This window comes from Pseudomonas algeriensis, assembly GCF_048847255.1.
Classification (GTDB): Bacteria; Pseudomonadota; Gammaproteobacteria; order Pseudomonadales; family Pseudomonadaceae; genus Aquipseudomonas.
The window spans coordinates 1-43,885 of the sequence record NZ_JBKKRK010000026.1; the positions used below are offsets into that span (position 1 = coordinate 1).

Below are 43,885 nucleotides of genomic sequence, written 5' to 3' on the forward strand. Positions count from 1 at the left end.
GTCAGTTGATGTCTATGTGACTGAGCTGACGCCATCGCGAGCAGGCTCGCTCCCACAGGGGATTGGTGTGATACCTGAAATCTGCGCCCGCTGGAGATCTACTGTGGGAGCGAGCTTGCTCGCGATAGGGGGCTGTCGGTTGATATCTATGCGACTGAGTTGACGCCATCGCGAGCAGGCTCGCTCCCACAGGGGATTGGTGTGATACCTGAAATCTGCGCCCGCTGGAGATCTACTGTGGGAGCGAGCTTGCTCGCGAAGACGTCATCGGCCGCGCCGCGCCAAACAACCTGACCCGCACCAGCTCGCCTGCCTCTTCCTCCAGCAGGATCGGCGCCGTACCGCCGGGCATCACCACCCTCACCACCCCCGCCCTCACCCACCCCAACCGCCAGGCGGCACTGGCCACGGCGCTGGCGCTGGTGCCTGATGACGCGGTAGGGCCTTCGCCCCGCTCGAACACCCGCGCCGCGACTTGCCCTTCGCCCGCGCGCCACGCCCACTGCAGATTGATCCCCGCCGGACAAGGATCGCCCGCCCCGCCGGGGGTGGCATAGGCAATGGCGGTCAGGCTCTGCGACAGCATCGGCGCGCGCATCTGTGAAAGGCTCGGCAATGCCTCCACGTCATCGACCAACGTTACGCAGTGGGGGTTGCCGATGCGCACGAACTGGCTATTGCCCCACGCCGGATCCAACGCATGAAGCGCAGGCACCCGGCTTGTTTCGCACCGGCCGGACGTCACTTTTTCCACCCCTTGGGCAGCGACGGCGCGGGGTCCGAACAGCGGTTTGCCCAGATCCAGCCAGAACCCTTGCACGCCTTCGAACTCGGCGGCGCGAACCGTCGTTTGCAGCGGTGAGACACCTTCGGGTTTGTCGTGATGGACCCTTAGCAAAAAGTCCTTGTCCTCCGGCAGCAGACCTCGCTCTTGCAGGGCCAGGGAAAAAATCGTCAAGCCATTGCCACTGCGCTCGGCCAGCGTTCCATCGGTATTAACGATCAACACATCGAATGGCGGCTCGTCCTGGAACGGGCCAATCAGCAGGCCATCACTGCGATGGGCCTTGGCGTCCGGCGGCGCTTCGCCCGGCGCCCATGCGCAAAAAGCCTGCACCGCGGCACAACTCCAGGCTTGGCGCGTTCGCGCTGCCTGGACGGCTGACGGCGGAAGATCGATCCCCTCGGCACGGATTTGCTGCGGGGAAACGACTCCATAAACATTGCCGCGTGCGTCGTAGAACTGTGCCATGCGTCGGTCCGGAATAAGCCTGGGGAAGTCGCTACTCTAGGCCAATCCACCGACCGAGCACACACGGATATAGCATCAATAACCCTGTCATCGGTTCTGCACATCCTCCAGCGCCAATCGGATCTGCCGATGGAAATGCTGCAACGCCGGTTTGGTACACGCAAAACACCGGGGCGTCACCTGTAAGGTCCGACAGGTGCGACTTGGCTGGCTAGCTCGTAACGTAGGCAAGTCACGCCCGGACAAGGACTCATCATGAAAGACAAGCGCACCTCAACGCCCATGGCAGAGCTCTACAGCGAAGGCCGAAAACACTTCATCGAACTGGTACCCGACGGCGGCGCGCGCCTCGACGCGTTGTTCCACACTGCTCCGGCGCTTGGCGAACTCGCCGTCGGTGTGGTGTACGGTCATTTGCAGAGTCGTCCCGGCCTCGACCCGCGCCTGCGAGAAGGCGCAACGCTGGCCGCCATCGTGGCGGCCGGAATGGTCGGTCCTCCCCTTAGCGTGCATTTGAAAACCGGGCTCGCATCAGGGTTGGCGCCGGGAGAGATGATTGAACTGGTGGTACAGGCCTCGGCGTTCGCGGGTTTTCCGCGAGCCGTCTCCGCGGCCGATCAGCTCAATCGGTTGTTTGCAGAAGCGGGCCTCGCCTCGCCACCGCCACCCACGCCCCGGGAAGTGACGCTGGACTTTTGCGAGCGGGTGCGCAAGGGCCGTCCGCCCATCCCGGTCCAACCTCAGATCAAGCGGTTGCTGCGCAAAGCCCTACGCTTGTCGGTTCATGGAACGTCGGCCCGGAATGTGGTCGTCGAATGCTTCGATGCAGAATCCGACTTCCCCACCGCCCTGGTGTATTTCGAGGTGGAGGCTGACCATGTGATCAGCCTCAGGTTGTATCACGCGCGATGACTCGCGCGGGTTCCGACAGGACACGTCCAGTGCCTTGGCACGTTGGGGTCGCGGTGCGGTCAGTGGATATGCAAGCATAGGCGCCTCCCTGCCCGCTTGACCGCACCGCACGAACGCCAAGGACGATTCATGACCGCTATCACCCCTCCACCTACCTTTGTTCCAGGGCGCCTGGAGCAGATGTCCACCCGTGTCGCCTACCTCATCGCCGGAATCGGCATCGCCGCGTGGGCACCGCTGGTGCCTTATGCCAAGGTGCGGGCGAACCTCGACGAAGGCACCCTCGGGTTGCTGCTGCTATGCCTTGGAGTCGGATCGATCCTGGCGATGCCGATTTCCGGCGCGCTGGCGACACGGTTCGGTTGCCGACGAGTACTCAGTGGCGGCACGCTTCTGGTCTGCCTGGCGCTGCCATTGCTGGCGACCATGAGTTCCTTGCCGTGGCTGGTGGCGGCGTTGTTCCTGTTTGGCGCCGGGCTCGGCACCGTGGACTCGACGGTGAACCTGCAAGCGGTCATCGTCGAGCGCGCCAGCGGCAAGACCATGATGTCGGGTTTCCACGGCATGTTCAGCCTCGGCGGGATCATTGGCGCCGCCGGTGTGAGCGCCCTGCTCGGCCTGGGACTTTCGCCGCTGGCGGCGACGCTTGTCGTCAATGGCGTGCTGTTGGTGGCGCTATTCAAGGCAGCGCCGCACCTGCTGCCCTATGGCAGTGAAAGTGCTGGGCCGGCGTTTGCCATTCCCCACGGCGTGGTGCTGTTTATCGGCATCCTGTGCTTTATCGTGTTCCTGGCCGAAGGCGCGGTGCTGGATTGGAGCGCCGTGTTCCTGACCGCCGAACGCGCAGTGGATAGCGCCTATGCCGGGCTGGGTTACGCCGCGTTTGCCTTGACCATGACCATTGGCCGGCTGACGGGCGATTCGGTGGTGCATCGACTGGGGGCCAAGCGGGTGATCATTTACGGCGCAACGATGGCCGCCGCGGGATTTCTGATGGCGACCGTCGCGCCCCTGTGGCAAGCCGCGCTGCTGGGTTATGCATTGGTCGGTGCCGGGTGTTCCAACATCGTGCCGGTGCTGTACACGGCCGTTGGCAAACAGACGCTGATGCCCGAAGCCATCGCCGTGCCGGCTATTACCACCATCGGTTATGCCGGCATTCTCGCAGGCCCGGCATTGATCGGCTTCGTCGCCCATGGCAGCAGCCTGGGCATCGCGTTCGGCTTGATTGCGCTATCGCTGGTGGCGGTGGCGTTTAGCGGTAAAGTGTTGAAAGTCTGAAGCCCTGAGACGTCCCCGTGGCGAGGGAGCTTGCTCCCGCTCGGCTGCGAAGCAGTCGTAAACCGGTGAATTCGGTGTGCCAGAGGCTTCGCATTCGAACGAGCCTGCTCGCGATGGCGTCGGGTCAGTCGACATCGAGGGATGACTGACAATCTGCCATCGCGACCAAGCTCTCACAGGGCTCGGCTTACATCACGTATCGGTCAGAACCGGCACACCGCGGCCGCCCCGGTGTCGGTCGGCATGACATGCTCGGGCGGCACCACGACCACTTCACCGCCTTGACGCGTCACCGCGAGGATCAGTTCGTCCAGCACATCCGGAGCCTGCTCATCGCCCGTCTCGTCGATGATCAACCGGCCTTTGTCCGGGTCCAGCTGGCCGGGAACCTGGCGCTCCGCCTCCACCAGCAACATCGCGACACGGCCCTCCCAAGCGGCCTTGGCGATGTCGGCCAGCTTGTCCAGGGCGCGTCCCTGGCCGACCGCGACGCCATAGCGATTCAGGCTATCGACCACTTGGTCGGCATGACTGTGGGCCATGAGCTTGGCGCATTGGACCCGCAACTCTTCGACGCTCAACCGCGAAGGATCGCCCTCGATACCCTGCGTCAGCAGGTGCTGGTTATGACTGACGGCACGGAACACTGCCTGGTTTTCCGGCAAGGCCACCAGGATCATCGGCAGGCCCGAAGGCTGCGAGTGATGTTGCAGGATGGCTTTGTCCACCGCGCGGAAAAACCGTTCGCGATCCAGGTTGATTTCGTCCTGCTTACCGCCACCGGCGGACTCATGCATCATCGCATCGCCACGCTCGCCGCTGCGGCTGAAACCATTGGGGAAGCCCTGCTGGTCACCCGACGTCAGCTCATCGCCCAACGCCTCGTTCTGGTTGCGCGGGACCGGTTCGGCCAGCTCGATTTTCTCCAACTGCTCGCTGGAACCTTCATACAACCAGATCTCGTTGCGGGTCAGGCACAACGCCTGGTAACGCTCGGTGGACTGCACCAGGCGCAACAACGGCTTGAGATAAGGATGGCTGTTGGCGAACGCGCATTCCGGCAAGCGCTGGCTCACCGAAACGACTTTGAAATAGTCACGGGCACCGAACACCGCGATGCCGTCGCGGTTGGAATTCCAGAAACCCTGGTCCTCCACCAAGGCCAGGAACGGAGCCAGCAACGGCGCGCAGTCCATGCCAGGGTGCTGTTGTTCAAGTTGGGTTTGCAGGTCACGCACCAGGTTCTTGTAGCGGATCGGGTCCTGGCTACGCTCGGGGAATGTGCGATGGGTGGGCATGTACAACGAAAGGCTCGGCTGTTCGTCGAACGCCAGGAGCTCGGCCAGCACCTGCCGGCTGAAGGGTTGATGAGCGGTCATGATCGTCTCCTTTATTCTTTACCACGAGCCTCTTGGTTTTCGAGGAAGTCCTCCTCCAGCATGGCGTCCACCATCTCCGGCGGCGCCTCATCGACGGGTGCGGTCACGCGGCCCATCGATTCGACGGCGGGGTTGAGCTTGCCGATCTGATGATCGAGCGCGTGCAGCATTTTCTCGGCAGCGCCCTCCACGGCCAGCTCCAAGCTCTCGGCCTTGTGACTGACCGACAACGATGAATGGCCCTGTACGCGTGCCTCGATCTGGCAACGCTTGTCGGCGGCACCGCCCTTCTGGGCATTTTCATCACTGACGTGAATCTCGACGCGGGCCAGCTGATCTTCGAAACGCTGCAACGCGTCCACCACCGTACTGCCAACCCATTCCTGCAAACGGGCACTGCCTTCAATATGGTTGCTGTTGACTTGAACTTGCATGATCGACTCCTTTGCAAAAGACGGCTGACGCCGCCTGTTGTAGGTAGAAGAAGATCAAACGGGCGAAGTTCCCGGCGCGGGATGACTGGAGCCTGAGCGGCTGTTGATTACCCTTTGTGGGAGCCGGTATTACCTCGCCTTTCAGACCTCCGGCATTTTTCGGAAGCCCACCGCCAAGCGGTTCCAACCGTTGATGGCGTTGATCGCAACGGTCAGGTCGACCATTTCCTTGGGCGTAAAGTGCTCGTTCAGCAGCGCGTAGTCGGCGTCGGGCGCATGGGTCTCGCTCAGGCGCGTCAGGGCTTCGGTCCAAGCCAGCGCGGCGCGTTCACGGCCGGTGAAAAACGGCGCCTCGCGCCAGGCGGTCACGGCATACAGGCGCCGCTCGGTCTCGCCGTCCTTGCGCGCATCGGCGGTGTGCATATCGATGCAGAACGCGCAGCCATTGATTTGCGAAGCGCGCAGCTTCACCAGCTCGATCAGGGACTTTTCAAGGCCCAATCTGGAGACCGCGTTCTCCAGGGCCAGCATGGCTTTGTAGGCATCAGGGGAAGCGGCATAAAAATCGATACGCGGTTGCATGGGGGAACTCCTGAACAATTGGGTGTGGCGCTACGTTAGCCCTGCACTGGCGCAGGACAAATAGCCAATTGTGGGGAAGTTCGAGTGACCAATGAAGCGTCGTTGCCTGCCGGTGGAGATAGGTCAGGCCCGGCTGCGCAACCATTGCAGAAAGCGCTTCTTGGCGACCGGCTTGGGTATGTCACGGGTCAGGTTCTGAGCCAGGTGGATGCGTACGTCCAACAGGTTTTTCATGGCGTCGCCGATGTCACGACGGGCCTCGAGACAGGGTTTGAGGTAACTGTTCTCGATGCGATACAGGGTGCAGAACGTCTTCGCGGTGAAACTCGCCAACGCCGCTTGCTCGGCGACGACCCCGGCTTCGCCGATGACTTCACCCGGCCCCATGCGCCCGCCCTCGATGGGCTGGCCATTACGCATGAGGCTCGCGCTGACCACGCCGGACTCGATGATGAACAGGTGGTCGCTGACCTCTCCGGCCGCCAGGATCACGTCGCCGGCGCGGAACGTCTGCAGGGTCATGTTCTGGCTGAACGTGTCTTTCTCGTCCGGGCGCAGCGTGGAAAAGATGCTGGAGCTTTCCAGCAATGCCCGAGGACGCGACACCGCCACGGCCGCCGCGCTTTCGCCAGTAGACAGCAGGCTCACGCCCGATGCATGCAGATGCCGGAACGCCAGATCGAACAGTTGGTTGCGGACTTCGCGTTTTTGCCCCATCGAGGCCACAAAACCGCTGATCTCGTATTCCGCTCCGGCGCTGCCGGCGCTCTTGAGCGTGACGCTGGGCGCCGGGCTGGCGAGCAGCGCCCGGCAGCCGATCATTGCCCGCTCCAGCGCTTCGATCACTTTTTGTGGGCGCGCATGCGGGCTGATCTGGAGGCTGATGGACAAGCCATGCATGTCGCTGGGACGGCTGAAGTTGACGATCTTGGCTTTCGCCGCCAAGGAATTGGGAATCACCGCCATGCTGCCCTGGGAGGTCTGCAATCGCGTGGCCCGCCAGTCGATGTCGGTGACCCGGCCCTCGGTGCCGTCGATGGAAATCCAGTCATCGACTTGATAGGGCTTGGTGGTGTTGAGCACGATGCCGGAAAACACATCGCTGAGGGTGCTCTGCAAGGCCAGGCCGACGATGATCGCCATTGCGCCGGACGTCGCGAGCACGCCCTTGACCGGCAGATCCAACACATAAGCCAGCGCCGCGATGACAGCGACCAGGAAAATCACCGCCCCCAGTAGATCCTGCAACAGCCGTCCCGTATGGCCGACCCGTTGCATCATGACCGCGCCGATCATCACCGTCAGGGTTCGCGCGGCGAACAACCACCACGCAATCTGCAGGCCGGTCGCCGCCAGGTGCCGAGGTACGTCGTCGACCCACTGTGCGGTCTGCATGGGGTTGAGGCCTTCGTTGAACAGCAGCATGCTGAACAACATGAAAATCGCCAGCCGCACGCCGATTTTCCAGTAGGTCCGTTCGGCACTGACCAGCCGCCACGCCAGCAAATCGAGCACGAGCAATGCCAGGGCACACAGCAGCGGATGGTCGGTGATCGGGGCGAGCATCGGGACAGCTCCAGGAAGGGCGATTGGCGAAGATTGGCACAGATTCAAGCGGCTGTAGAGATCACCCCCACAATGGATTCGCGTTGCTGCTTGACTAACCATCCATCCGGCCGAAGCGCCCGGAATGGAAATCCTCGAAGGCCCGGTGGATTTCCTGCTCACTGTTCATCACGAACGGACCATGGCCGACGATGGGCTCATCGATCGGCTCGCCACTGAGCAACAGCAGTACCGCGTCGTTGTTGGCTTGCACCCTCAACTGGTCGCCTACCCGATCAAACAGTGCCAGTTGCCCGGCTTCGACCCGTTCGCGGCCGTTGGCCTGGATCGAACCTCGCAGCACGACCAACGCGCTGCTGTGGCCGTCATGCAGGTCCAGGGTCAGCTCTTTTCCGGCGTTCAGGCGGATATCCCAGACGTCGATGGGCGTAAAGGTTTTCGCCGGGCCTTGGTGCCCCTCGAAGCGCCCGGCGATTACCCGCACGCTGCCGGCCGCGTCTTCTAGCGTGATGTTCGGAATGTCCTGCTTGAGAAGGGTCTGGTAGCCGGCCGGCGCCATCTTGTCCTTGGCTGGCAGGTTGACCCATAGCTGGACCATCTCCATGAAGCCACCCTGCCGGGCGAACGCTTCGGAGTGAAATTCCTCATGGATGATTCCTGAGGCAGCGGTCATCCACTGCACGTCGCCGGGGCCGATCTTGCCGCCACTGCCGGTAGAGTCGCGGTGCTCCAGTTCGCCCTGGTAGACGATGGTCACGGTTTCGAAACCCCGATGAGGATGCTGGCCGACGCCACGGCGCTCGGTGGTGGGCGTGAATTCGCTGGGGCCGGCGTGGTCCAGCAGCAGGAACGGGCTGATGTGCTTGCCCAGGTTGTCGTAGGAAAACAGCGTACGGACCGGGAAGCCGTCGCCAACCCAATGCGGCCTTGGACTGGTATAGAGGCCTATGATCTTTTTCAAGCTGCGTCTCCAAATCAAAGGTTGAGATTCGATGGACACAGCTTAAAACCCATACCAATAACGCACCAGACTGCAAAAACCGGCCTTAGCGTTCTACCTATGGAACGACGATCGACACTGCGAGGGCGAACGCGGTTCTGACGCTCAAAGCTGATTGCGCTTGGCAAATTCCGACAGGCCCACCAGGGAACTCAAGCCGAGCTTTTCCAGCAAACGGGTCTTGTAGGTGCTGACTGTCTTCGGGCTGAGGAACAAAGTCTCGGCGATGTCCTTGCCACGCATGCCCATCGCCAGCATCCGCAGGATGGATAGCTCCCGGGTGGAAAGACTCTCGAGTGCTTTCTGCTCGGAACGTTGTTGAAAGTCCAGCCTGACGGACATCTGCGGAAAATAGGAATAGCCGGACTTCAAGGCGTGGATGGCCTTTATCAGCTCCTTCAGGTCACTTTTCTTGGTCACGAACCCCCTGGCCCCGGCAGAAATGCAGCGGTTGCAGAAATGCTGGGCATCCTGGGAGGTGAACACCAGCACAGCGCAACCGGGAAATTGGCCGGTGATCCAGACAAGCAGGTCCAGGCCATCGAAACCATTCATGACCAGGTCCAGGATCACCACGTCCGGGATATCCTGCTTGATACATGCCCGCGCATCGGCCACGCCGCTGACATCAGTGACCTGGCTGAATCCCTCGTTCTGGCATACAAGCCGCAGCGCCCCCCGGATGACGGGGTGATCGTCCACAATCAATACGTTTTTCAAGGCAACTCCCCGGGGACAATGCAAACGGCGCCGACGCCATGACCGCATCGACGGTGACACAAATGGCTGACCCAGCCACCTGTAAGATCTGACAGTGCGGACCAGCGGTGCCGTCAGGTTCCGTGACGCTGTCCGACGGTGCGAGCCCAGGACGGAACCGGCTCGTTGGCCGCTGGATCGACGCTTTTCATCAAGCGCTGCACGGAAATCGCATCGGGCAGTCGGGCGTTGCTTACCTGGAGAAAAGGCTGGCGAGTCGCCGGGGTGCCCTGCTGGGCGTTGTAGATCAAAGCATGACGAACCAGAGGGTTGTCGAGGAAGAATCCGGGCAGGTCCAAGGCGTCATCCGCCACGCTGGCATTGACGATGACCAGGTCGAACGGCTCACAGCCGCAGTCCACCAACGTCAGGAGTTCATGCACGTCGCTCACCGGAGCGATGCGGAAATAGCCTTGGTGATTAAACAGGCGTTCTAGTTGCAGTCGATGATAATGCTCAGGATCGGCAATCATGATGCGTAGAGCTTTATTTGGCATGGCAGGCATTCCAATGGCAACGCGGCAGGTACGAACCGGCTCGGGAACGTTAAGTCGCGTCAGGCTAGAGGAAGGTCTTTAGGCACGCTGTAGGACAAATCTCAAAAACAGGAAGAAAAATCGCCTGTCGACCTGCGGCAGTGTGCGTTTTCTATCAATGCCGGTCGCGCGTAGGGTCGATGGCGCCGGCGTTGCCTTGCGCAACGGGCTTGCTTGTCATGTAAGCCTGGAGCCGCCCAGTCAGGTGCTCCATCGCCTCGTGCAACTCATCCGCCGCAGCAGCGAGCGATGACGTTTCGCCCGCGCGGCAGGCGTTTTCCAGCATTTCGCAAGCGGCAATCAAGCGCTGTGCCTGGATCAACCTGGCCCCGCCCTTGATCCGATGCGCCAGATCGGACAGCCCGGACACGTCATGGCGCGAAAACAATGTCTGCAACCGCGCCTTGTCCTGTCCATTGCTGTCGATCAGTTCCAGCAACAGGCCCTGGGTGGAAACCCAGTCGCCGCCGGTCAGTTGTTCCAGGCTGGTCAGGTCGAAGTCTGCGTCAGCAACACGCGGTTCCACCGCACCGTTGGGCACAACCGATGCCAGACGCGCGTTCAATTGTTTCAAGCCGATGGGTTTGAACAGACAATCGTCCATTCCCGCCGCAAGGCAACGGGCCTTTTCCTCGGGCTGGGCATTGGCCGTGAAGCCGAGAATCGTGGTCGGCGCCAGGCCTCGGTCCCGCTCGTCGTCGCGAATGGCGCGGGCCAATTCATAACCGCTCATCCGCGGCATGTTGCAATCGGTGATGACGGCGTCGAACTGCCCGGCGCGCCACGCCCGCAACCCCTCGGCACCGTCCTCGGCCTCCCGCAGCCGGTGGCCCAGGTAGTTTATTTGCTGGACCAGCAACAACCGGTTGGCCGGGTAATCATCGACCACCAGGATGTTCAACGGCCGTGCGGGCATCACCGCCTCGGTCTGCGCCACCGGCGCTTCGCCCACCGTTTCAAGCAATGGCAACTCCAGGCGGATCTCGACCTGCGTACCTTGTCCCGGCACGCTATCGAGCAGCAATGTGCCGCCCATCATGCCGCATAAGGTGCGGCTGATGACCAGCCCCAACCCCGAACCGCTGCGCGCCGCCTGGGTGCTGTCGCCGACTTGAGCGAAGGGGCTGAACAAGCGTTGCTGGTCGTGGACTGAAATTCCGCGGCCGGTGTCTTCGACCCGCAGACGGATGGCCAGGCGCTGCCCTCCCTTTCCCGGTTCGGCTCGCAGCACCAGGCGCACGTGGCCCTGCTCGGTGAACTTGATCGCATTGCTCAGCAAGTTCGAGAGCACCTGCTTGAAGCGCATCGGGTCGATCAATACGTCCTGATTGCTCGCCGCGTCCACATCCAGTCGCAGGTTCAATTGTTTTTGCCGGGCCAGGCCCTCGAACATCCTCGCCACGGCCTCGACCATCGTGCGCAGGTTGGCGCGCTCAGGTGTCAGCGACAGCCGCCCCGACTCAATGCGGGCGATGTCGAGAATGTCGCCGATCAAATCCAACAAGCCTTGGGCGGCGCTCGACGCGACTTCAAGGGCGGCCCGGTCCATGACGCCTTGCTCGGCTTTTTTCAGCGCCATTTCCAGCATGCCGATCACGGCGTTCATCGGCGTGCGGATTTCGTGGCTCATGGTCGCCAGGAACGTGGTCTTGGCCCGGTTGGCATCATCGGCGCTGGCCTTGGCCACGCGCAATTGCTCGAGCAGGCGCCGCAGGTAGACAACCCAGCCCAATGCCAGCAGCAACAGCAAGGCGGCGATGGCGAAACCCTGGACAATCGCGGTGCGATGGCGCAGCCAGTAGCTGTCATCGATTACCACTTCACTGCGCCAACGGTTGGTCAGCTCATCCATTTCCTCGGGGGAAATACTCAGCAGCGCCTTGTCCAGGATCGAATAGAGCTGCGCTGCGTCATGACTGGTCGCCAGCGCGACGCGGGCGGGCACCGTGCCGACGGTGCTGGTGACTTGCAGCTTCTCGCGGTACTGGCGAGAGATCATGTAGCGAGCGCTGATCAGCGAACTGATCGCGCCGTCCGCCGCGCCTGTGGCGACCATGGACATGGCCTCGGCCAGGTTCTGCGCCGGCACCAACTGCACCGTGGGAAACTGCTCCAGCAGGTATTCGCGCAGCATGTTCCCGCGCACCAGCGCCAGCCGTTTGCCGGCCATCCGATCCATCGTCAGCGAGTCATTCGCCTTGACCGGCACCACCAGCACGAAGGGGTTCGTCAGGTACGGACGGGTAAAGCGCAACTCATCTTCGAGTTCCGCGCTGGGAATCGCGGTTGCCAGAACGTCGGCCTTGCCGCTGGTGATCCTGCCGACCAGGTCATCCACCGAATCGCCATGCTGGATGTCGAATTTCAGGCCGGTGCGCAAGCTGATCCTGGCCAGCACATCGGCTCCGATGCCGCGGAGTTGGCCGTGCTCATCGAAAAACGTCAACGGCAGGAAATTTTCGCTGACAGCCACCTTGATTCGCGGATGGGCATCGAGCCAGCGCTGTTCATTCACACTGAAATGCAACGCCTGCTGGCCCGGCACGCTTGCCCCGCCGGCATTCCAACGCCGCAGGATGCCCATGCGTTCGCCGATGGGGATGGCCTGTAACGCGGCATTGACGACGCGCAACAGCTGCTTGTTGCCACGACTGACCGCGAAGGCGAACGGTTGCACTTCCATGCGGGAAAGATCCACCAACTGGACATTGTTCAGGTAGTTCTTGCTGATCAGGTAGTGGGCGCTGATCGAATCCCCCAGGTAGACGTCGGCCTGGCCGAACGCCACGGCGCCGATGGCGCTCAAGGTCGAGGGAAACAACTGCAAAGTGGCGTCGGGATAAAAAGCCTCGACCTTGTCCGGGGGCAAGTAGTGATACAGCATCGCCACCCGTTTGCCCGCCAGGTCCGCAGGCAGTTCCTCGCCGGCATCGACCCTGGCCACCAGCGTAGGAATGTCATCGGCATAGGCCTGGGACATCGCCAGCCCCGGATCGCTGGCCTCGAAGCCATTGGCGGTGCCGAGCATATCGATTTCCCCGCTGCGCAGGGCCTGGAGCGATGCATCCCGCGAGGCGTACCGCTGCACCCGCACGTCGACGTGCAACAACTGCCCCATCAACCGGGCGTAGTCAGCGGTCAAGCCTTCGTAATCGTTGCCACTGCCGGTGATGCTGAACGGCGGATAATCCGGTGCCGAGGTGCCCAGCAGCAACGTGCCCTTGCGCCGCAGCCAGGCCCAGTCGGCTTCGTCCAGGCTCACCGAATAATCGCTCACAGTGGATCGTCCGAGCACCTGCAGCGACTCGGGTTTAGCGCCCACCTGTGGCGCCATACAGGATAGACCCAGCCATATCGCCGCCAGGCCCGTGCGCAGCAACAGCATCATTCGATCAGGTTTCGCTTGGCGAAATCGGCCCGGAACGCTACTTCAGCGACCGGCTGATCGGTTCGGACTGCCAATGCGAGGGAACAGCGAACCGTTTACGTTCCTCCCAGGGCTACCGAGAGGGACGTAAGATGAGTGTAGGAAGTTTCTCAAGAATTTCCTGAGGAATGTGCAAGCTCGGTGAGACTTAAGCCGTGGCCAGCCTCAGGTCTCGCACCGAATGCCCCTGGCCACGATGCCTTGCGTGCTCATAGAGCGAGCCGGCGATCTCATCGGCGCGCACCGGCAGGATCGAAAGCAATGTGTCGCTCAGGCCATGGCTGGCCTGGCAGAAGCCCTGCATATAGATCGCGGCCTTGCAGCGCTCATCGGTGATCAGCTTGTAGTTGCGATCCACCTCGAAATCCCCCAGGTATTGCGCCAGCGGCTCCAGCAAGGTGCGATGCATCTGGCGTTCGTAGCCGGTGGCGAGCACCACCGCGTCATAGCAGCGCACCGTCAGCTCGCCGGTGGCGTTGTTGCGCACCGCCAGCTCCACGCCCGCGTCGGTGGCCGTGGCTTTCTCAATGGTGGTGAGGGTGCGGAACGCATGACGGGCGATGCCAGAGACTTTCTGGCGGTAAAAAATCCCGTAGATGCGTTCGATCAAATCGATGTCCACCACCGAATAGTTGGTGTTGTGGTACTCGTTGACCAGGCGCTCGCGCTCGCTGTGGGGTTGCTGGAACACCAGGTCGGTGAACTCCGGCGAGAACACTTCGTTGACGAACGGGCTGTCATCCGCCGGCTTGAGGGCCGAGCCCCGCAGAATCATGTCGACCTGCACCGACGGGAAGCTGTCGTTGAGGTCGATGAAAGCCTCCGCCGCGCTCTGTCCGCCGCCGATAATGGCGACCTTCATCGGCTGACCGCTCACGCAGGCCTGGTTCGCCATGCGCGCCAGGTACTGCGAATGATGGAATACCCGGGCGTCGTTCTTGAACGACTTGAACGCATCGGGGATGCGCGGCGTGCCACCGGCACTGACCACCAAAGAGCGCGTGGCGCGGACCAGCTCTTCGCCCTGGGCACCGCGGGAAATCACCCGTAGTGCTTCGACCTGCTGGTCATGCAGCACCGGCTCGATGCGCAGCACTTCTTCGCCATAGCGGCTCTGCTCGGTGAAGTGCCCGGCCACCCAGCGCAGGTAGTCGTTGAACTCCATGCGGCACGGATAGAAGGTGCCGAGGTTGATGAAATCCACCAGGCGGCCGTGGTGCTTGAGGTAGTTGACGAACGAGTACGGGCTGGTGGGATTGCGCAGGGTCACCAGGTCCTTGAGGAAGGAAATCTGCAGTTCGCTCTGGGTCACCAGGGTGTTGCCGTGCCAACGATAATCGGCCTGTTTGTCGAGGAACAGCACGTCCAGTTCACCCTGGACCGGCCCTCGTTCCTGTAGCGCGATGGCCAACGCCAGGTTCGAAGGGCCGAAGCCAATGCCGATCAAGTCGTGAACGATGGGCGATGCAATTGCCTGTGTCATGTCCAGTGTCCTCTGGAAAAGTCCCTCAACAGGGCGCGGAAAGCCTGGGGAACCGGCCGGCATTTCAAGCGCCGGCGAGTCGTCTGTTGAGTGGAACGAGGACAATGAAAAAAAATTTACCGCCTTGCGACCGGCGAGGGACGAATCAGGTCGCGTCCCACTGCCGCACACGAACGCGGCAATGCTTCATGGCGTTGACGATGTGTTTTTCCACCAACGCCCTGGAAATGCCCAGGCGCTCGGCGATTTGCGGGTGGGACAGGCCTTCGAGCTTGCGCAGCAGAAAGCTCTCGCGGCACATCGGTGGCAGCTCGGCCAGGGCGCGTTGCAGCATGTCCAGGCGCTGGCCATGGTCGAGGCTGGTGTGGGGCGATGGCGTGAAGAAGCGTTCTTCACTGTCCAGGACATCGAGGGACTCGACCTGGCGCAAGGTGTTGCGCCGATGCCCGTCGATCACCAGGTTCAACGCGGTGCGATAAAGGAACGCACGGGGTTGCTCGATGGGCGTATCGCTGGCGCGCTCCAGCACCCGCACATAAGCGTCATGCACCACGTCTTCGGCCGCCTGGCGGTTGCCTAGCCTGGCGTTCAGGAAACACACCAGTTCGCGATAGTAGTTTTCCAACATGACTCCCGTGCGCAATGACTGCGACAGCTATCCCTGTGCCACCCCGGCATGCCTGAAACGGACATGGCACGATAGTGGCAGATTCAATTGCGTAATTTATAGTAATTCTCATATAGATTTAAAGCTTTGGTTTGTATCAGGGCTCAATCGTTCAGGTCATCGGGCATCGGAACCCGCATTTGTGGCGAGGGAGCTTGCTCCCGCTGGCCTGAGCAGCAGGCCCAGGGCAGGCGACACATTTCAGGGAGAGAACCCAGGTTTTGGGGCCGCTTCGCGGCCCAGCGGGAGCAAGCTCCCTCGCCACGGGGTGGGTGTCGTTCAAGCGCTACCATGGGTTCCCCTCGTTAAATTCCCGCCCGCAACGCTCGTTTACCAGAACAGCCACCCGTCCCGGCCTTCCGTGCGATGGGCCCGATATCACCGGCCGGAACCCTGCATGAAACGTCCCCGCCCTACCCGACGCGCCTGGCTTCTCACCTTCGCCCTGCTTCCGGCCGTAGCTTTCGCTGCGTGGCAAGTGGTTGTGCCGGACCGCGTGCCGTTCGACACCGTCCCGGTCACCCGTGGCGACATCGAAAACAGCGTAACGGCCCTGGGCACCTTGCAGCCCCGGCGCTACGTGGACGTCGGCGCCCAGGCGTCCGGGCAGATCCAGAAGATCCACGTCGAAGCCGGCGACGAAGTGACTGAAGGCCAGCTACTGGTGGAAATCGACCCCTCCACGCAAAAAGCCAGGCTCGACGCCGGGCGATTTTCCATCGAGAACCTCAAGGCCCAGCTTCAGGAACAGCGCGCCCAGCACGACCTGGCGCAGCAGAAATTCCGTCGCCAGCAACAGCTCAAGGCCGGCGGCGCCACCCGCGAAGAAGATGTGCAGACCGCCCAGGCCGAGGTGCGCGCGACCCAGGCGCGCATCGACATGTTTCAGGCCCAGATCCGCCAGGCTCAGGCCAGCCTGCGCAGCGACGAGGCGGAACTGGGCTATACGCGCATTTATGCGCCGATGGGCGGCACCGTGGTCGCGGTCGGCTCGCGGGAAGGTCAGACCCTCAACGCCCAGCAGCAGACGCCGTTGATCCTGCGCATCGCCCGGTTGTCGCCGATGACGGTCTGGGCCGAAGTCTCGGAAGCCGACATCGGCCACGTCAAGCCGGGCATGACCGCGTACTTCACCACCCTGGCCGGCGGCAGTCGCCGCTGGAGCAGCACCGTTCGCCAGATCCTTCCCGTGCCGCCGCGCCCATTGGAAGCCAGCCAGGGCGGCAGCCCCACTGGCGGCCGCAGCGGCAGCGAGCGGGTGGTGCTCTATACCGTGCTACTCGACGTGGACAACGCCGACCGCGCCTTGATGGCCGACATGACCGCACAAGTGTTTTTTGTCGCCGCCCAGGCCAAGGACGTGCTGACCGTGCCCATCGCCGCCTTGCAAGAGGCCGACCAGGTACGCGTGCTCGCCGACAATGGTGATGTCCAGCCGCGCACCGTCCGTACGGGCGTCAGCGATCGCCTGCGCACCCAGGTCCTCGACGGCTTGAGCGAAGGCGAGCGCGTGCTGATCGGCCCATCCAGCGCAAGCGGAGGCTGAGTGGACACGCCCCTGATCGAACTGCGGGACATTCGCAAGGCCTATGGCGGCGGCGACAGCCCCCGGGTGGAAGTGCTGCGCGGCATCGACTTGTCCATTTATGCGGGGGAGTTCCTGGCGATTGTCGGGGCGTCCGGCTCCGGCAAATCGACCTTGATGAACATCCTCGGCTGCCTCGACCGTCCTACCAGTGGCGAGTACCGCTTTGCCGGCGAAGACGTCGCCGGCCTGGGCAGCGACGAACTGGCCTGGCTGCGGCGCGAAGCATTTGGCTTCGTGTTCCAGGGCTACCATTTGATTGCTTCCGGCACCGCCCAGGAAAACGTCGAGATGCCCGCAATCTATGCCGGCACCTCCGCCGCCGAGCGCCACGCCCGGGCCAGCGCCCTGCTCGACCGCCTCGGCCTGGCCAGCCGCACCGGCAACCGCCCCCATCAACTCTCCGGCGGGCAGCAGCAACGAGTGTCGATTGCCCGGGCCTTGATGAACGGCGGCCACATCATCCTCGCCGACGAGCCCACCGGCGCCCTCGACAGCCAGAGCGGGATTGAGGTGATGGCGTTGCTCGACGAACTGGCGAGCCAGGGGCACGTGGTGATCCTGATCACCCACGACCGTGAAGTGGCGGCCCGGGCCAAGCGCATCATCGAGATCCGCGACGGTTTGATCATCAGCGACAGCGCTACCGCCGCACCGCAGGCCAATCCGAACGCCTTGCACGCCGTGGACCTGCGCCAACGCCTGAGTGCCGGCAGCGAACACAACGGCGCCTGGAAAGGCGAGCTGGTGGACGCCGTGCAGGCCGCATGGCGGGTGATGTGGATCAATCGCTTTCGCACCGCCCTGACCCTACTCGGCATCGTCATCGGCGTGGCCTCCGTGGTGGTCATGCTGGCCGTGGGCGAAGGCAGCAAGCGCCAGGTCATGGCCCAGATGGGCGCCTTCGGCTCGAACATCATCTACCTCAACGGCACGGCCCCCAACCCGCGCGCCGCCAAGGGCATCATCAGCGAACAGGACATTGCCGCCCTCGCTGCCCTGCCCGAAGTGCAACGCATCATGCCGGTCAACGGCAAGAACGCCAGCGTGCGGTTCGGCAACCTCGACCACACCAGCTACGTGGGCGGCAACGACACCCACTTCCCGATCATCTTCAATTGGCCAGTGGCCGAGGGCGCCTACTTTAGCGACGCCGATGAACGAGGCGCCGCGGCAGTGGCGGTGATCGGCCACAAGGTCCGGCAAAAACTGCTCAAGGACGTCGCCGACCCCATCGGCCGTTACATCCTGATCGAGAACGTGCCGTTCCAGGTGGTCGGCGTACTCGCGGAAAAAGGCGCCAGCTCCGGGGATTCGGATGCCGACAATCGCATCGCCATCCCTTATTCCGCCGCCAGCGTTCGGCTGTTCGGCACCCGTCATCCCGAGTACGTGGTGATCGCCGCCCGGGATGCGGGCAAGGTCAAGGAGGCCGAGCAGGCGGTCTCCCGTACCCTGTCGCGCCTGCACGACGGCAAGCGGGATTTCGAGCTGACCAACAACGCCGCGATGATCCAGGCCGAGGCGCGCACCCAGGGCACGCTGTCTTTGATGCTCGGGGCCATTGCGGCGATTTCGCTGTTGGTGGGTGGCATTGGCGTGATGAACATCATGCTCATGACCGTGCGCGAACGGACCCGGGAGATCGGCATCCGCATGGCCACCGGCGCCCGCCAGCGGGACATCCTGCGCCAGTTCCTCACCGAAGCGGTGATGCTCTCGGTGGTCGGCGGGCTGGCCGGTATCGGCCTGGCCTTGCTGGTGGGCGGCGGCCTGCTGCTGGGCAAGATCGCCGTGGCCTTCGAATGGCTGGCGGTGTTCGGCGCCTTCGGCTGCGCGTTGGTCACCGGCGTCGTCTTCGGCTTCATGCCCGCCCGCAAGGCCGCCCGCCTCGACCCGGTCGCGGCCCTCACCAGTGAATGAACCCCTCCTTATGAAAGCGCACCTGACTCTCCTGGCCGCCAGCCTGATGCTGGTGGCCTGCGCCACGCCGGTGTCGGCACCGGGCAGCGGCATCCAACCGCCCGCAGCCTGGCAGAGCCTCGATACGCCCGGTGTCCGAGCGGATAACCAACAATGGTGGACGCAGTTCGGCAGCCCGTCATTGAACCGCTTGATCGAACAGGCGCGCCGGGACAGCCACGACCTGGCCGCCGCGATGGCCCGGGTTCGCCAGGCCCAGGCCAGCGCGGTGATCGCCGGCGCGCCGTTGCTGCCGGAAATCACCGCCGGGCTCAACGGCAATCGCCAGGAATTGCTGCGGGGCCAGGGCTATAGCCAGTTGGACGTGGATCGGGACAACCGCACCATCGATTACTACGACGCCAACCTCAGCGCCACTTATGAGCTGGATTTCTGGGGCGGTAAACGGGCGGCCCGGGACAGTGCGCTGAGCACGCTGTCGGCCAGCCAATCCGACCGCGCGACCGTGGAGCTGACCCTGCTCAGCGGCGTCGCCAACAGCTACACCCAGGCGTTGTCCCTGCGCGAGCAACAGCGCATCGCCAAATTGAACCGGGGCAACGCCCGCAATGTGCTGGACCTGGTGCAGACTCGCTACGACGCGGGCAGCGCCACGGCCCTGGAACTGTCTCAACAAAAGAGCCTGGTGGCGGCCCAGGAACGCCGCCTGCCGCAAGTGCAGCAACAGGCCCGCGAGGCATTGATCACCCTCGCGGCATTGTTGGGCGAACCGGTGCAATCGCTGCAACTCGACGATGAACCATTCGACGCATTGCGCTGGCCCGCCATCGATGCCGGCGTGCCCAGCGATCTGCTGCTGCGCCGCCCCGACATCGCCGCCGCCGAAGCGCGCCTTGCCGCCGCCCAGGCCAACATCACTGTCGCCCGCGCCGCCATGCTGCCCTCCGCCACCCTCGGCCTGAGCCTGGCCACCGGCGCCGACATCGCCGACCAGTTGCTGCGCAACAACGTCTACAACCTCGGCGCCGGGCTGGCCGCGCCAATCTTCAACAATGGTCGCCTGAAGGCTGAGCGAGCCCGGGCTACCGCGCGCCAGGAAGAACTGCTGGAGGCCTACCGCGCCGCCATCATCAACGGCTTCGCCGACGTCGAAAAAGCCCTGAACGGCATCCACGGCCTGGACCGCCAACGGCAATGGCAAAGCGAAGAACTGCACCAGGCCCAGACTGCCTTCGACATTGCCCAACGCCGCTACCAGGCCGGCGCTGAAGATTTACTCACGGTACTGGAAACCCAACGTACCCTCTTCGCCGCCCAGGACATGAACGTGCAATTGCGACTGGCGCGGGTGCAGGCGAGCGTGACGTTGTACAAGGCGTTGGGTGGGGGTTGGCGGGGGATGAAAATGAAGCCAAATGACATCCAAAGCAGCGGGCCAACGACTTTGACCAGGAACTCAAAGAGTCCGAATTAACGCCTCGGCGTGCTCTCGAAACACTGTAAAAGCTTCATCGAAACTTGGGCGGACGGAACCAAAAATCAGCGGCATCAGCCTCGCATCATATTGGCCACGAATCGCCGCGTCCGAGCTTGTTTGATCCAAGGCTCTCTGCATGACGTTTCCTGGATTGGCAGCGAACGGAGGAAACTGTCGACCAAACTCAGCGGCGTCGAATTCAACCAGCTTTTTGAAACCGCTGGCGGCTCGTTTGCTGACTGCCGGATCGTCACGGCTGATGCAATAAACATCGTAGATATGACGCACCAATGCCTCGTCCCACGGCTGAAGCATAGCCCCGGCCTGGTGTTGGGCATAACGCCGAAGGAACGAAATTACTTTTTCTGCAAGCGTTTCCTCGACCGCGACACAGAGGATACTCCCCATGTACCCAGGCCTTGCGGCAAGTCTATCCACCAAGTTTTCCAGCGGTCGCAGAGTCACTTCGAACTCGGGAGTTCGTACGGTCAATTCGAGGCTCAGATAAGGTCGCAAACTCACGTCGTGCGGGTATTGGGGGGCATATTGCCAACGACTGGAGAAATATCGGTTTTCATTCCGGGCAATACGCGCATCCACAATTTCTTCGAAACCAAGCCTAGCGAGGACTTGGGCGATCTCAGCCTTAAATTGGCTGAGGTGTCGCTTTTTAGCCGAAGCACTGAAGGTGTTCGACTCATCCCATACGATCTTCAAGTCGACATCTTCTGACATACGCTCGATCAATCGATAGGCCTTGGACAGGCTCGTCCCGCCACAAAACACTAATCGAATGCCCGGGAACTGCATTCCAATCAGATGCTGCAAGGCATCGGTTACATGGATGTCTTTTTCCAGGATGCTGGCGGTCAGAAAACCGACGTCGACCTCAGCCAGTACCGCATCAATCAACTCAACCTGCTCAGGCGTGATGGTTTTCATAGATTACGTAGCGCCCACCAAAGCCGAGCTTTCGGTTGATACGGCGTGAGCCTGTATCAAAAACAATGCCGGCGGGTAGCTGCAAACTGTCGCTGGCATTGTATTCACGCAACGCGCGCCCCGCCGTGATCTTAACGCCAAGTTTTTGCAGGGCCAGAGGAGCCAGAACTTCAAGCGGACGTATCGGGATTGGCTTACCGGTGAGCACACTGGTTTTAGCCTTTGCGAAGACGCCAATGCCAAGTCTGACCAACACACCGCTAGCTACAAGATGACGCAATGCTCGGGATACCTGTGCGGAGCTGCCGAACTTGGAAAATTCAGAGCGCAGAAACACGTCGTCCTTTCGCAAGGCGATTGATCTCTTGATACGCTCCTCGACAATCATTTCTCACCTCAAACAGCACCTGCGTCTAAAAAACACACAAGCCACTGTTTTATAACTATTTTTTAATACAAACCGTGCTCATGCATGCTCAGTATAGATCAGCATGGAAATACAGGCCAATGCGATGAGCAGCGATAAAGCTCAACCTACCGACGAGATCCGAGACGCACAAGCCGGCGGATTCTGGCGTAGCTGTAGGCAATGGCGCAGGGCGTCACTAGGCCGGCGCCGAAGACATGCTCACCGTGCTGGAAACCCAACGTACCCTCTTCGCCGCCCAGGATATGAACGTGCAATTGCGACTGGCGCGGGTGCAGGCGAGCGTGGCGTTGTACAAGGCGTTGGGTGGGGGTTGGCGGGTGAAGCCGATCTGAAGAGGAGCACCATTGTGGCGAGGGAGCAAGCTCCCTCGCCACAAAAGCAGTCATTGCACACGGCCCCAGGTTCGGTCGGTTCGAGCCTGGGCTCACACCACCTTGGCCTTGAGATTGCGCGCATACCAAGGCCTGCGCGGCACGCGGCGAAACAGTTGAGCCAGCTTGTCGTCATCACTGCCAAACGTAATACGCAACGCCAACTTCATGGTTTCCGGATCCATCTCCACCGAACGCCCAACCTGCAAACCCGGCGTGGTGCTGCAACCATGGGTGTCCGGGCCGAGCCAGGGGTCGGCGATTTCGACCCAGCGGCCCGGGGCGAACCAGGGCACGCCGTTGACTTCGAGCCGGCTCACTTCTCCCGGATGAAAACGTTCGTGGGCGCGAAACCAGTCTTCGAGGCGATCGTCGATCCAGCCGTGAAAGGCCCAGAACACCGGGTTTACATGGGAGGAAAACGGATCGCCTAAAAAGTCGTTTTCCGGTTCGAACCAGCGCTGGGCGAAGTCGGCCTGATCACGGGCGAATGGCACCGGATGGCCGTTTGACGGATCTCGCGGCACCGAGGCCCAGCGCATATGCAGCCAGTCATGCAGCCCCAGTTCCACTTCCGAACCGAACTGGCCCAGGGTCAGTTTGGATAAATAGCGCGGGTCGCGGTAACGGGATTCCCAGACCTGGAAATTGCTGTGATAGGTCTCGGCGGTCTTGATGTCGCTGACCCATTGGGCGTATTGCTCGTCACCACGGGCGAGCCACGTTGGTGGCAGTGCCGTCCCGTCGACGTTGTCGAAATACCGGGCAAAGCCCAGGCGATCACGCTCCAACTCGGGTTGCGGCAATGGAAAACGTGGCCATGACGGCAACGGCTGGAAAGAACGCGCCGTGCCGAGCATATGCCGGTGCATGAAGAAGAAATCCACGCCCGAGCCGTTGCGATCTTTGCGCGGCCCGCGAGCATCACGTTCGTTGTCCCGCGGCCCGGGTTGCCAGCCGATGCCACGCAGGGCGTCGCGCTTGTCTTCGTCGAGGGTGTGCCATTTGTCTCGCGTGGCATGCCAGAGTTGATGGAACAGCCGGTGCTCGGGCGACACCAGCCAGTCCAGCAACTTCGGGCTCAGCGGCGTACGTTCCCGGGCTTCGGGGAACCGCTGTTTGACGGCGACGAACTGATTGTCGAGCTCCGGCAACGCCAACGGGCGATCCAACCGCAACACCCGGCCGCTGAGGGTGGCCGTGCCGGCGTTGCCGAAACCGGCCCAGACTTCGTCCAGGGTCATGATGAATTCGTAGTCTGGCGTGCCATGCCCGGCACCGATCAATCGCCAGCTCAATTGCTTCGGGTCGCTGCCGGCCAGGTCGCCCAGCACCCGATAACGCGGCTCATCTCCACCGCGCAGCCGTTCGGCGGTGTCGAGGTAACCCACCAGGCCACTGCCCTTGTGGGCGATGTCGAGAAACATCTCCAGATTGTCGCCCGGCAAGCCGTCGAGGCCGGCATCGCGCCCGCTGAAACGGATCGTCCAGATTCCCCGCAACGTGTTCGCCCGCCGCTGTCCGGCGACGTCCGCCACATCGAAGGAAGCTTCGCCGGGTGTGATGGTCGGGTCCGGCCGGGTCAGTTCGCGATGCCCGTAGTACACCGCAGGCACGGCGGCACCGGTCAGCGCCAGGCCTGCCATGAACCATCGTCGAGAAATCGTCATTGCCTTACCTGTGTTCGCCCTGGTGGGCTTTATCCAAGCTAGAACGATGGGCGGCCTGACAAATTTATAGAGGCTGTAAGGGCCTCATCGCGAGCAAGCTCGCTCCCACAGGGGATCGCATTCCAAATGTGCGAGCGAGCCTGCTCGCGATGGCGGCGCTGAGAACATCTAAATTTCCCGTCCGATCACTCGTTCCCCCCAGATAGCAAAGGCCCCCGCGCCTGTCCTTCCAAGGCGAACCAGACTGAGATCGGCAATGACAACACCACGTTCGAAAAAGGCTCTTTTCACCGGCGTGCCCCTGGCTCTGGCGCTGGTCGTCGGGGCTGGCGTCGCGGCCTGGGACCATTGGTGGCGGGACAACCCCGGCTACTCGGTCAAGGTGATGAAAGAAGCGCGCGAGCTGCACGAACGCCTGCTGTCCTTCGACAGCCACATCACCGTGCCGCTGGATTTCGGCACCGCCGGCAACGAAGCGGACAAGGACGGCGAGGGCCAGTTCGACCTGGTGAAAGCCAATCGCGGCCGCCTCTCCGGCGCCGCGCTGACGATCTTCGGCTGGCCCGAACTGTGGAACGGGCCCAACGCGCCACACAAGCCCACCGCCGGGTTCGTCGAAGAAGCGCGCAACCAGCAAGAGGTGCGCTACAAGATCATCACCGGCATGGTCCGGGACTTCCCCAACCAGGTCGCCATCGCCTACACCCCGGACGATTTCCGGCGCCTGCATGGCGAAGGCAAGTTCGCGATTTTCATCAGCATGCTCAACGCGTATCCCCTGGGCCACGACCTGAACCTGCTGGACCTGTGGACGGCGCGGGGCATGCGTATGTTCGGCTTCAGCTACATCGGCAACAACGACTGGGCCGACTCCTCGCGCCCGCTGCCGTTCTTCAACGACTCGCCCGACGCCCTCGGCGGCCTGTCGGACATCGGCAAGCAAGCGGTGACACGCCTGAACGACTTGGGCGTGATCATCGATGTGTCGCAGATGTCGACCCAGGCCCTGGAGCAAGTCGCGCAACTGAGCCGCACGCCGCTGGTGGCGTCCCACTCGGCGCCACGGGCGATGGTGGACATCCCGCGTAACCTCAGCGACAAGGAAATGCAGCTGATCAAGGCCAGCGGCGGCGTCGTGCAGATCGTTGGTTTTTCCCAGTACCTGCGCCCGCTGACGCAAAAAACCCAGGACAGACTCAACGCCCTGCGCGAACGCTTCGACCTGCCGCCACTGCCCAACCTGGCGATGGCCTTGATGCCCGGCGACCCGATCATCGCCGCGTGGCCGGAACAGAAGTTCGGCGAATACGCCGGCCAGCTCTACGGCATTCTCGAAGAGGAACCCAAGGCCAGCCTCAAGGATTTGGGCGATGCCATCGACTATGCCGTGCGCAAGATCGGCATCGACCACGTCGGCATCAGTTCGGACTTCAACGAAGGTGGCGGCGTGAAAGGCTGGCAGAACGTCAGCGACATCCGCAACGTCACCGCCGAACTGCTGACCCGCGGTTACTCCGAAGCCGACATCGCCAAGCTGTGGGGCGGCAATTTCCTGCGGGTCTGGGATCAGGTGCAGAAAGCCGCCCGCCCTGCCATCGCCTCGGCGCAGAAGGCCCCTCAGCCATGATTGAGCGCCGCGCCTTCCTCAAGCACGCCGGTATTATCGCCGCCGGCCTGCCATTGGCCGCAAACCTGCCTTCGAGTGCCGCGGCCGACTCTCCGCCGCCGCTGTCCCGGGACAAATGGGCGCAGCTGCGCTCGCTGTTCAACCAGGACCCGAACTACCTGCACTTCTCCAATTTCCTGGTCACCACCCACCCGCGCCCGGTGCGCGAGGCCATCGAGCGGCACCGCGCCGCCCTGGATAAAAACCCCGGGCTGTTGATGGACTGGGACTTGGGCGTCACCGAAGCGCGCGAAGAAAACGTGCGGACCTGGGCCGGTCGCTACCTGCAAGCGAACCCGAAGCAGATCGCCCTCACCGGCAGCACCACCGAAGGCCTGGCGATGATTTACGGCGGGGTCCATGTCCGGCCCGACCAGGAAATCCTCACCACCGCCCACGAACACTACGCCACCCACACCATTCTCGATCTGCGCAAGCAACGGGACGGAACACGGGTGCGCAAGATCAACCTGTTCGAGAACGCCCATGGCGTCAGCGAGGCGCAAATCCTCACGGCCATCGACCGCAACATCCGTCCCGAAACCCGCGTGCTGGGCATGACCTGGGTGCACTCAGGCAGCGGCGTCAAGCTGCCCATCGGCAAGATCGGCGCCCTGGTGGACAAGCACAACCAGGGCCGCAGCGATGAACAGCGTATCGTGTACGTGGTGGACGGCGTGCACGGTTTCGGCGTCGAGGATTTGAGTTTTCCGGCGATGAATTGCGACTTTTTCATCGCCGGCACCCACAAGTGGATGTTCGGCCCACGGGGCACCGGCGTGGTGTGCAGCCGCAGCGAAGAGGTCAGGTACGTCACGCCGATCATCCCGACCTTCTCCGAAGCCACGGCGTTTTCCACCACCATGACCCCGGGCGGCTACCACGCCTTCGAGCATCGCTGGGCGGCGGACGAAGCGTTCAAGCTGCACCTGCAACTGGGCAAGGCCGAGGTGCAGGCGCGTATCCAGGCGCTCAACACTTACCTGAAAAAACACCTGCTCGCGTTGCCGCAGATCGAGCTGGTGACGCCGCTGAGCCCAGAACTGTCCGCCGGCTTCACTTTCTTCCGGGTCAAGGATCGCAAGAGCGACGAGATCGCCGCCTACCTGATGCAAAACCGCGTGGTCGCCGATGCCGTGCACCGCGATGCCGGACCGGTGATCCGCACCGCGCCGGGGCTGCTCAACACCGAAGCCGAGATTGATCGCTTCCTGGCGCTGTTGGGCAAAACACTCTGATGACTGATCGAGAGCAATCGATGAACCGCTTTTTATTGAAGACACTCCCGGCGTTGGCCCTCGCCGCCCTGCTGCCCTCCGATGCCCAGGCCTCGCAACCGGGCCAGGTGTTTCGCGACTGCAAGGACTGCCCGGAAATGGTCGTGCTGCCCACCGGCACCTTCCAGATGGGCACCCCGGAAGACGAAGTGGGCCGCGAGCCCGACGAAGGCCCGCTGCACCCGGTGACGTTCGCCAAGCCCGTTGCGATCAGCCGTTTCCAGGTGCTCAAGGGTGAATGGTTCGCCTACCTGCGCGATACCGGCTACGTGATGCCCGACGGCGACAAGCGCCCCGGCCGCGCGTGCCGGGCCGGCGTGCCTGACTACCAGGGCAGCGACCCGCGCAAGCAATACACCGACCGGCACCCGGCGGTGTGCATGAACTTCCAAGAGGCCACTGCCTACGTGGCGTGGCTTTCGAAGAAGACCGGTAAGCCGTACCGATTGGTCAGTGAATCCCTGCGCGAATACGCCGCACGTGGTGGCAGCACCGGCCCGTTCCCCTTCCCGTTCGATGAAGGCAAGGACTACAGCATCGCCCAGCACGCCAATACCTATGGCGCCGCCGACGGCTTCAACTTCACAGCGCCGGCCGGCAGCTTCGCGCCCAACGCCTTTGGCGTGTACGACATGCACGGTAACGTCTACGAATGGACCGCCGATTGTTTCAACGAAAACTACACCGATGCGCCGAGCGACGGCAGCGCCGCGCTGATGGGCAACTGCAAGGTGCGACGCATCCGCGGCAACGACTGGGGCGAAGCGCCGGTGTTTTCCCGTTCGGGCAATCGCAATGCGGTGTTTTCCGATGCCCACGGTGACTGGCTGGGGTTTCGGGTCGCCCGGGATATGTAGCTCAACCTGACCATCTGAAGATCCGCTTTTTGTGGCGAGGGAGCTTGCTCCCGCTGGGCTGCGAAGCGGCCCCTAGATTTTGCGGTCGCTGCGCAACCGAGCGGGAGCAAGCTCCCACGCCACAATAATGTGTGTCAGGAGACTCTGGTTAAATCCCCTTCCCCTCCAATCGTTCCATAGGTGGGCGCGCCCCAACCGGCGTGCCGCTGTTCTCCAGCCCTTGCGGTGAAAGCCCGCGATGGCCTTTGCCTTTTTTTCATCTAGCAGGGAAACCTCATGAGCCAACCAAAACGCGGGGTGATCGCTGAGCTGTTCATTCTGCTCAAACCCTTCCGGCTGATTGTCGCAGGCTCCATTCTCCTGGGCATGCTGGGTGGCTTGAGCATCACGGCCCTGCTGGCAACCATCAACGGGGCCTTGAATGCCGATACGGGGCCCACCCCCCAAGTGTTGGCGACCTTCGCCGGCCTGTGCGTGGCAGCGCTGCTGACCTCGATCCTGTCGGACATCGGCACCAACCACGTCGGCCAGAACATCATCGCCAGCCTGCGCAAATCCCTCGGCCAGAAAGTCCTGCTGGCGCCCATCGAGCAGATCGAGCGGTTCCGCAGTCATCGGCTGATCCCGATCCTGACCCACGACGTCAACATGGTCAGCAACTTCGCGTTTTCCTTCGCACCGCTGGCGATTGCCTTTACCGTCACCCTCGGTTGCCTGGGCTACCTGGCCTACCTGTCGTTGCCGATGTTTGCGCTGCTGTTGGTGGCGCTGGTGATCGGCACGGTCATCCAGTACGTGGCGCGGGCTCGTGGCATTCGCGGGTTCGAAGCCGCCCGCGAAGCCGAAGACGCCCTGCAAAAGCACTACAGCGCAATCGCCGCGGGCGCCAAGGAGCTGCGCATCCACCGCCCGCGCCGCCAGCGCATGTTCAGCCAGCGCATCGAAGCCACCGCCGAGCAGATCTGCGACACCAACATCCGCGCGGTCAATACCTTCGTGGTCGCCAAGACCTTCGGCTCGATGCTTTTTTTCGTGGTCATCGGCTTGGTCCTGGCCCTGCAATCGCTGTGGCTGGGCACCGACAAAGCGGTGCTCAGCGGTTTCGTGCTGGTGTTGCTGTACATGAAGGGGCCGTTGGAATACCTGGTGATGACGTTGCCGGTGATCAGCCGCGCCAACATCGCCTTCAAGCGCATTGCCGAATTGGCCGAGCAGTTTTCCTCGCCGGAACCGCACCTGCTGCTCAACGACAAAAGCGCCCCCAAGCCGACAATTCAGCGGCTCGAATTGCGTGACGTGCATTACGCCTTCCCCGCGGTCGACGGCACCCAGCCCTTCGCCCTTGGACCGGTCAACCTGACCATCGCCCAGGGCGACATTGTGTTTATCGTCGGTGAGAACGGCGGCGGCAAGACCACGCTGATCAAATTGCTGCTGGGCCTTTATGCGCCCCAGGGCGGCGAAATTCTCCTGGATGGCGAGCCGGTATCGGCGGCGCGACGTGACGATTATCGCCAGCTTTTCACCACCATCTTCGCCGACTATTACTTGTTCGATGAACTGGTGCAGGGCGATCAAAACGTACCCGGGGATGCCAACCGCTACCTGGATCGCCTGGAGATCGCCCATAAAGTCAGCATTCGCGACGGCGCTTTCAGCACCACCGATCTTTCCACCGGGCAGCGCAAGCGCCTGGCCCTGCTCAATGCCTGGCTGGAAGAACGTCCCGTGCTGGTCTTCGACGAATGGGCCGCCGACCAGGACCCGGTGTTCCGGCGCGTGTTCTACACCGAACTGCTGCCGGAGCTGAAGGCCCTGGGCAAAACCATCATCGTCATTTCCCACGACGATCGTTACTTCGACATCGCCGATCAACTGGTGCGAATGCAGGCCGGCCGGGTGGTGAGTGAGAAGGTCCCGGCAGCCTTTGCCTGAGCCTGCCCGACGCCAATGCTGTTTTACCGCGAGAACACCATGAACGAACTGCTAGATGATGATCTGTTGGCGCTGTTGCTCGATGAGGTCGCCGATGACAGGCACGCCCTGGCCAGCCGCGGCAGGCTGGATCGCGCGCCCCTGTCTTTCGCCCAGCAACGCTTGTGGCTGGAGCAGCAGCGGGACCCGACCCGTTCGGCCTACAACCTGCCACGGGCCTTGCGCCTGAGCGGCGAACTGAACGCCGATGCCTTGGAAGACGCCCTGAACCGCGTCATTGACCGACACGACATCCTGCGCACCGCGTTCATTGAAATCGACGGCGCCGCCACTCAGGTAATCGAGCGCAGCGCCTGCCTGACCCTGCATCGCGAAGACCTTGCCGGGCTCGACCAGCCGGCACTTTCGCAGCGCATCGAGCAACACGCCCGGCAACCGTTCGATCTCACCCAGGCGCCGCTGATACGGGCCACGTTGCTGAGATTGAGCCGTACCGAACATGTGCTGCTGCTCAACATGCATCACATCGTTTCCGATGCGTGGTCCAATACCATCCTCATGCAGGACATGACCCAGGCGTACCGCCGGGCGGTGCTGGGTGATTCGTCTGCGCTGCCACCGTTACCGATGCAATACGCCGATTACGCGATCCACCAGCGCGGCGACTATCTGCAAAGCGCTGCCCGCCTGCGCAGTGGCGAATACTGGAGCGAGTACCTGGGCCGCGACTTGCCCACCCTGGAGTTGCCCCAGGACTTTCCACGCAACACAAGCCAACAACACAGGGCCGGTCGCGTGCACGTATCGCTGGCGCCGTCGTTGGCGCGAGCGCTGGACGCTTTTTGCCAACGCCAGGGGCTCACGCCGTTCGTGGTGGCGCTGGGTGCGTGGCAATTGCTGCTGGCCCGCTACAGCCGCCAGGACGATTTTGCCGTCGGTGTCCCCAACGCCAATCGCAACAGCCATGAAAGCCAGGCGTTGGTGGGATTTTTCGTCAGCAGCCAGGTGTACCGGGCGCGGATCGACTCGAGCCGCAGCGCATTGGATTACCTACGAGCGCTGCGCGGCCAATCCCTCGCCGCGCTGGAGCATGCCGATTACCCGCTGGAACTGATCCAGGATCAATTGGGCGCCAACCCGTTGTTCAAGGTCCTGTTCAACTGGCGCACCGGGTCACGGACGGCATCGCTGCCAAGCCTGGATCTACTGACGCTGGAGTTCCTCGACACCGGTGAAGGCCAGGCCAAGTTCGATGTGTCACTGGATGTCGACTATTCACAGCAGCAGATACTCGCGACGTTCGAGTACAGCCGTGACCTGTACCGCGCGGACACCATCGAGCGCATGGCCGAGCATTGGCAGAATCTATTGCGGGGGCTGATCGAGACGCCCGAACGCGCCCTCGGCGAATTGCAATTATTGAGCGCCGAAGAACGGCGGCTGACCCTGGACGACTGGAACCGCCAACCCACCCGGCTGCATAGCGAAGAATGCCTGCATCGCATGATCGAAACCCATGCCGCCAACACAGGTGAGGCGATAGCGCTAACGTTCGACGGGCAGCACATGAGCTATGCCGAGCTTAACCGCCACGCTAACCGATTGGCCCATCGATTGATCGAGCAAGGCGTCGGCCCCGATGTGCTGGTGGGCATCGCCGTCGAGCGGACACCGCAAATGATCATCGGCCTGCTGGCGATTCTCAAGGCCGGTGGCGCCTACGTGCCGCTGGACCCGGCCTACCCGGCCGACCGACTGGCCTACATGATCCAGGACAGCGGCGTCGGGCAGATCCTGACTCAGGCCCATCTGCTTGAATCGCTGGCGTTGCCGGCCGACATCGACTGCCTGCTGCTGAACACGAGCGATGCCGACAACGCCTGGCCTGAGCACAATCCCGATGTGCCAATGGATCCGCACAACCTGGCGTATGTGATCTACACCTCCGGTTCGACCGGCAAGCCCAAAGGCGCGCTGCTCGCGCACCACAACGTCAACCGCCTGTTCCAGGCCACTGAACAGTGGTTCGGTTTCGACCACCGGGACGTGTGGTGCCTGTTTCATTCCTATGCCTTCGATTTTTCCGTGTGGGAGATTTTTGGCGCGCTGCTGCACGGGGGGCGGCTGGTCATCGTGTCCCACGCCGTGAGCCGGTCGCCCGAGGATTTCTACGCCCTGCTCTGCCAGGAAAAAGTCACGGTGCTCAACCAGACGCCTTCGGCGTTCAAGTCGTTGCTGCGAGTTGCATGTGAGCCTGGACAGCCCCTCAGCCACCGGTTGCGGCAGGTGATTTTCGGCGGCGAAGCAGTTGATGTGCACAGTCTGCGCCCTTGGTTCGAACGTTTCGGCGATCAGGCGCCACAATTGATCAACATGTATGGCATCACCGAAACCACCGTCCATGTCACCTGGCGACCACTGTCGATGGCGGACTTGCACGGCGAGGCCGCGAGCCCCATCGGCGAGCCCATCGTCGACCTGTCCTGGTATCTGCTCGATGCGCACCTGAACCCGGTGCCCAAGGGGTGCAGCGGTGAGCTGTATATTGGTCGCGCCGGCCTGGCCCGTGGTTATCACCAGCGTGCCGACCTCACCGCCAGCCGTTTCATTCCCGACCCGTTCGACCCATCGCCAGGTGGACGCCTGTACCGCACCGGGGACCTGGCCCGCTACCTCAGCGACGGCAGCATTGAATACATCGGGCGCCTGGATCACCAGGTCAAGATCCGCGGCTTCCGCATTGAACTGGGCGAGATCCAGGCGCGCCTGCAAGTATTGCCGGGCGTGCGCGAGGGCGTGGTGCTGACCCACGACGGCCCGGGCGGCCTGCAACTGGTCGCCTACGTCATCCCGACACAACCGGCCACGGCCGAACTGCGGGATAACCTGCTGATCGCGCTCAAGGCGCATCTGCCGGATTACATGGTGCCAAGCCATCTGTTGTTCATCGATCACCTGCCGCTCAACGCCAACGGCAAGCTCGACCGCAAGGCCTTGCCCGACCCCGAGGCCACGCTTCGGCATTCGAACCACGTCGCGCCCCGCACGCAGTTGGAGCAGGCGTTGGCGCAACTCTGGCAGCAGTCCCTCAAAGCCGAGCGCGTGGGTATCAGCGACAGTTTCTTTGAACTGGGCGGGCATTCGATCCTGGCGATCGAGCTGATCGCCAAGCTCAAGGCGAACCTGAACATCACCGTGCGTCTGCAAGAGTTGCTGGCCAACCCGACCATCGCCGAGTTGGCACTGTTCATTTCACAGAAACACCGTGAACAGACGCAATGCCTCGTTGCCCTGAATAACGCGCCCGCCAGCGCACCGCAGCTGTTTTGCCTGCACCCCAGCGGCGGCATCGTGTTCTGCTACCAACCGCTGGCACGCAAGCTGCAAAACCGGGCGCGCACTGTCGGCATCATGCACCGCGGCTTCAGCGAACCCCATGCGGGCCCCGAGGCCTGGCAGGAGATGATTGTCGACTACGGCAAGGAAATCGTCAGGGCCCAACCTGAAGGTCCGTATTACTTGATGGGCTGGTCCCTCGGCGGGGCGATCGCGTTCGACATCGCGGCGATGCTGGAAAGCCAGGGGCACACGGTTGATTTCCTCGGGTTGGTGGACAGCACGATTCCAGAACACCTGTATCCCTCAGGGCTGCCGCACCATCGGCATCTGGCGGGTAACGAAAAAGACGATGCGGCCTCCCAGGATCTACTTGAAGCAATTGAATACTTCGACTTGCTGTTTCCTTCGCTGACGGAGCGCACGGCGGCTTATCGACGGGAGCGACCGGACAGTTCGGTCAAGGCGTTCCATGAGTGGGCAGCCGGACAGATCGAGCCTGAGCGAGGCGACCTGTTGTCGATCGTGCAGAGCGTCAAGGAAGAGGTCATGAATGCCCAGGCGTTCTCGGTGCATGATCGGTTGCTGGAGGCATTTGCGGGATTCACTTTCAAGCCTGTGAGGGTTCGACCGAGCTGCTGGTGGACACAGGCGGAGAAAACCCCGCAAGAGCTGGCTTTTTGCGAGGCACTGGTTCGAGAGCATAGCTTGACGGGGGCGTTGCGGTGTTCGGTGCATTCTCCGCTGGGTCATCGCAGCATGATTTTTGATGAGGGGTTGCTTGGGGAGCTGGTCGAGGTTTTTCTGGCCAGTACGGTAGAGAAGCTTTCTTGAGCAAAAAATGACCCTGTGGCGAGGGAGCTTGCTCCCGCTCGGCTGCGCAGCAGACGCCGCTTTTCAGTTCAGGAACTCTGGGGTCGCTTCGCGGCCCAGCGGGAGCAAGCTCCCTCGCCACGGGGGGCTGCGGTGCTGCGGCTAGCGTGGAGGCTGGGGCAGCTCGATGTCATCCAGTGCCCGATTGGCCAGTAGCGTTCCTAGCTCGATCAATTGCTGGAGCCCCAACGCTACATGCCGCCGCGAGCCTTCCAGGTCGAAGGCCAGGTCGTTGGCCATGGCATTAGCGCAAGCCAGGGTCTCGCTGAGGGTGGTCAGTATGGATTCGGTGTTGAGCCCCTTGACCACGGTAAAGATCTGGCCGTCCTGGGTGTCGGGCTTGACGGCGGCATCTGGAGACAAATGCATATCCAATGCCCGGTCGGCTGCCTCCCGTTGCTCTGCTGAGTCAAAGCAGGTGTATGCGGATAGGTTTTCAGCTTTCTTGGGGGGATTGGGGGTGATTTTGACCATGACGTGCAACTCCATTCAGAAGTGGAGTTCACCATTTCTGCGACCAAGCAGAGGGTGGCGAACTGTACGCAGGTTGGTCGACCAGGGAATGGAACCCGGCAGGGCCGAAGCCCTCCCACGCACAGTCAGCCATAAGGCAGACAGCCGCTCGCGCGGCTGAAAGTGCGCCATTCTAACCCCGGGCGACCAAACCCGGTCGCTGATTTTGCAGCGACGGACAAAGCCTATCCCCATCGCTTCCGAACCACCAACCGACACGACTCGTCAGAAATGTCCGGCTCGCCACATTTTTTGTAGGACACAGGTTCCTGTGGCGAGGGAGCTTGCTCCCGCTCGGCTGCGCAGCAGACGCCGTTTTTCAGTTCAGGAACTCTGGGATCGCTTCGCGGCCCAGCGGGAGCAAGCTCCCTTGCCACGGGGTTTGCGTTTTCAGCGAAATTAATCCCATAAAAAAACCGACCCGCGTAAGTGGGTCGGTTTTTTTTCTTTGCAGGCAATCAGAACTGCGGCGTGTACTTCACTGTGAACATCAGATTACGCGGATCGCCAAAGTTGTTGTTGCCATTGAGTTGGTTGTAAGCCGGCGTTATGTAGGTCTTGTCGAACAGGTTGTTGGCATTGACCGCCAGATCGATCTCAGACGTCAACTTGTAGCCGACACGGGCGTTCCATACGGTATAACCCGGTACGTCATGGTTCAGATCGTAGACCTGCGTATGGCTTTGGGTGGTGAAGCCCAGGCCGGCGCTCGCACGGTTCCAGTCGCCGGTGAACTGGTAGTTGCCCCACACGCGCAGCATGTGTTTCGGCGTCCAGGTACTGAAGATACTGCCTTCGTTGATCGGATCTTCCAGGTACTTCGTCGTGTTATAGGTGTAGCCCGCGAACAACTGCAAGTTGTCTACCACTTCACCGCTGATTTCTGCCTCGATGCCTTGGCTGCGCACTTTCCCGGAGGCAGAAGAGCAGTTCACCCCAGTGCAGCTAGGGATGTTGACGGCGCGGTTTTCGTGGTCGTAGCGGAACACAGCCAAGGAGGTATTGACCCGTCCATCCATCAACTCGCCTTTGAGGCCGACTTCGTAGTTTTTGCCAACAATGGGCTTGAGTACCGAACCACTGGGATCGACGTTGGTCTGCGGTTGGAACACGTCGGTATAGCTGGCGTAAACCGCCCACTCACGGCTCAGGTCATAGACGACACCGGCATAGGGCGTGACCACGCCGGTTTCGGTTGAGTAGCTTGGCGTGTTGCGTGTAATTCCGGCTGCGAGTTCATTTTTCGACTTGTAGCTGAAGTCGTACCAGCTGACCCGGGAACCCAGGATCAGTGTCAGGTCATCCACCGGCTTGACGCGCCAGGTGCCGTATATGCCTTTCTGGCGCACGTCGTACTTGCTGAGGACGCCCATGCCACCCGCAGCGATCAAACTGTCGTAGCTGATGTCCGGGCGGTCATTGTCAAGGTCGAAGATCGAGTCGCTGGTGCTGTTGAAGGTACGGGCATATTTATCATCCGTCTCCAATTGCGAGAAGTTGCCACCCAGCATGACCTCCTGTTCCATCGACAAGGCTTCGAACTTGCCGGTCAGGTTCATGTCGAGACCGGCCTTGGTAGACTGGAAGTCGGTCAGGAAGTCGGCATATTGCACGCCACTGCCATCGGGCAAGAGACCACCGCCTCTTTGGACGCGCTGGTTCTTCGCCTGGTTGTCCTCAGTCATGTACACGCCCCCCACCTTGAACGCCCAATCCTCATTGAAGCGATGCTCCAGATCGGCATAGTAGGTGGTGACATCGATTTCCGACCGGTTCCAGCGCGCGCCGGTGTAGGTGGAGCGCGACACGTCCGGCATCGAGCCATCGGCGTAGCGCGGCAAACCACGGATGTTGCCGCGCGATTCGCCATTGGATTGGCTGACCGCCAAGCCCAGGGTGGTGTCTTCGCTCAAGTCGATGTCCAACGAGCCGTACAGCGAGTGGGTTTTGGTCCACGCGTGGTCGATGAATGAGTTGCTCTGGTCTTCGTCGGCAACTATACGGCCGCGGATGTTGCCAGCGTCGTTCAGCGGACCGCCAGCGTCCAGCTGCAAGCCGTAGTGGTCCCAGGAACCGGCCTTGCCCCTCAGGGTCACGGTCGGTGTGCTCTGGCCACGCTTGCGCACCAGGTTGACAGCGCCGCCGGGGCTGCCGGTGCCTTGCAGCAAGCCGGACGCGCCACGAAGGATCTCCAGGCGGTCGTAGAAAATCAGGTCCTGGGTCGCCCAGTTGCCCAGCGAGTAGGTATTACGCGGGATCGGCACACCGTCGTACTGCCAATCGTCGATCTGGAAACCGCGCGACGACAGGATCATCCCCTGCCCCACGCCCTGCAGGCCAACGATGCCGGTGGTCTGGTTGACAGCGTCCTTGAGGTTGACCAGGTTCTGGTCATCCATCTGCTTGCGCGTCATCACGGTGACCGACTGGGGAATTTCCTTGAGGGTGTGGGTGCCCTTGCCGATCGTCACGGCGTTGCTGGTGTACGAGTTGCTGCCTTCGGTCGTTGCAGCCAACTGTTCGGCGTTGATGGTCGTTGCGCCCAGTTCCAGGCCCGCGGGGGAGCCCTTCACCAATATCAGGGTGTTGCCCTCGAGGCTGTAGCGCACGCCGGTGCCCTTGAGCAATTCGGTGATGGCCGCCTGCGGACTCATCTTGCCGCTGACGCGGTTGCTTTTCAGGCCGGCCAACTCGTCGACGTTGTAGATCATTTGTTGGTTGGTTTGCTGGCCGAACGCTTGCAGCGCCTGCGGCAGCGGTTGCGCTGGGATGTTGACACTGACGTCTTCGGCCATCACCTGGGTGCTCAACGGCAACACACAGACCAGACCCAAGCCCGTCAACACCCGCCGCGAACGCAGGCCGCGGGACATGACAAGTGCCTTGAACAGCGGTTTCAACTCATGAATTGCCGACATCTTGCTCTCTTATTGATAGAAGTGAAAAGTCCATGGGGCCGAAGGGCCTGCCGTTCGCCAGCGCGGATTACCTGCTGACCGACCCCTCCCCGGGCACGGTCATCCGGCTGAACGACAGCGACATGTTTTCTGGACACAACCGGCGCCTGGGCTGCCTTGCCCGAGCCGATTCGCCCGCATTCCTTAGTAAGACGAAGCACCTGGGAAAAACCGGAATGAGTTTATTTATCATTTGCACGAAAGTTACAAAAAAGGCCGACGCGTGCTGGCGTCGGCCTCTTGTTGGTTGAGCATCGTTCCCAGGCTTTCGCGTGGGAACGCCGCCAGGGACCCTCTGCACTGCGTTTCTCTCAGATCAACGACCCTGCGCCGCTTTGGCCGCCTGCTGTTGCCGAGCCTGTTCGGTCAGTCGAGCCTTTTCTTCGGGACTCATCGCCTCCAAGCGCAGGCGGGCCTGGGCGATTTTCTCCAGTTGTCCCGGGCTGTTCTCCTCCGCCCGCAAGGCCGTCGCCAGCGACGCCACGGTCGGATGATCGAAGACCAGTCCCGGATGGATGTCGCACTGCAACAGCTTGCGAATGCCGGCCACCAACTTGATCACCAGCAGCGAGTGACCGCCGGCCGCGAAGAAGTCGCGATCGATGCCCAACCGTTCGAGCCCAAGCAATTGGGCCATGCGCGCAGCGAGCAATTGTTCGAGTCCATCACGGGGTGCGACGCCCTCTTCATCGCTCGTCGCGACGGCCAAGTGCTGCAACGCCTGACGATCGATCTTACCGTTGGCCAGCCGTGGAAAGCGTTCGATCAGGTGCCAATGCTGCGGCACCATCACGCCGGGCAAGCGTGCGCTCAGCTCGGCGCGCACGGTGTCCAGCACGTCCGTAGGCAAGCCTTGCGCTGCCACGATAAATGCCAGCAAACCTTGCTCGGCCGAGGTGGCTGGCACCACCAGCGCCTCGGTTACTTGTGGCAGGCGCAGCAGCTGGGCTTCGATTTCCGCCAGTTCGATACGGAAGCCCCGCACCTTGACCTGCTGATCGCGCCGCCCCTGCAGTTGAATGCCGCCGTCCGGGCGATAACGCGCCAGGTCACCCGTGCGGTAGAGGCGCTGCGCCGGATCGAACGGGCTCTGGATGAACGTCTGTCCATCGGCCCCGGCGTTCAAATAACCCCGGCACAGTTGCGCCCCGCCCAAGTACAACTCACCCGGCACGCCCACCGGTGCCAGGCGTAAATCAGCATCCAGGATATAAACCTGATTGTTGCCCAGCACCTGGGTCAGCGCCGAACAATCCTCAGCGGCACCCTCCAGCGACACCGGATGGATCATCACCCCGACCGTGGCTTCCGTCGGCCCGTAGTGGTTGAACACCCGGCAATCGCTACGCAACCGAGCGATGCGCTCGATCAATGTCGGCGCAATCGGCTCACCGCCGAGCACCAGGGTACGCGGCAATGTCGCCTGCTCGCTGTCGAGCAATGCCGCGAGGTGCGATGGCACGATTTTCAGGCAATCGATCTGTTGCCGCCGCATGAACGTGGCAAACAACGCGCCGTCCTGCATCTGCTCGTCACTGGCAACGTGCAGCGTCGCGCCATTGAACAGCGCGCCAAACAGCGCCGTGTTGCCCAGGTCCGCCGCCACGGTGGAGCTGAAGGCGACATGTGTGCACTGATCCAGCGCCAACGCCTGGCTGGCCTGGGCGGTGTAGTTGAGCAATTGCCGATGCTCGATCACCACGCCTTTGGGCACACCGGTGGAGCCGGACGTAAACAACACATAGGCGGTGTCGTGGCCCTTGGTCGCCAGCGCCGGCAAGGGCTCGCTCGACGGACTCAGCCCGGCCAACGTCAGCACGTTACATGGCGGGTCCTGCCACGCCGGCAGGTGCGCCGCATCGGTGACCACCACTGCGGCGCCCGCCTGCTCCAACATCAACGCCTGACGGGCCTGGGGCCATTGGATATCCAGCGGCAGATAGGCCGCACCGATGCGCCATGCCGCCAGCATCGCGATCACCAGATCCGCCGAGCGCGGCAAGGCCAGGGCGACGATCGAGCCCTTACTCAGGCCTTGCTCTTGGAGGCCGAGGGCCACGCGTTCGACCTGCTCATTCAACTGGCCGTAGCTCAAGGACTGATGGGCGTCGGTCAGCGCGATGGCGTCCGGCGTCCGTAGCGCCAGGTCCGCGATGCGTTGCGGCAGATAGCGGTTGTCGCCCAATACTTGCATCGGCGGGTTGATCGCGCGCAAGCGCTGCTCCTCGTTGTGGCCCAGCAGGTTGAGCTGCGCCAGCGGCGTTTGCGCATCCGCCAGGATAGAGGCCAGCAGCACGTCGTATTGTTCCAACACGGTGCTGGCGGTGGCTTTCGAATAACGAGCGTCGGCGTATTGCAGGTCGATCGCGGCAAGCTGCTGGGCATCCTCCAATCGAACCTGCAGCAGTAGCTCAAGCGGATCGGTCCGGACAGGCAAAGACTCCTTCCACTTCAAACCGGCGTCGCTGTGGACGAAACTTGCTCGACCGATCGCGAAACCATAGGCCGGATACGCCGCGTAAGGTGCCAGTTCCGGCACCCAATATTCCTGCCAGGTGCGATGCGCCTCAAGGCCCGCCGCCAACTGCATCAGCCACTCACTGAACGGCGCGTTGGGGGGCAACGGCACGCAAAGCGGCAGGGTCTTCTCGAACACGCCAATGGCGCTGGCGAAGTAGTCATAATCGCTGCGGCTGTCGTGACGCACGCCCACCAGTGCCTGATCGGAACCGCTCAGGCGTCCCAGCAGCACCCACCATGCGCCCTGTAATAACGTCTCCAATGGTTGCCCGAGCTCATCGGCCAAGCGCTGCAAAGCATCGCGCCGGACCGGTTCCAGCTCCAATGAAACACGGGCATCGGCGGTCCCGCTGCCGGCGCGGCGTGCCGCCAGCCATGGCGTGTCGATCTGCGCCTGCAAACCTTGCAGATGTTGCTGCCAATAGGTTCGCGCGGTGGCGGCATCTTCATCCAGGACCACTTCGCTGCGCCATTCCAGGTACTGGGCGAACTCTCCCGGCGCTTCGTCTTCCGAGCACTGGCCCGCATACGCTTGCCCTACCTGTCCAAGCAGCAAATTCATCGATGGCGCATCGGCACTGTAGCGGGCGATGCCCAGCAGCAGTTGCCATTGCCGTGGCGCCAAACGATAAAGCACCGCCTGGACGCCAGCCGATTCGCCGACCACGAACGCCCGGCCGAGGGTTTCGTCGACCTGTGCCTGGACCTCTGCAACGGGCTGTTCGCTTGCGTTTATCGTCAGCGGGAAGCGCCCGGCCTGGGCAACCTGACGCAAGCCGTGGAAACCTGCGACCTTGACCAACCGCGCCAGCAGCATCGGCTGCTGCGTCGCCAGCCTGTCGAAAGCGCCCTGCAATCGCTGCGGGTCAAGGTCGCCGTCGATAGCCACGCTTACCCAACGCAAGGCCTCGCCAGTGGTCACCGTGCCCGACAATTGCTCAAGGACCCGTTGCTGCTCGGGCGCCAGGGCGAAACCCGCGTCCTGCGCGTCCATCATCACCTCGTTCATGCTCCGGTTTCCTCGGTACTGAATACGCCCCGGGCGGATTGCCCGACGGTCGCGGGCCGTTGCAGGCTGGCGTGGTCGTACATATCACCCATGGCGACCACGATCTTGCGTGGCCCTTCGAACGGGTCGCGGGCATGGGCCACCAGCATGTTGTCCAGCAGGATCACATCGCCGTTGCGCCAGTCGAAACGCACCGCGCAGGCTTCGTACAACTCACCGATACGCGCCATCACCTCGTCTTCGATCGGTGTGCCGTCGCCGTAGTAGACATGCCGGGGCATGCGGTCCAGGCCGTACATCGACAACAGGTCCTGGCGCACGTCCGGCTCCAGCCAATGGATGTGATGCAACTGCACTTGGTTGAAGAAAGATTTTTCCCTGGTGATCGGGTGCGTGATGATTGCCGGCCCTGGCGTACGGGTTTGCAATTCATCGTTATCGAGCCAACGCCACTGGATGCCGCCGGCCCGGCAACGGGCCTCCACTTCGCGGCGATCCTCGGTCTTGAAGAAGTGCTGCCACGACACGTCGAGTTTGTCGGTGAAGGTGCGTACGTAGAGCAGCCCCTTGTCCTCGAATTTTTCGCGAAGGTCCGCTGGCAGTTTTTCGTACATCAGGCGGCAGTCCACCACCGGGGTCGCGCCGCCCACGGGCGCCGCTTGCTCGCAATAGAACATCTGCTTGCGCGGCCAGCGATCCTGGTGGGAGCTCTCGTTGTGGAACAGGATCATCTTGCGTTCCGGGTATGGCGTGGAACGATAGGTGTTCTTGCCGCCTTCCTTTTTCGGCAAATCGCCGTACTGGCCGTACAACCCCGGTTGAATCGCTTCGGCGAACGCTTCGAAACCCTGGATGCCGTCCAGCTCGAAACCACGGAAGAGGATGCCAGCGTGTTCGGCCAGCTTCTGCTCGATCAATGGCCGGTTTTGCCAGATCCACTCGATAACGTCGAGGTGCGGGTCGCCGGGCTCCAGCATCAATGGGAACCGCTGTGGCGCCGCCACCAGGGATTCACGCACCAGCGCCGGACGCGGCCGCGCGGCCGGCGTCGCCGATCGCTTGAGGAACTTGCCCAGTTTGTCGGCCTTGGGCCCCGGGACGTTGGCAGGCGTGGCGGCTGTCGCCACGTTGTCGACTGGCATGCTGATAGCTCCCAATTGAATATCCTGATCAGCGACGATCTGTTCCAACAGGGTCGTCCAGGCCCCGATCAGGTACTGGACGCGCCCATGTCCGAACAAGCGTGTGGCGAACTGCCAATTACCGCGCAATTGCCCTTCTTCTTCGTCAACGAACAATGCCATGTCGAATTTAGAATGGTTCTGCAGCGCTGGCAGGAACTCCACACTCAAGCCCGCCATGGAGCGCGTGCGCACCGGCACGTTGTTCATCACGAACAGCACCTGGAGCAACGGGTTCATGCCTTTGTGACGAGGCACGCCCGAAGCATCGACGATCTGGTCGAACGGCAAGTCCTGATGCTCCAGCGCGCCGAGCAAGTCGTCCTGGGTCTGGGCCAGGAACCGCGTGAACGTCATGCCCGCATCGAAGCGCGAGCGCAGCGGCAATACGTTGACGAAGAAGCCGATCAAGCGCTCCAGCTCCGGTTGCTCGCGCCCCGCCACGTCAGCGCCCACCACCAGATCCTGCGCGGCGCAGAGGCGATGCAACAACACTTGGAACGAGGCCAGCAGCGTGCTGTACAGCGTGACGCCGGCTTCGCTCGATAACCGCCGCAATGCCGCGCTGAGTCCGGCAGACAGTTCGAACTGCAACGCATCGCCCTCATACGACGAGGTCTGCCCACGAGGGTTGTCCAGCGGCAGGTCGAGACGCCCGTTGTAGCCATCGAGCCGTTGCTTCCAATAGTCGGCCTGGCGCGCCAGAACGCCTTGCTCTTCCAACGCCTGTTGCCAGAGGGCGAAGTCATGGTATTGGACCTCCAGCGGCGCCAGCGGCATCGGTTCATGGCGCGAAGCGGCTTCGTAGATCTGCACCACTTCGTTGATCAACAGCCCCATCGACCAGCCATCGGAAATGATGTGGTGCATGGCGTACAACAACACGTGTTCGGTGGGGTTCAGGCGCAGGATTCGCCCACGCAGCAGCGGCGCCTGCTCCAAGTCGATCGGCGTGCGAGCATTGTCCAGCGTCGCCTGGGCCACCTGTTCCAGCTGGGCACCGGGCGATAGATCGCAGAGATCGACCAGCGGGAAATCCAACCGGACTTCGTCGGCAATCAGCGCCAGCGGATCGCCTTCGTCGTCCTGGACGTACGCGGTGCGCAGTACGGCGTGACGGCGCGTCACTTCGGCAAAACTGCTCATCAGGCGTTCGACCGATAATTCGCCGCACAAGCGCAGGGCCATGGGCATGCCATACGCCGAAGTGCCACCGGACAGCTGCTCGGCGATCCACAACCGCCGTTGCACCAGCGACAGCGGAGCCGATTGCCTTGGCCCGTGGGCCTTGAGCCGGACCTTGCTGGAGTCGCCGGCGCGCACGCTTGCATCGCCGGTCCCGCTCATCAGCGCCGCCAATGCGCTGAGGCGTGGATGATCGAACAGATCACGCAAGCTCAGCGGATAGGCCGTGAGTTTGCGCAGCCGAGAGATGGCCTGGGTCGCCAGCAATGAGTGACCGCCGCGCTCGAAGAAATGATCGTTGCGACCGACTTGGTCCACCTCCAGGACTTCGCGCCAGACGTCGGCGATCTGTTGCTCCAGTTCGCTTGCGGGTGGCGCGTAACCGTTTTGCGTCGCCCCGGTTTCCACACCCGGCAACGCCTTGCGGTCAAGCTTGCCGTTGGGGGTCAGCGGCAGGTGATCGAGGAACAGCCAGTGCGCCGGGATCATGTAGTCGGGCAGATGCTCCTTGAGGCGGGCTTTGAGTGGATCGCGCAGGGTGTCGGCATCCGCCGAAGCCACCACATAGGCCACCAACTGCTGCCCGCCCGGCCCTTCCTGGGCCAGCACCGCCACCTCCTTGACCTCGGGCTGTTGCAGCAGTCGCGCCTCGATTTCCCCCAGCTCGATACGGAAGCCGCGGATCTTCACCTGATGGTCGATGCGGCCCTGGTATTCGAGCGCGCCGTCGTCGCGATAACGGCACAGGTCGCCGGTGCGGTACAGGCGTTCGCCGGTGGTGGAGAACGGGTTGGGCACGTATTTTTCGGCGGTCATCGCCGCGCGGCCAAGGTAACCCCGGGTGATGCCCGCGCCGCTCAGGTACAGCTCAGCCGACACGCCCTGGGGGACCGGTTGCAG

The 43,885-nt window shown here is 62.3% G+C and carries 28 protein-coding genes and 1 pseudogene; 11 read left to right on the forward strand and 18 right to left on the reverse strand.

Going from position 1 to position 43,885, the window contains the following annotated elements:
- Nucleotides 1-232: 232 nt before the first annotated feature.
- Nucleotides 233-1,252 carry a diaminopimelate epimerase gene (locus ACLK1G_RS25075; RefSeq protein WP_420767825.1) on the reverse strand — a complete coding sequence of 340 codons (1,020 nt, stop codon included), beginning with the start codon at nt 1,250-1,252 and terminating at the stop codon, nt 233-235.
- 255 nt (nt 1,253-1,507) lie between these two features.
- On the opposite strand from ACLK1G_RS25075, the gene ACLK1G_RS25080 reads away from it, so the two are divergent.
- Together ACLK1G_RS25080 and ACLK1G_RS25085 are read left to right on the forward strand one after the other, a co-directional pair.
- Nucleotides 1,508-2,164, forward strand: a complete 657-nt coding sequence (locus ACLK1G_RS25080; RefSeq protein WP_420767826.1) for a carboxymuconolactone decarboxylase family protein — start codon at nt 1,508-1,510, stop codon at nt 2,162-2,164.
- A 129-nt stretch (nt 2,165-2,293) separates the two neighbouring features.
- The gene (locus tag ACLK1G_RS25085) at nt 2,294-3,445 is read left to right on the forward strand and encodes an MFS transporter (RefSeq protein WP_420767827.1); all 1,152 of its coding nucleotides are present in this window, start codon (nt 2,294-2,296) and stop codon (nt 3,443-3,445) included.
- A 203-nt stretch (nt 3,446-3,648) separates the two neighbouring features.
- Here ACLK1G_RS25085 and ACLK1G_RS25090 read toward each other — a convergent pair whose 3' ends face one another.
- From ACLK1G_RS25090 to ACLK1G_RS25135, 10 genes are all read right to left on the reverse strand, one after another.
- Nucleotides 3,649-4,824, reverse strand: a complete 1,176-nt coding sequence (locus ACLK1G_RS25090) for a baeRF3 domain-containing protein (protein WP_420767828.1) — start codon at nt 4,822-4,824, stop codon at nt 3,649-3,651.
- Nucleotides 4,825-4,835: 11 nt separating this feature from the next.
- Complete coding sequence (locus ACLK1G_RS25095) at nt 4,836-5,258, reverse strand: HPF/RaiA family ribosome-associated protein (RefSeq protein WP_420767829.1); 423 nt, start codon at nt 5,256-5,258, stop codon at nt 4,836-4,838.
- Nucleotides 5,259-5,399: 141 nt separating this feature from the next.
- A complete protein-coding gene (locus tag ACLK1G_RS25100; RefSeq protein WP_420767830.1) occupies nt 5,400-5,840 on the reverse strand; it encodes a carboxymuconolactone decarboxylase family protein in 441 nt (146 codons plus the stop codon).
- 123 nt (nt 5,841-5,963) lie between these two features.
- Nucleotides 5,964-7,406, reverse strand: a complete 1,443-nt coding sequence (locus ACLK1G_RS25105; RefSeq protein WP_420767831.1) for a mechanosensitive ion channel domain-containing protein — start codon at nt 7,404-7,406, stop codon at nt 5,964-5,966.
- 94 nt (nt 7,407-7,500) lie between these two features.
- Entirely contained in the window at nt 7,501-8,367 is an 867-nt protein-coding gene (locus tag ACLK1G_RS25110) for a pirin family protein (protein WP_420767832.1), read from the reverse strand.
- A 144-nt stretch (nt 8,368-8,511) separates the two neighbouring features.
- The gene (locus ACLK1G_RS25115) at nt 8,512-9,126 is read right to left on the reverse strand and encodes a response regulator (RefSeq protein ID WP_420767833.1); all 615 of its coding nucleotides are present in this window, start codon (nt 9,124-9,126) and stop codon (nt 8,512-8,514) included.
- A gap of 113 nt (nt 9,127-9,239) precedes the next feature.
- Nucleotides 9,240-9,662 (reverse strand): ANTAR domain-containing protein, encoded by a 423-nt coding sequence (locus ACLK1G_RS25120; RefSeq protein WP_420767834.1) that lies wholly within the window; start codon nt 9,660-9,662, stop codon nt 9,240-9,242.
- Between the two features lie 154 nt (nt 9,663-9,816).
- On the reverse strand, nt 9,817-13,089 hold the full coding sequence (locus ACLK1G_RS25125; protein WP_420767835.1) for a transporter substrate-binding domain-containing protein: 3,273 nt from the start codon (nt 13,087-13,089) through the stop codon (nt 9,817-9,819).
- 187 nt (nt 13,090-13,276) lie between these two features.
- The gene (locus ACLK1G_RS25130; protein WP_420767836.1) at nt 13,277-14,611 is read right to left on the reverse strand and encodes a lysine N(6)-hydroxylase/L-ornithine N(5)-oxygenase family protein; all 1,335 of its coding nucleotides are present in this window, start codon (nt 14,609-14,611) and stop codon (nt 13,277-13,279) included.
- Between the two features lie 145 nt (nt 14,612-14,756).
- Nucleotides 14,757-15,239 carry a sigma-70 family RNA polymerase sigma factor gene (locus ACLK1G_RS25135; RefSeq protein ID WP_420767837.1) on the reverse strand — a complete coding sequence of 161 codons (483 nt, stop codon included), beginning with the start codon at nt 15,237-15,239 and terminating at the stop codon, nt 14,757-14,759.
- Between the two features lie 436 nt (nt 15,240-15,675).
- On the opposite strand from ACLK1G_RS25135, the gene ACLK1G_RS25140 reads away from it, so the two are divergent.
- The 3 genes from ACLK1G_RS25140 to ACLK1G_RS25150 are packed head-to-tail and all read left to right on the forward strand — an operon-like array spanning nt 15,676 to nt 20,260.
- Nucleotides 15,676-16,824 (forward strand): efflux RND transporter periplasmic adaptor subunit, encoded by a 1,149-nt coding sequence (locus ACLK1G_RS25140; RefSeq protein WP_420767838.1) that lies wholly within the window; start codon nt 15,676-15,678, stop codon nt 16,822-16,824.
- The gene (locus tag ACLK1G_RS25145; protein ID WP_420767839.1) at nt 16,825-18,786 is read left to right on the forward strand and encodes a MacB family efflux pump subunit; all 1,962 of its coding nucleotides are present in this window, start codon (nt 16,825-16,827) and stop codon (nt 18,784-18,786) included.
- 10 nt (nt 18,787-18,796) lie between these two features.
- The gene (locus ACLK1G_RS25150; RefSeq protein WP_420767840.1) at nt 18,797-20,260 is read left to right on the forward strand and encodes an efflux transporter outer membrane subunit; all 1,464 of its coding nucleotides are present in this window, start codon (nt 18,797-18,799) and stop codon (nt 20,258-20,260) included.
- On the opposite strand, the gene ACLK1G_RS25155 is transcribed toward ACLK1G_RS25150, so the two are convergent.
- Both ACLK1G_RS25155 and ACLK1G_RS25160 read right to left on the reverse strand, forming a co-directional pair.
- Entirely contained in the window at nt 20,243-21,205 is a 963-nt protein-coding gene (locus ACLK1G_RS25155; protein WP_420767841.1) for a nucleotidyl transferase AbiEii/AbiGii toxin family protein, read from the reverse strand. The genes ACLK1G_RS25150 and ACLK1G_RS25155 overlap by 18 nt on opposite strands.
- Nucleotides 21,186-21,593: a DUF6088 family protein gene (locus ACLK1G_RS25160; protein ID WP_420767842.1), complete on the reverse strand. Its 408-nt coding sequence runs from the start codon at nt 21,591-21,593 to the stop codon at nt 21,186-21,188. Before ACLK1G_RS25160 ends, ACLK1G_RS25155 begins: the two co-directional genes overlap by 20 nt.
- A gap of 221 nt (nt 21,594-21,814) precedes the next feature.
- Here ACLK1G_RS25160 and ACLK1G_RS25165 point away from each other — a divergent pair.
- Nucleotides 21,815-21,967: pseudogene (locus tag ACLK1G_RS25165) on the forward strand (TolC family protein); the annotation flags it as partial.
- Nucleotides 21,968-22,059: 92 nt separating this feature from the next.
- Here the strand turns inward: ACLK1G_RS25165 and pvdP are convergent.
- Nucleotides 22,060-23,676: a pyoverdine maturation tyrosinase PvdP gene (gene pvdP / locus ACLK1G_RS25170; RefSeq protein WP_420767843.1), complete on the reverse strand. Its 1,617-nt coding sequence runs from the start codon at nt 23,674-23,676 to the stop codon at nt 22,060-22,062.
- Nucleotides 23,677-23,932: 256 nt separating this feature from the next.
- On the opposite strand from pvdP, the gene pvdM reads away from it, so the two are divergent.
- The 5 genes from pvdM (at nt 23,933) to ACLK1G_RS25195 (ending at nt 33,581) form a co-directional block, all read left to right on the forward strand.
- On the forward strand, nt 23,933-25,303 hold the full coding sequence (pvdM, locus tag ACLK1G_RS25175) for a pyoverdine-tailoring dipeptidase-like protein PvdM (RefSeq protein ID WP_420767844.1): 1,371 nt from the start codon (nt 23,933-23,935) through the stop codon (nt 25,301-25,303).
- Complete coding sequence (pvdN, locus tag ACLK1G_RS25180; protein ID WP_420767845.1) at nt 25,300-26,580, forward strand: pyoverdine-tailoring periplasmic protein PvdN; 1,281 nt, start codon at nt 25,300-25,302, stop codon at nt 26,578-26,580. The genes pvdM and pvdN overlap by 4 nt, the downstream gene beginning before the upstream one ends.
- A 20-nt stretch (nt 26,581-26,600) precedes the next feature.
- On the forward strand, nt 26,601-27,476 hold the full coding sequence (pvdO, locus tag ACLK1G_RS25185; RefSeq protein ID WP_420767846.1) for a dihydropyoverdine dehydrogenase: 876 nt from the start codon (nt 26,601-26,603) through the stop codon (nt 27,474-27,476).
- Between the two features lie 276 nt (nt 27,477-27,752).
- On the forward strand, nt 27,753-29,411 hold the full coding sequence (locus ACLK1G_RS25190) for a cyclic peptide export ABC transporter (protein WP_420767847.1): 1,659 nt from the start codon (nt 27,753-27,755) through the stop codon (nt 29,409-29,411).
- 39 nt (nt 29,412-29,450) lie between these two features.
- Complete coding sequence (locus ACLK1G_RS25195; protein WP_420767848.1) at nt 29,451-33,581, forward strand: amino acid adenylation domain-containing protein; 4,131 nt, start codon at nt 29,451-29,453, stop codon at nt 33,579-33,581.
- Nucleotides 33,582-33,722: 141 nt separating this feature from the next.
- On the opposite strand, the gene ACLK1G_RS25200 is transcribed toward ACLK1G_RS25195, so the two are convergent.
- The 4 genes from ACLK1G_RS25200 to ACLK1G_RS25215 form a co-directional block, all read right to left on the reverse strand.
- Nucleotides 33,723-34,094, reverse strand: coding sequence for a DUF6124 family protein (locus ACLK1G_RS25200; RefSeq protein ID WP_420767849.1), 372 nt, complete (start codon nt 34,092-34,094; stop codon nt 33,723-33,725).
- A 497-nt stretch (nt 34,095-34,591) separates the two neighbouring features.
- Entirely contained in the window at nt 34,592-37,051 is a 2,460-nt protein-coding gene (locus ACLK1G_RS25205; protein WP_420767850.1) for a TonB-dependent siderophore receptor, read from the reverse strand.
- Between the two features lie 355 nt (nt 37,052-37,406).
- Nucleotides 37,407-40,619, reverse strand: a complete 3,213-nt coding sequence (locus ACLK1G_RS25210; RefSeq protein WP_420767851.1) for a non-ribosomal peptide synthetase — start codon at nt 40,617-40,619, stop codon at nt 37,407-37,409.
- On the reverse strand, nt 40,616-43,885 hold a 3,270-nt coding region (locus tag ACLK1G_RS25215; RefSeq protein ID WP_420767852.1), incomplete at its 5' end, for a condensation domain-containing protein. The genes ACLK1G_RS25210 and ACLK1G_RS25215, both read right to left, overlap by 4 nt.

Bases quoted from the DNA above. Each gene is read 5' to 3' on its own strand.
- ACLK1G_RS25125 (WP_420767835.1), bottom strand. From the start codon at position 13,089: ATGATGCTGTTGCTGCGCACGGGCCTGGCGGCGATATGGCTGGGTCTA.
- ACLK1G_RS25195 (WP_420767848.1), top strand. From the start codon at position 29,451: ATGAACGAACTGCTAGATGATGATCTGTTGGCGCTGTTGCTCGATGAG.
- pvdN (WP_420767845.1), top strand. From the start codon at position 25,300: ATGATTGAGCGCCGCGCCTTCCTCAAGCACGCCGGTATTATCGCCGCC.
- ACLK1G_RS25135 (WP_420767837.1), bottom strand. From the start codon at position 15,239: ATGTTGGAAAACTACTATCGCGAACTGGTGTGTTTCCTGAACGCCAGG.
- pvdO (WP_420767846.1), top strand. From the start codon at position 26,601: ATGAACCGCTTTTTATTGAAGACACTCCCGGCGTTGGCCCTCGCCGCC.
- ACLK1G_RS25205 (WP_420767850.1), bottom strand. From the start codon at position 37,051: ATGTCGGCAATTCATGAGTTGAAACCGCTGTTCAAGGCACTTGTCATG.
- ACLK1G_RS25080 (WP_420767826.1), top strand. From the start codon at position 1,508: ATGAAAGACAAGCGCACCTCAACGCCCATGGCAGAGCTCTACAGCGAA.
- ACLK1G_RS25075 (WP_420767825.1), bottom strand. From the start codon at position 1,252: ATGGCACAGTTCTACGACGCACGCGGCAATGTTTATGGAGTCGTTTCC.
- ACLK1G_RS25120 (WP_420767834.1), bottom strand. From the start codon at position 9,662: ATGCCAAATAAAGCTCTACGCATCATGATTGCCGATCCTGAGCATTAT.
- ACLK1G_RS25095 (WP_420767829.1), bottom strand. From the start codon at position 5,258: ATGCAAGTTCAAGTCAACAGCAACCATATTGAAGGCAGTGCCCGTTTG.
- pvdM (WP_420767844.1), top strand. From the start codon at position 23,933: ATGACAACACCACGTTCGAAAAAGGCTCTTTTCACCGGCGTGCCCCTG.
- ACLK1G_RS25155 (WP_420767841.1), bottom strand. From the start codon at position 21,205: ATGAAAACCATCACGCCTGAGCAGGTTGAGTTGATTGATGCGGTACTG.
- ACLK1G_RS25160 (WP_420767842.1), bottom strand. From the start codon at position 21,593: ATGATTGTCGAGGAGCGTATCAAGAGATCAATCGCCTTGCGAAAGGAC.
- ACLK1G_RS25130 (WP_420767836.1), bottom strand. From the start codon at position 14,611: ATGACACAGGCAATTGCATCGCCCATCGTTCACGACTTGATCGGCATT.
- ACLK1G_RS25100 (WP_420767830.1), bottom strand. From the start codon at position 5,840: ATGCAACCGCGTATCGATTTTTATGCCGCTTCCCCTGATGCCTACAAA.
- pvdP (WP_420767843.1), bottom strand. From the start codon at position 23,676: ATGACGATTTCTCGACGATGGTTCATGGCAGGCCTGGCGCTGACCGGT.
- ACLK1G_RS25150 (WP_420767840.1), top strand. From the start codon at position 18,797: ATGAAAGCGCACCTGACTCTCCTGGCCGCCAGCCTGATGCTGGTGGCC.
- ACLK1G_RS25090 (WP_420767828.1), bottom strand. From the start codon at position 4,824: ATGACCGCTCATCAACCCTTCAGCCGGCAGGTGCTGGCCGAGCTCCTG.
- ACLK1G_RS25210 (WP_420767851.1), bottom strand. From the start codon at position 40,619: ATGAACGAGGTGATGATGGACGCGCAGGACGCGGGTTTCGCCCTGGCG.
- ACLK1G_RS25085 (WP_420767827.1), top strand. From the start codon at position 2,294: ATGACCGCTATCACCCCTCCACCTACCTTTGTTCCAGGGCGCCTGGAG.
- ACLK1G_RS25140 (WP_420767838.1), top strand. From the start codon at position 15,676: ATGAAACGTCCCCGCCCTACCCGACGCGCCTGGCTTCTCACCTTCGCC.
- ACLK1G_RS25190 (WP_420767847.1), top strand. From the start codon at position 27,753: ATGAGCCAACCAAAACGCGGGGTGATCGCTGAGCTGTTCATTCTGCTC.
- ACLK1G_RS25200 (WP_420767849.1), bottom strand. From the start codon at position 34,094: ATGGTCAAAATCACCCCCAATCCCCCCAAGAAAGCTGAAAACCTATCC.
- ACLK1G_RS25105 (WP_420767831.1), bottom strand. From the start codon at position 7,406: ATGCTCGCCCCGATCACCGACCATCCGCTGCTGTGTGCCCTGGCATTG.